Genomic DNA, 55861 nt, shown 5'->3' on the forward strand with positions numbered 1-55861 from the left:
TCTGTGCACCCATCTGGGCGGCATCGACCGCCATGGCGAGCGTCAGGCGGGCGTCGTCGACCCAGGCATCGGCATAGACGAAGCCCCGCTTTTCGCCCCGCAGTGGCGCGCGGTAGAGCGCATCGCCATCGCGCAAGCCGCGCGATTTCGGCAGCGACGACCGCCCGCCGAGCAGGTCGTAAAGGAACAGCCCGGCGCGGACCATCCACCACGGGCGCACCGCATTGTCGTGGGGCAGTACGAATTTCATCGGGCGGATCAGATGCGGCGCGGCGCGCATCAGCCGCTCGCGTTCGTGCAGCGCCTCATGCACCAGCCGGAATTCGTAGCTTTCGAGATACCGCAGCCCGCCATGGATGAGCTTGGTCGAGGCGGACGAGGTGTGGCTGGCGAGATCGTCCTTTTCGACGAGCAGCACCGACAGCCCGTTCAACGCCGCCTCGCGCGCGATCGCGCAGCCGTTGATCCCGCCGCCGATGATCAGGATGTCGTACGTCACCGGGTATGCCTTATCGAGTTACTTGCCACTCCGTCACCCCGGACTTGTTCCGGGGTCCACCAAGCCGATTGCGTGAACGCACGACTCTGTACCGCTTCGCTTGCCGACCGGTGGACCCCGGAACAAGTCCGGGGTGACGCGTGGGAGTGGCTGGTGGAAGCTGCCGGGACCGCTTACATTCCCCACCGATATGGCAAAGAAACCAAAACCCGCCGGGCTTCCAACCCGCCAGCAGATCCTCGATTTCATCGAAACCACCGATACCCCCGCGGGCAAGCGGGAGATCGCGCGCGCTTTTGGGCTAACCGCGCAGGACAAGATCGCACTTAAAGCGCTGCTCAAGGACATGGCGGACGAGGGGCTGATCGATTCTGCTCCCGGCCGCGCGTTTCACAAGATGGGGGGATTGCCGAAGGTGACGGTGCTGCGGATCGTCGATGCCGACGACAGCGGCACGATATGGGCCGTGCCTGAGCGCTGGGAAGCGGAGGGCGTGCCCGAACCGCGCCTGCGGGTCCGTGAGCGGTCGAAGAAATCGGCGCTGGGTGTCGGCGATCGCATTTTGGCGCGGACCGAAGAGGCCGGGAACGGCTGGATCGCGCACCCGATGAAGAAGCTGGAGCGCGGCGAGGCGCTGATGCTGGGGGTCCTGCACGAGGAAGGCGGCAAATTCTGGCTGCAGGGGATCGAGAAGAAGGAGCGGCGGGATTTTCCCGTCTCCGATACCGGCGGCGCGTCGGTCGGCGATCTGGTGCTGGCGGAAAAGGCCGGGCGCCCGCCGCGCATGACCGCGCGGGTGACGCAGCGGTTGGGCGATCCGTTCGAGGCGCGCAGTTTTTCGCTGATCGCGATCCACAAACATTCGATCCCGAACGTGTTTTCGGATGAGTTGATCGAGGAAGCGGGACGGGTAGCGAAACAGCCGCTGGGCGAGCGCGAAGACCTGCGTCATCTCCCCATCGTCGCGATCGACCCCGCGGATGCGCGCGACCATGACGATGCGGTGTGGGCTGCGCCCGATGACGATCCGTCCAACCCCGGCGGATGGCGTGCGATCGTCGCGATCGCAGACGTGTCCTTTTACGTGCGCCCCGGATCGCTGCTCGACAAGGAAGCGCGGCGGCGCGGTAATTCGGTTTATTTCCCCGATCGCGTCGTGCCGATGCTGCCCGAAATCCTGTCGGCGGATGTGTGTTCGCTTAAGGAAGGACAGGATCGCGCGGCGATGGCGTGCCATTTTCGCGTGTCGAAGGACGGGAAGCTGTCCGACTGGCGGTTCACGCGGGCAGTGATCCGGGTGGCGGCGAACATCGCCTATGAGGATGCGCAAGCCGCGATCGATGCACACCAAGCAAAAATAAAGTCCGTTCGTATCGAGCGAAGTCGAGATACGCAGCCCGACGCGCAACGTGTCTCGACTTCGCTCGAAACAAACGGAGATTTGGTTGAGGCGGCCCTTCTTCCCCTCTGGAACTGCTGGGCGGCGCTGTCGAAGGCACGCGATGCGCGCGAGCCGCTCGACCTCGACCTGCCTGAACGCCGGATCGTGCTGGACGAGAAGGGCCGCATCCTGTCGGTGGCGCCGCGCGAGCGGTTGGACGCGCACCGGCTGATCGAGGATTACATGATCGCCGCCAACGTCTGCGCGGCCAAGGCGCTGGAGGCGAAGAAGGCCCCCGTCATGTACCGCATCCACGAACCGCCGAGCCGCGAGAAGCTGGTGGCGCTGAAGGACTATCTGGAGACGTTCGACGTGCCGTTCGCACTAGGTCAGGTGGTGCGCCCGGCAACGTTCAACCATGTGTTGAAGCGCATTGGTGACAGCGATTTCAAACCACAGGTGATGGAACAGGTGCTGCGGACGCAGACCCAGGCCTATTACGGACCCGCCAATCACGGCCATTTCGGGCTGGCGCTGGGCAGTTACGCGCATTTCACCTCGCCCATTCGCCGCTATGCCGATCTGGTCGTGCATCGTTCGCTGGTCAGTGCTTACCGGTTGGGAGAGGGCGGGCTGTCGGCGGACGACGCCGAGAATATGGAGCGGGTGGGGGAGGTGATCTCCACCCTCGAACGCCGGGCGATGGAGGCTGAGCGCGAGACGGTCGATCGCTATGTCGCGGCCTATCTGTCCGAACATGTCGGACAGGTGATGGAAGCGCGGATCACCGGGGTCGCCAGTTTCGGTTTCTTCGCGACGGTCGACGGGGTAGGCGGCGACGGGCTGGTCCCCGCGCGCGACCTGGGCACCGAATATTTCCGCTATGACGAGAAATCGCAGGCGCTGGTGGGTGACGACAGCGGCGACCGCTTCGTCAGCGGACAGCATCTGCAATTGCGGCTGGTCGAGGCCAATCCGGTATCGGGCGCGCTGCGGTTCGAACTGCCCGACGGTAAAGGTTCGGCTGGCGGCGGGCGTGATGACCGGCGGCGCGGCGGGCCAAAGCGCGTCATCAAACATCGCGGGCGGCCCGCGAACATCAAGCATCAGGGCAAGCGACGGAAATGAAACCCGCCAATATTCCAGAGGCGATTACCGCGGCGGCATCGACCGCCAAATACCGGGTGCAGGCGCATTTCATGGCGCATCATGCGATTACGCCCAACGACGCGATCGAGTATCTCCCTCCCGGCCCGCGCGAGCGCAAGGAGTTCGATCGGCTTCGTCGCGCGGAGATCGTCCGCCAGTCGGTGCCCGCTTATTACTGGCTCGACATGACGCGGCTGGACGCCGAGGAGCGGCGGCAGGAACGCCGCAAAGGACCAATCGCGATCGTGGCGGCGATCGTCCTCGCCGCGTTCGTACTGACGTTTTACGAGGGGTGAGGCTAGAAACCTGATCTCTCCCAAATCCGTTCGTTCCTCGACGTCGCTCGAAACGAACGGGAAGGGTGGCTAGCGGATTAGCGCCAGCACGATCCCCGCCGCGGCACCCGCGCCGAGCAGCCGTAACACGCCCCATTTTAACCATAGCGCCAATACCATCGCCGCCACCGCCAGCCCAAGCGCGACCGGATCGAGGGTCGCCCAATCCGGCCACGACATCGATACCGGCCCGGCCTCGATCCGCCCGACGCGCGCGAACAGGACGTGGAGGGCGAACCACAACGTCAAATTGGCGATCACCCCGACAACCGCGGCCGTCACCGCCGCCAGCGCCCCTTGCAGGCGGCGGGCATGTTCGAGCCGCTCGATCCACGGTGCGAGCGCGAAAATCCACAGGAAGCACGGCGCGAACGTGACCCAACTGGTCAGCGCCGCGCCGATGATGCCCGCTACCATCGGATCGAACGGCGCAGGGTCGCGGTACGCGCCGAGAAAGCCGACAAACTGGGTGACCAGGATCAGCGGGCCGGGGGTCGATTCGGCCAGGCCGAGCCCGTCGGCCATTTCGCCTGCGTTCACCCAGCCATAGGTGGTGACCGCTTCCTGCGCCATATAGGCAAGCACGGCATAAGCCCCGCCAAAGGTGACGACGGCCAGCGTCGAGAAGAATTTGGCGATGTCCATCAGCACATGGTCGGGGCCAAGCAGCGCGAGGATCGCGAGCACCGGTGCCACCCAGATCGCGCCCCAGATGAGCACCGCACGCAGGCTCGCCAGCGTCGGACGCGGTCCCGCAACCTCGCTCGCATCGCCGCTCGCGTGCGCCGCCTTGCCTAGCCAGGCCGGACGCGCATTCGCGGCGAACCAGCCCGCGAGTGCGGCAGCCAGGATCACTAGCGGGAACGGCGCGGCAAACACGAACAAGGCAAGGAACGCGGCAAAAACGAGCAGTCGTTTGAACCCGCTGTCGAGTGCGCGGGAGCCGATGCGGATCAGCGCCTGGACGACGATGGCGACCACCGCCGTCTTGATTCCGACGAACAGCGCCGCGAACCACGACAGATTGGCCGCCAGTGCATAGAGGATCGACAGCGCCAGGATGACGAGCGCGCCCGGGATGACGAACAACGTCCCCGCGACGACGCCGCTTTTCCACCCACCGATCCGCCAGCCGATATAGGTGGCGAGCTGCTGCGCTTCGGGGCCGGGCAGGAAATGGCAGAAATTGAGCGCGCGCAGGAATGCGCCCTCGTCAATCCACCGGCGGTCGTCGACCAGCTCCTTATGCATCAGCGCGATCTGGCCTGCGGGGCCGCCGAAACTGAGCAGGCCGATTCGCGCGAACACCGCGAATTGTTCGCGACGGCTGGGGACGACGGGGGGCGGCGGGTCAAGAGCGCGGTTCAAAATCTGGTCCATGCAACGCCTCTTCGCGCCGGACGGTGTGTGCGTCCGGGTGGGAAAGGCAACGCTTGGACGCGGCGAGCGCCTGACCGGGAGGTTGCGACGCCCCGTTGGGTGGAAGAATAGCGCGCGTCGATGTGGGTGGAAAGCGGTTTGCGTGCCCCTTCCCCATCGTCACCCCGGCCGCAGTGCCGGGGTCCACCCAGCCGCACTTTCGACGCCGATTATGAAGGCCACCCGAAGCCGGTTAGTGGACCCCGGCACGGAGGCCGGGGTGACGAAAGGGGTGTAAGGGCTGACTGCGCCCCGCCCTCAATTCGCGACGAACGTCAGTCCTGCGTGTTCCTCCAGCCGCTTCTTGAGCGGCTCCGCCATCAGCGCACCTGCGGTCCAGATGCCGCCCTTGTCTTCGCTCGCGACATCGCGAACCAGGCAGATCGCGGCCTCTGCAATCATCTTCGACGTCGATCCATAGCCGGGATCGCGGTCGCCGGTGACGACGCATTCGACGCGGTCGCCGTTCGCCATATCGCCGATGAAGATCAGGTCGTAGAAGCCTGCCTCGCGTTCCGCCTTGGACGGGCCTTCGCCGGGTTTCGGTCCCTTGTCGCCTGCCAGCGGATTGATCTTGGCGATGGCCTCTGCTGCCGCCTTGCCCATCTCGCCGATGCCGGGCGCAATCATCATTTCGTCATAGACGAAATCGGTGCCGAAGCTGTGATCGGTCAGGAAATTGGTGCGGTGGACATTCTTGGTGTTGATCGGCGCCATGATGAACGGCGCAACCCAGGCGCCCACGGCGGCGTCATATTCGGGTATCATGCCCGTCGGTTGGTGCGGTCCGGCGAAACCGGGCGCGAGCGCGAACGGGTTGGTGAGCAATTTGATCAGGCCGGGGTCGCGCGCCGCAGCCGCCAGCGTCGCTTTCAGGCTGGCTGCGGTGCCACCCGAAAAGCCGCCCTGCATCTTGCGAACGCGGCCCTTGACGCGGGGGGCGGGTTTGCCGTGCTTAGCCACCGCGGTTTGTTGCAGCGTCCATACGCCGAGGTCGAACGGGATCGAATCGAAGCCGCAGGAAAACACGATGCGCGCACCCGATGATTTCGCAGTTGCCTCGTGCGCGTCGATCATCGCCCGCATCCACGCAGGCTCGCCGCACAGATCGACATAGGCGGTTCCGGCCTTGGAGCAGGCTGCGACCAGGTCCGATCCGTAAAGCTGGTACGGGCCGACGGTGGAGATGACGACTTTGGCGCGTGCGACCATCGCGTCAAGCGAAGCGGGATCGTCGGCATTCGCAGTGATGAGCGGGGTGTCCGGGTGCGCGCCGATTTCATCGCGGACTTGGCCGAGTTTGGTCAGCGATCGCCCGCCCATCGCCCATGTCAGCGATCCGTCGGCGTAGTTCGCGCTCAGATATTCGGCGACCAGCCGTCCGGTGAAGCCGGTTGCGCCATAGACGATGATGTCGAAATCGGTGGCCATTCTCTCTCTCCCGTTCGGGATACTCTAACCGTTTGTTTCGAGCGAAGTCGAGAAACGTGGGTCTGGTGCGCGGGAGCGTTTCTCGACTTTGCTCGAAATAAACGGGGAAGGAGGGCGGTGGGTAAAGTCGCGGGGCTATGCGGCCTCGCTGAACTGGAGCGCCGCGAGCCGGGCGTAGAGTCCGCCTGCTGCCGCCAGTTCGGCGTGCGTCCCGCTTTCGACGATGCGGCCTTCGTCCATGACGATGATGCGCTTTGCCGCGCGGACGGTTGCCAGACGATGGGCGATGACCAGCGTGGTGCGATCGGTCATCAGCTTTTCGAGTGCGTCCTGCACCAGCCGTTCGCTTTCGGCATCGAGTGCGCTGGTCGCCTCGTCGAGCAACAAGATGGGGCTGTCGCGCAACAAGGCGCGCGCGATGGCGATGCGCTGGCGCTGGCCGCCCGAGAGGCGCGCGCCGCCTTCTCCAAGGAAAGTGTCGAGGCCGTCGGGCAACGCGCGCAGGAAATCGGCGGCGTTGGCAGCCTCCGCTGCGGCCCACAAATCATCGTCGCTCGCGTCCCAACGACCATAGCGCAAATTGTCGCGGGCGGAGGAGGCGAAGATCACGGTTTCCTGCGGCACCATCGCGATGCGCGCGCGGACTTCCGACGGATCGGCATCGGTCAGCGGCACGCCATCGACCAGCAATTGCCCGCTTTCGGGATCGTAGAAACGCTGGACGAGCTGGAACAAGGTCGACTTGCCTGCGCCCGACGGACCGACCACGGCAACGGTATCGCCTGCGCCGATCGACAGCGAGAAATCCTTGAGCGCGGAAACTTCGGGGCGCGTCGGATAGCGGAACGACACGTCGCGAAATTCGATGCTACCGCGCGAGGTGGCGGGGAGGGCGACCGGGCTGGCAGGCGCCGCGATGTCGGGCTCTTGCGCCAACAGTTCGGCGAGCCGTCCGGCGGCCCCTGATGCGCGCAGCAGGTCGCCATAGACTTCGGTCAGCGCGCCGAACGCGCCGGTGACGAGCCCGGCAGTGAACACGAACGCGGCAAGCGCACCGGCGGTCAGATTGCCCGAAGCGACGTCGCTGACCGCATCCCACAGGATCAGCGTGACCGCGCCGAACAACAGCCCGATCACCATCGCGGTCATCACCGCGCGGGTGGCGAAGCGCAATTTGGCGGTCTCGAACCCGCGATCGACTGCGTGCTTGAATCGGTCGCCTTCGCGGCGTTCCTGGCCGAAGGCTTGCACGATCTTCATCGCGCCCAGCGTTTCGCTGGCGATGGTGCCGATGTCCGCAATCCGGTCCTGGCTGTGACGCGAATATTTGCGAAGCCGCGCGCCCAGCATCATCATCGGCGTGACGATCAGCGGGATGCCGAGCAGCAGGAAGGCGGCGAGTTTGGGCGCGAGAATGAACAGATAGACGACTCCGCCGATGCCGATCAGCAGGTTGCGCAGCGCCACCGATACGGTCGACCCGACGATCTGTTCGACCACCGCGGTGTCGGCGGTCAGCCGCGACGCGATTTCCGACGGACGGTTTTCCTCGAACCACTGGGGCGCGAGCCGCAACAGGTTGCGCTGCACCGCGACGCGCATGTCGGCGACGGTGCGCTCTCCCAGCCACGACACGAAATAGAAGCGTGCGGCAGTCGCAAGCGCCAGCACGCCGACGACCATCAGCAATCGCCAGAAATACGGCCCGATCGCGCTCAAATCCGCGCCTTGCGCGAAGCCGTTATCGATCACTTGTTTGAAGGTGTAGGGGATGTAGAGCGTCGCCGTCGCCGCGCACAGCAGCGCGAGAATCGCGAGCGTCAAGTGACCCGGATAGCGCGAGGTATAGCCCCACACGATCATCAAATTGGACAGCTTGCGCTTTTCGGGCGCTGGAGCGGGCGGGCGCGGTTGCGGCGTGGGTTCGGCCATGCGTGCGCGCCTAGCGCGTTCGGAAGCGAAACGGAACCGTTCGCTTCCACTCGCCGTTATCGAATTTATAGTATCGTTGCACCGCAGCACCGCGGCGCTATAACCCCCTGTCCGGTCGCCGACGCCGGGGGCTCATAAATGTCGGCGGAGATTTGAATGCTGTACAACGCTTATGAAATGCAGCGCGGAATGCTGGCCGGTGCCAGCGCGTTCGCGAATTTCAGCGCCGGCCTGCTCAACAACCCCGCCAATCCCTTTGCCTATTTCGGCGGCGGTCCCGTGCTGGCGAGCGCGCTCGAAGTGTTCGCCCATGCTTCTGCCCCGCGCGGCAAGCCCGCATTCGGGCTGGATGAGACCAAGGTCGATGGCAAGACCGTCGCGGTGCGCGAGGAGATCGTGCTGCAAAAGCCGTTCGGCCAGTTGAAGCACTTCGTCCGCGAAGGCGTGGATGGCGGACCGAAGCTCCTGATCGTCGCGCCCATGTCGGGCCATTTCGCCACGTTGCTGCGCGGTACGGTCGAACGGATGTTGCCGACCTGCGATGTGTACATCACCGACTGGCGTGATGCGAAGCTGGTGCCGATGTCCGAAGGGACGTTCGATCTCGACGATTATATCGATTATGTGATTGAGTTCCTGGCGCATATCGGCGCCGAGGGCGATCCGCGCGGGCATATGCTCGCGGTGTGTCAGCCATCGGTGCCCTGTTATGCCGCCGTTGCATTGATGGGCGCGGACAAGCATCCCAATCGGCCCAAGACGCTGACAATGATGGGCGGGCCGATCGACACGCGCGAAGCACCGACTGCGGTCAACACGCTGGCGACCGATCGTCCGCATAGCTGGTTCGAACAGAATGTCGTCGCGACCGTACCGATGACCTATCCGGGCGCGGGTCGCCGGGTCTATCCGGGGTTCCTGCAGCTCGCCGGATTCATGACGATGAACCTGGGCAGCCACATGGTCAGCCATTGGGAAATGTTCCGCCATCTGGTCGATGGCGACGGCGAAAGCGCCGACGCGACCAAGGAATTCTACGACGAATATCGCAGCGTGTGCGACATGGACGCGGCATTCTACCTCCAGACCGTCGACCTGGTGTTTCAGACGCATGCGCTGCCCAAAGGCACGATGACGCATCGCGGCCGGCTGGTCGATCTGGGCGCGAACACGGATACCGCATTGCTGGCGGTCGAAGGCGAGCGCGACGATATTTCGGGGCTCGGCCAGACCAAGGCGGCACTGACCCTGGCGACCGGGCTTCCCGACAAGGCCAAGCACTATCACATGGCCGAAAGCGTCGGCCATTACGGCATCTTCAACGGCTCGAAATGGCGGACCAAGATCGCGCCGGTGCTTGAGAAGTGGATCGAGACGCACGGGGGGTAAGGGGGCTTTTCCCCTTCTTTTCCGTCACCCCGGACTTGTTCCGGGGTCCACTAAGCCGCTTGCAATACGTTCATTATTTCGCGTCCTGTGATCGCCGTCCGGTGGACCCCAGAACAAGTCCGGGGTGACGTTGGAGATGCGGCCAAGTTCCGGTCAATCCCACCACATTCGGGCGATCGACCACAGGAACCAACCGCTCGCGATCCAGACTCCGATCACCAGCAACGCGCCGACAATCGACTTCGGCCGCTGGCTAGCGCGTTCGGCGACCGCGCGATGTTCGGCCATCTGCGTCGGCGCAACCAGCCGCTCGAACAGCCACACGCCCGCCGGGATCAGCACTGCCTCGTCGAGCAGGCCGAGAAACGGAATGAAATCGGGGATCAGGTCGATCGGTGACAGCGCATAGGCGGCGATCAGCAACCCGACCAGCTTCGCGCGCATTGGCGTGCGTGGGTCGCGAGAGGCGAGCCACACCGCATGTGCCTCAACCCGGATTCGGTGAACTAGACTCGGTCCCGCCATACGTTAGCCTTGCGGGTGCAAAGCGGGACCGGTCAAGCAGCGTCGCCTTACAAAGCGACTTCGGTGTGGCGTCCGGCCTCGTCGGGCTTGATCTTCATGCCGGTCATCATCTTGAACAGGCCGGTCAGCGACTGGTCGCCTTCCCAGATTTCGGCGTCCGACAGGTCGAAACGCATCATTTTCAGATTGGGATCGTTCCGACCACCCTCGAACCATGCCTCGGTCTGGTTGGACCAATATTTGTCGATGATCGCCGGGTCGGTTTCCTCGGTCAGGGTGCCGCGAATACAGGCAAACACCTTGTGATCCTTGGACACATATTGCGCCATTGCTGGACCACCCGGCGCGATGCGATTGTCCTTGCGCGTGTAGAACCAGAATTCGCTGTCCGCATCCTCGTCCAGCTGCGCGGTCATCGGCTCGCTATGCTCGTTCGCGTTCGTCAGGCCGATCATCAGGAAGGGGCTGTCCGCCATCTTCTTCCACATCCGCTTGCGAACTTCGATCGGATCTTCGTGCGATTGCTGGTCGGTCATCGGGTTTCTCCTTACGGTTCGGCCAGACAACAAACGAGGATGAGGGAGGCTCCCGAACTTTTCTGCTCGACGCATTTCGACAGCATTTTGCTACGCCGGTCAGGACGGCAATTCCGCCGTCGAATCTGAGAGGAGAAGGCAATGAGCTTTGCCGAGTTGTGCCTGTTCCTCGGAATGCTGTTTGCTTTCGGCACCTTCGTTTTGAAGGTGATCGAAGTGGCGCGGTCCGAGTAGGGCACACGGGAGGGGGTGGGCCTGCCAGTCTGCCCCCGAACGCCGCTCAAGAGATTTGAGCCCCGGTCGCTGCCACGACCGGGGCTCGATCTCAAAGGACTGGCCGATGAGCTTTGCAGCTATTCACATAGCGCAAAGCGATGAATTTTTCAATCAGGTCGTCAAAGAACCTCGAACAGTCCCGCTGCACCCATGCCTCCGCCGACGCACATCGTCACGACCACATATTTCGCGCCGCGGCGCTTGCCTTCGATCAGGGCGTGGCCGGTCATTCGCGCGCCGCTCATGCCGTAGGGATGGCCGATCGAGATCGCGCCGCCGTTGACGTTGAGCAGTTCGTCGGGGATGCCGAGCTTATCCTGGCAATAGAGCACCTGGACCGCAAACGCCTCGTTCAGCTCCCACAGGCCGATATCGTCCATCTTCAGGTTGAAGCGTTCGAGGAGCTTGGGGATCGCGAAGACCGGGCCGATGCCCATCTCGTCGGGCTTGGTGCCCGCCACCGCCATGCCGACATAGCGGCCCAGCGGTTGAAGTCCGCGCTTCTCGGCCAGCTTTTCTTCCATCAGCACCGCCGATGACGATCCGTCGGATAGCTGGCTGGCATTGCCCGCGGTGATCGTGCCCTGATCGCCGATTACAGCCTTGAGCGACTTGAGCCCTTCCAGCGTCGTGTCGGCGCGGTTGCCTTCGTCCTTCGTCAGCGTGACCTCCTTGGTGGTCACTTCCTTGGTCTCCTTGTTCACGACGTTCATCGTCGCGGTGACGGGGACGATTTCGTCGTCGAACTTGCCCGCTTCCTGCGCGGCGGCGGTGCGCTGTTGCGAGCGCAGGCCATATTCGTCCATCCGGTCGCGGCTGATGCCATAACGCTGGCCGACGATTTCGGCGGTCTGGAGCATCGGCATGTAGATGTCGCCGTGCATCGCGAGCAGTTCGGGATCGGCGGCGACGCGCATCTGCGGTGTCTGGACCATCGAGATCGAGTCGACCCCGCCACCGATCGTCACGTCCATATTGTCGGTGATGATCTGTTTGGCGGCAGTCGCGATCGCCATCAGGCCAGAGGCGCACTGGCGGTCGACCGACATGCCCGAGACCGAGATGGGCAGCCCTGCACGCAACAGCGCCTGACGCGCGATGTTCCCGGCCTGATGCCCCTGTTGAAGGGCAGCGCCGAACACGACGTCGTCGACCTCGGCACCGTCGATCTTGGCGCGTTCTACCGCGGCCTTGATCGAGTGCGCCGCGAGCGTCTGCGACGGCAAATTGTTGAACGCACCGCGATAGGCGCGGCCAATGGGCGTGCGGGCGGTGGAGACGATGACGGCGGAGCGGGTCATGGGTGGTTCCTTTTTGTCTAGGTCGTCACTCCAGCGAAAGCTGGAGTCTCAAGCCGCATGAGATCCCAGCTTTCGCTGGGATGACGGTTACTGGCTCAAACGAAAATCTGGCTCATCCATTCGGCGATCATCGCGGGCTTTTCCTGGCCTTCGATCTCGACGGTGAATTCGTTGGTCTGTTGCCACTGGCCGGGCCGTTTCTCGACCAGCTCGAGCAGCTTGAAGCGGCCGCGCACGCGCGATCCCGATCGGACGGGCGTCAGGAAGCGGACCTTGTTACCGCCATAATTGACCCCCATCTTGATGCCATCGATTTGAGGTTGTTCGGTTTTCTGCGACAGCAGCGGCATCAGCGACAACGTCAGAAAGCCATGCGCGATGGTGCCGCCGAACGGCGTCATCGCCGCCTTGGCCGGATCGACATGGATGAACTGGTGGTCACCGGTCGCATCGGCAAATTTGTCGATCATATCCTGGGTCACTTCGACCCAGTCGGAAACGCGCTCCTCGCCCGTGCGTTCGGCATATTCCTGGATGGTGATCGATTGCACCGGCTTTCCCTCCACGACCATTTCAGCGCATAGCGCGCTCAATCTCTAGGCGTGCAAGCGCCGATTTCGCAACCCCGACCAACCGAGAATTGGAAAAACATGCAGGACGTAGCGTCGATCGCCCCGATTAGTTTGAATGCAGCGCGTCGGGCGGCCGAACCCGATGTTCTAAAACCACTATTGGCGCATGCGGCGCTGACAAGTGATTCGCGCCAAAGGGTGGTCGGAATCGCATCCGGCTTGATCGCGGACCTTCGTGCAGCGCAGAATTCGGGCTGGGTAAATCAGTTCCTGCAGGAATATCGGCTGAATTCGTCCGAAGGTATCGCGCTGCTGACGCTGGCCGAAGCGTTTTTGCGTGTGCCCGACCCCGAAACCGCCGACATGCTGATTTCGGACAAGCTTGGCGAGGCCAATTGGCGTGCGCACACCGGCAAATCGAGTTCGTCGATGGTCAATTCGGCGACCTGGGGGCTGGTCGTCGGGCGCGCTTTGGTCGGTGAAGGGTCGGCGGGGCCTCTACGCCGCCTGATCGCGCGTGCGGGCGAACCGTTCGTGCGCCAGGCGGTCGGCGCGGCAATGCGGATGATGGGCGAAGTGTTCGTGATGGGCCGCACCATCGACGAAGCGATGAAGCGCATGAAAAAGCCAGAAAATCGCGGCTTTACCGCCAGTTTCGACATGCTGGGCGAAGCCGCGCGGACGCAGGCGGATGCCGAGCGCTACTTTCGCGCTTATTCCGACGCGATCCGCCGGGTCGGGCGGTCGCCGGATTCGGGGCATTCGATTTCGGTCAAGCTGTCGGCGCTCCACGCCCGTTACGAAGTCGCACAATGGGACTGGTGCGTGCCCGAATTGACCGACCTGCTGGCGCAGCTGGCGTCCGAGGCGGCGGCGCAGAACATCTCTCTGACGGTCGATGCCGAAGAGGATGATCGGCTGGAAATGAGTCTGGCGATCATCGGCGATGTCGCGCGGCGGCCTGAATTAAAGGGCTGGAACGGCATGGGCATGGTGATTCAGGCGTATAACAAGCGCGGGCGTGCCGTCGTGCAATGGGCCGACGAACTCGACCGCCCGATGAATGTGCGGCTGGTCAAGGGTGCCTATTGGGATACCGAGATCAAGCGTACCCAGGTCGAGGGACTGAGCGATTATCCGCTGTTCACGCGCAAGGCGGCGACCGACGTGTCGTATCTTGCATGCGCGCGCGACATGTTGGCGGCCAAAAATATCAGCCCGGCCTTTGCCAGCCACAATGCCCTGACCGTCGCCACCATCCTGGAATGGGCGGGCGATTCGCGGGATTTCGAATTTCAGCGGCTGCACGGCATGGGCGAAGGGCTGTACGAGCGGCTGGTCCGCGAAGAAGGCTATCGCTGTCGCATCTATGCGCCCGTCGGTGGGCACCGCGACCTGCTCGCCTATCTGGTCCGTAGGTTGCTGGAAAATGGCGCGAACACCAGTTTCGTCCACCAGCTTGCCGATGAAGACCTATCGGACGAGGAATTGCTCGCCGACCCGGCCGAAAAAATCGCCGAAGTCGGCGGGACGCCGCATCCGTCGATCCCGCTGCCGGTCGATATCTTCGGCCAATGGCGCAACAGCGCGGGCATCGACCTGACCGATCGCCAGACGCTGGCCGATACGCGTGCGGCAATCGATGCGGTGGCGGTCGGCAATCGTGGCACCGACGCGGTCCATGCCGATCCCGATCACGCAAGCGGCGCGGGCAAGCGCGCGATCGAGGCGTGGAACACCAGCGACAGCAGCGTCCACGACGCCGTCACCCGCGCTCAGGCCGCCTATCCGGCATGGGACGCCATCGGGGTTGAGGCGCGCGCGCGCATTCTAGAACGCTATGCCGACCTGATCGAGGAACATCGGATCGAATTGATGGCGATCTGCGTCAAGGAAGCGTTCAAGTCGATCCCCGATGCGCTCGGCGAAATCCGCGAGGCTGCCGATTTCTGCCGCTATTATGCGATGCAGGCACGGCGGGTGATGACGCCGCATATCCTGCCCGGACCAACGGGCGAGCGCAACGAATTGCGGCTGGAGGGGCGGGGCACCTGGGCCACCATCGCGCCGTGGAATTTCCCGTTTGCGATCTTCACCGGCCAGAATGCGGCGGCTTTGGTCACTGGCAACACCGTCGTCGCCAAGCCTGCGCCGCAAACGCCGCTGGTCGCCAAACGATCGGTCGAACTGGCGCATGAAGCGGGCGTGCCCGAAGACGCGTTGATCCTGGTGACGGGTGCCGCCGAAGTCGGTGCGGAGTTGACCAGCGACCTGCGGATCGCGGGTGTCGTCTTTACCGGATCGACTGCGACCGCCAAGCGGATCGCATCGTCGCTGCTGGTCGACGAGGACCGCGCGATCATTCCGCTGATCGCGGAGACCGGCGGCGTTAACGCGATGATCGTCGATTCGACCGCCTTGCCCGAACAGGTGGTGGCCGACGTGCTGACCAGCGCATTCCGGACGGCGGGGCAGCGATGTTCGGCGCTGCGCCTGCTGATCCTGCAAGAAGAAGTCGCCGACCAGATGATCGAAATGATCTCTGGCGCGATGGACTTGCTGACGCTGGGCGATCCCGGCGATCCGTCCACCGATGTCGGGCCGGTGATCGACCGCGATGCGTATGAGCGATTGATGAGCTATCGCGAGACCGCACGACCGCGCTGGATCAAGACGGTCGATGCACCCGACGAAGGTCTGTTCGTGCCGCCGACGATGATCGGGCTGGACGCGATCGAGGATCTGAACCGCGAATGGTTCGGCCCCGTGCTGCATGTCGCTACCTGGAAAGCGGGCACGCTGGCGGAGACGATCGAGCGGGTGAACGCCAAACGGTTCGGACTGACGATGGGGCTGCACAGCCGCATCGCGCGTTCGGCCGAACTGGCCGAACGCTGTGCGCGGGTCGGTAATCTCTATATCAACCGGTCGATGATCGGCGCGGTGGTCGGCAGCCAGCCGTTCGGCGGCGAAGGACTGTCGGGCACCGGCCCCAAAGCAGGCGGGCCGAATTACCTCCCGCGTTTCTGTGGCGAGCGGGCGATTTCGGTAGATACCACCAGCGCGGGCGGCAATGCGACATTGCTCAATCTGGACGAAGGCGCGCATTGAGATGAGTACGGGCAAGCCGGATCGGGAGGCGCGACACGCAGCGTTGCTCGACCGGCTGGCCGACCATGTGCTTGACCATGGGCTGGCGGCGACCAGTCTGCGTCCGCTGGCACGCGCGGCGGGCACCAGCGACCGGATGTTGCTTTATTATTTCACCGACAAGGATGCGCTGATCGCGGCGTTACTGTCGCATCTGGCCGACCGGATGCGTGGGCTGCTCGACCAGAGCGTCGCGGCCGAACCGCTGGCGGAGGCAGAGTTGCTGGTGCTGTTGCGCGCTCGCGTGCTGGACGATGCGTTCTGGCCCTATATGCGGCTGTGGCTCGACCTGGCGGCGGGTGCCGCGGGCGGAAATGCCCAGTATCGCCAGGTCGGCGAAGCAATCGGGCGGGGTTTTGTCGGCTGGCTGGAGCCCCAGATTGCCGCACCCGATGCGGACGCACGACGTCAGTCGACGGCGCGTTTGCTGACGATGATAGAGGGCATGGTGCTGCTCAAAGCGCTGGGGCTGGACGATGTCGGAGCGGAGGCGGTTTAGGGTTGGCGTTCCATGACGAGCGCCAGGGCAAACGCCACTGCGAACGCCCATAACAGATACGCCGTGCCGACAAATTGCTCCATCGGCGTGTCGGCATAGAGCGTCGGCATGAGCCGCAGCGCGAGTGCGTCAAGGAGCATTGCCGTCGACGCGATCACGGTGACGCCCCGCAACAACTGACCCGGAGCAAGGGCGGCGATCGATCGACCGATGGCGATGAACCCCAAGGTCACGGGGATGATCGCGGCATAGAGCATGACGCCGCTTGCGCCTTCGAACGCGCCCAGTGGCGACAGCAACCGGATCGCCACCACGCCGGACACCCACAGAACCGCCCCGAAGGCGATGGCGACTGCAATCTGGCGAGTCGAGAGAGCGGCGGAAATCGGGGAAATTGGCGAGTGCTCCGTAGCGAGTGCTACGGATTGTTCTAGCGCATTGTAGCGACTGCTACAAGTCTGGGTTAGGCGGTCCCCTCTATCGATTTCCCACTCTTGTCGCGTTTCGTGACCCGCTCGCCCTTTGCGACCGGCAGCACCTGCTGCACGTCGGGATAGGGGAGCACCATCGTCCCGTCGGGGGCGGCGGTGAAGCTGGTTTGGGTGGGATAGGCGATTTCAATGCCGTCGTCGTTGAACCGCTTCAGGATCGCGATGCCGATCGCCGTGCGCTTTTCGTAGAACAGCGCATAATCCGGTCCGGCGGTGTCGAACAGCAATTCGAAATCTAGGCTCGAGGCACCGAAGCCGGTGAAGCCGCAGCGGATGAAGATCGCCTTGTGTTGTTCGACGATGGCTTTCAACATCTCCGGGATCGCGGCGCAAACCTCAGGTGGCGTCTGATAGGTGACGCCGATAATGAACTGGCCGCGGCGGTGGTCGCGCTGGGTGTTGTTGGTAATTTCCTTGTCGAGCAACTGCTTGTTCGAGATCACGCGCTCCTCGCCCGTGAACGAACGGATACGCGTCGATTTAAGCCCGATCGCCTCGATATTGCCCTGTGTCTGGTCATAGGACACGCTGTCGCCGCGACGGAACGGCTTGTCGAAAATGATCGACAGCGCCGCGAACAGATCGGCGAAGATGCCCTGCGCGGCCAGACCGATGGCGATGCCGCCGACGCCCAGACCCGCGACCAGGCCGGTCACGTTGACCCCCAGATTGTCGAGCACCACGACCAGCGCGATCGCAAACAGCGCGATCGTCACCAGCAGGCGAATGAGCCCCATCGCCGTGTTCAGCGTCTCGCCGTGATAGCCTTCGTTACCGGTGCGTTTTTCGACCGCGCCCAGAATCAGCTCGCGCGCCCAGATCGCGGCCTGGAACACGGCGGCGACGGTGAACAGGAAATTGACCGTGGTCGTCACCGCATCGGGGGTCGCGGCGTATCCCTCGACCAGTTTGGCCGCGACCATGACGATGAAGAACTGGTTGGTCTTCGACGCGGCCTTGGCCAGGATCGAACCCCAGCCGGTGATATGGTTGTTGCGCTTCTGGAACGATTTGACCGCGTGCCCGCGAATGAAGGTCAGCAGCAGGACAATGCCCGTTCCGATCGCGGCGGCGATCAGGATTTGCAGCCAGTGGGTCTGCAGCCAGTCCATGCTGGATTGAAAGAAATAGCGGGTCTGCGTTTCGAGATCGACGGCGGGCTGGGCGACGTCACGCGCGGCGGTTGCCGCGTTGGCGGTGGTCATGAAGGCTGGCCTTAAGCTGCTTTTGTCTTGGGGCGGACGATAGGCGTGCCGCTATCGCAGGCTTGGAGGTAGGCAATCAACCCCCGCTCGGGTCGCGACAGATAACGCGTGCCACGCGGCAACCGACACCCGACGAATTCGGCGGCACCCGATTTGCACGCTTCGATGAGGGCAGGGTGGACATAAGATTTGCGTGCGATGGTGGGCGTGTTTCCCAGCGCCGCGACGACGGGCTCCAGCATGTCGCGCAGCGAAATCGCGCCATCGGCTTCGCACATCGTCTGGTACGCGATGGCGCTGGCGGCCCAGGTGCGGAAATGCTTGGCGGTGAATTCCTCACCCATTGCGTCGCGAATGTAATCGTTGACGTCGGACGAGGTGACGGGTCGCGCCTCGCCATCGTCGTCGATCCAGCGGAACAGGTGCTGGCCGGGCAAATCCTGACATTTCCGTACGAAGCTGAGCAGCGAGCGGTCGGTAATCGTCAGCACGCGCAGCTTGCCCGATTTCGCCTTGTATTGCAGCCGTAGCGACGATCCGCCTAGCTTGGCGTGGCGTTTGCGCAGGGTGGTCGCGCCGTAGCTCTTGTTCGCCTGGACATAGGCTTCGTTGCCGATGCGGATGCTGCCCAGATCGAGCAACCGCACGACCGCCGCAACCGCGCGTTCCTTTGCCAGCGCGCGTTTGCGCAAATCCTTTTCCACCTGCGCGCGCAATTTGGGCAGCTTGCTGCCGAACGCCCCGCACAGCCCGAATTTTTCGCTTTCCTGCTGCGCGCGGAAATCGGGATGATAGCGATATTGCTTGCGCCCCTTGTCGTCGTAGCCCGTCGCCTGGATATGGCCGTTCGGCTTGGGACAGAACCACGCATCGACATAGGCGGGCGGCAGGCCGATCGCATTCAGCCGGTCGATTTCGTCGCGGTCGGTGATGCGCTCGCCATTCTCATCGCAATAACCCCATTTGTCGCCGCGCACCTTCATGCGGGTATAGCCGGGCATCGTGTCCTCGACAAAGATCAGGCGGGGCATCGGCATCCTCTTCTCATTCACCCCGACGAATGCTCGGGCGGTCGCTTCGTTCCGGGAACCGGTGGCGCAGGCGATGGTTCGGGTTGCTTCTCCCAAAGCGAAAAGGAACCTCCCATGACCGATCGCAATACCGACCTGTCGGGCGTCAAAGTGCTGATGCTCGCGACCGACGGGTTCGAGGAATCCGAACTGTTCGACCCCCGCCAGGCCTTGCTGGATGCGGGCGCCGAAGTGACGCTGGCCTCGATCGAAAAGGACGCCATCCAGGGCGTCATCAATGACGACGAAAAGGGCAAGACCATCACCCCTGACCTGACGCTGGATGAGGTCGAGACCACCGAATATGACGCGCTGGTCCTGCCCGGCGGAGTCGGCAATCCCGACAAGCTGCGCATGAACGAACGCGCGGTCGATATCGTCGGCGAGTTCATGGACGACGCCAAGATCGTTGCCGCAATCTGTCACGCTCCCTGGCTGCTGGTCGAGGCCGATGTCGTCGATGGCAGGCGCGTGACGAGCTGGCCGTCGGTGCGCACCGACCTGGCCAATGCGGGCGGCGACGTGGTGGACGAGGAAGTGGTGGTGGACGAGAATTTGATCACCAGCCGCAAGCCCGACGATATTCCTGCGTTCAATGCCGCGATAATCAAAGCGCTGGCGGAGCAGCGTGTGGAGGTCGAAGAGGACGCGTAACGACGCGCTTCCGTTCGAAACCGTTGGTGTCGAGTAGGGTTCGAGCGAAGTCGAGAACCCGTATCGAGACAGCGTGTGTTATGGCTCCCCTCCCTCGATACGCCTTCTCGACAAGCTCGAAGGCTACTCGGGACAAACGGGTGAGGGGCAAGCATCGCGACAGCGAATAAAGATGCTTAACCCCGTCCGGATTCCCGAAAGGGTACATCCGGGCGGGGTTTTCGTCGGCCATCGCAGCGCATCCGCGGGGTAGGATGGCGGAACCCGCATCCTTCGAAAGCCCGTCCCATGCGCCTTCGCCTGCCCCTGATCCTCGCCGCGTCGCTGATCGCGCTGCCTGCATTGTCCCAGTCCAACCCCCGGCCGTTCACGGTCGAGGAAAGCGGCCAGTCCTTTGCGCGGCTTCAGGAAGCGGTCGATGCGATCGGCGCCCGCCAGGGCACGATCCGCATCGCCCCCGGCCTGTATCGCGATTGCGCGGTGGTCGAGGAAGGCGCGATCGCGTTCGTCGCCGAAGTGCCGGGCAAGTCAGTGTTCGAGGGGCTGGCGTGCGAAGACAAGGCGACACTGGTGCTGCGCGGCGACGGCGCACGGGTCGAGGGGCTGGTGTTCACCGGCCTCGCGGTCGATGACGGCAATGGCGCTGGCATCCGGCTGGAGGAAGGCGATCTGGCCGTCGCCAACGCGATGTTCCTCGATTCGCAAAGCGGCATCCTGACGGCGGCATTTCCTTCGGGCAGCCTGTCGATCGATCGTTCGACCTTTGCAGGACTGGGCAAGGATCCCACCGGCAACGGCGCGCATTCGGTCTATGTCGGCGGATACGGGTCGGTGAAGGTCACGCGGTCGCGCTTCGAACGCGGGGTTGGCGGGCATTATTTGAAAAGCCGTGCCGCGACGGTCGAGATCGTCGACAACAGCTTCGACGATTCCAAGGGCAACGACACCAATTACCTGATCGACCTGCCCAATGGCGCGAGCGGCCGGATTGCAGGCAACAGTTTCGCCCAAGGGCCGAACAAGCAGAATTACGGCACGCTCATCACCGTCGCGCCCGAAGGGGTCGAGCACACATCCACCGGGCTGGTGATCGAAAACAACCGCGCCTGGCTGTCGCCCCAGTTCGAATATCGTACGACCTTCGTGGGGAACTGGTCGGGAGAAGCGGTGACGATGCGCGGGAACGAGTTGGCCGACCGCATCACGCCGTACGAGGATCGGGACTGAGGCAGAACCGTACTCCTGCGAAAGCAGGAGTCCTGGCAACAAATGATGACGCTGGTGGCCAACGCTCCTGCTTTCGCAGGAGCACGGTGTGGGTACTCGCTAGCCCAGCTTGCTCCCCAACCGCCCGGCCAGATATTCCAGACACGCCACCCTTCGCCATACGGCGCTATCCGAAATCGCTGCCACATCGAAAAACCGCCGCATCGCCGGAAACTCCAGGTCGATCACCCGGCGCATATAATCCGCGTCCAGCAACCCGCCATGCTCGTCCCCCATCGCCCCGCGACGGCGCTGGAGCGCGTAGCTTTGCTGCCGCAACCACGTCGGGCGGATGCGGGTCGTCCATTCGGCGAAGCGGTGCGCCCGGTTCGGTCCAGCGGCGAAACTGTGCCCGTAGGTGGAGGGGTGACGCGCCAGCGCGGGGTCGATCGCGTTCAGCAACGCGCCCTCGAACCGTCCCGCCTGTTTCATCGGCATCGGCAGCGTCAGTGCCTCGGCAACGATGCGGTGGTCGAGAAAGGGCATGAAATACGCACCGAGCCGCGATTCCAAACTGATCTCGCGACCGAACAGCGACCGGCAGCGGATGCGCGGATAGAGTTGTTCGACCTGCGTGCGCGACAGCCGACCGTCGTCGCCGCCCGCTGCTTCGCCCAGCTTGGTCGCGATACGCGCGACAAAAGCCGCCGGATCGAAGACGTCGGTCGCGTCGCTGGCGACGAACCGCGCGAAGAATGTGCGCGCGACCGCCCTCGCAGTGGTCGCGCGATCGGCCATGTAGAAGAAGTCCCGGTACACTTCGCCGCACCCGCCCGATGCCGCGAGCCCGCCTGCCGGATGCCGATGCTCGCGCGCCGCCAGGTGTCCGCCATTGTCGAAAATGTTGCCGAAGGTCGGCAGCGCGTCGAACCCGGCGAAATTGGCCGCGACCTGATCGGCAAAGGCGTCGGGCGGCAGAGGGGCGGCTTCCTTGTCGATCCATTCGATTTGGAACCCTTCGGCAGCGGCGATGGCGCGCGCGATCTGAACATCCTCGCTGGTCGCGGGGCCATAGACATAGACGTGCGGGCGCGCCCCGCTCGCCCGGAACGCACCGAGCAGCAGGCGCGAGTCGAGCCCGCCCGACAGCGGGCAATGGATGGCGTCGCCGAACGCGCGGACATGATCGTCGACCGTCCGCATCAGCAGATCGCGGTGCGCCGCCAGCCGCTCGGCAAGCGGGCGGTCGTCGATGCGATCGGGAAGCGGCTTGTCGAGCGCATGTGGCGTCGCACCACCCTGATCCAGCTCGATCATCGTGCCGGGGCCGAGCAATTTCAGTTCTTCGAACACCGTGTCGTCGCCGACGGGCACCACATTGAACGCGAATTCATACACGCCCTGCGGATCGAAACGGACGCGGGGCAGGGCGTCGAGCGCGGCCAGCAGCGAAGTCGAAAGCACATGGTCGCCTTCGCTGCGAAACAGTTGGAAGGCCGCGAAGAAATCGGTGAACAGCCAGCTTCGCCCTGCGCTGCGCACCAGTGCGACGAACTGGCCCGCGACGCGCTGCCAATCGATTGCCCCGTCTGCCAACATGGCGATCAGCCGGGCGAGCGCTTCCCGGCCCATATGCCCATCGACGGTCATCGTGCCCGCGATCGCGGCGAAGTCATCGCCGTCGACCAGCAGCGTGTCGGGACCGCCCTTGGCATAGGCCCAGTGGCGGACTTCCCAGCCGGGCAGCGAAAGCGCGGTCGGCCGATCGAAGCTGGACGCGGCGAAACGCGCCTCTGCGGCCGCAACGATCGCTTCGGCGTCGGGCGCGACGCTGCGCGTCAGGACCAATCCTGCCACGGTTCAGCCCTGCGCGGTGGCGACGGGCGCGCGTTTGGCGCGCAACGGCACCTTGGCGTCCGCTTGGCGCAACCGTCCGAGATACGTGTCCAGCCCGATCTGCGCCCCGATGATGAGGTAGATGAACGGATTGAGCGCGATCCCGACGAACAGCGCGCCGACCATGTAGATGATATGACAATGCTGGAGCGCGGTGGCGAGCGGGGATATCCATTCATCGCCCTCGCGCGGGGTACGGTAGCGGCGGCGCAGGATTTCCATCCTCAGAAATCCGAGCCCGTGGATCACCAGCCACAGAATCAACCCCGGCCAGCCCTGTTCGCCCAGCATTTCGAAATAGGCGCTGTGATAGGCGCGTGCCTGATCGACCACCAGTTGGCGCTGAACGGTCTGGTTTGGCCCCACGCCGACGACCGCGGTGGTTTCATAGCGCAGCTCGTTCTGGCGATAGGCGTCGAACCCGCCGCCCAGCGGCTTCTGTTTCACGTAATCGAGCGTCCAGTTCCACACCATGATGCGGGTCGAGGCGCTGGCATCCGCCTGGTAATTGCGGATCGTGCCCATGCGCTCGGTATAGGCCGACGGCAGGAACGGGATCACCAGCAGCAACGCCATCACCGCGCCGCCGATGTAGAGCATTCGCCGCTTGGCATCGCGCAGGCTCAGCACCGCCAACATGGCGATACAGATCAGCCCGGTACGCGCGGCGGTGCCGATGGGCAGGATGAGGCAGGCAAAAATCAGCGCTGATCCGAACGCCTTCACCCGCCAGTCGGGCGGAAAGATCGTGCCGAATTTCATGAACCACAGGATGATCGGGATCATCGCGATGGCGACGGTGGAGGCGATCGAACTTTCGAAAATGCCGGAATTGTTTGAGACGAGCAGGTGCATCTGGCCGTAACCGCCGCCCGACAGCACGGTCTTCAGCCCGCCGGTGATGACGATCGCGCTGACCGACAACAGGATGAACAGCAGCAGCGCCTCGATGCGGAGCTTGGTGCGGAGCGTCAGCGGGAGGAAGATCGCGAACACCATCGCCTTCCACACCCAGTCCCATTTGAACGCCGCCTCGATCGGAAAATCCGCGCGGCTGGTGGTGAACCAGCACCAGCCGAGCAGCATCAGCAGCAGCAATTGTCGCGGCGCGAAGCGGCTGTCGCGCTTGTCGTCGAACACCAGCCAGCTCAGCCCCGCCAGCCCGAACGCGATCATCGACACGGGGATCGCGTTCAACAAATAATAGCTGATATGCTGGGGCGAGACGATGTCGATATAGACATAGGTGAGGACGAACAGGAACGGCCGCCGCGCCGCCAGCAGGAACAGCGCGCCCAGAAAGACGATCAGGAACAGGTCACGCATCGGGCTTTTTCCGACGCAATGCGGGGACCGGCGGTTCTTCTGAATCCAGATCGCGCCGTGACAGCAATCGCCACGCCGCCAGCATCAGCAGCCCGTGCGAGACCAGCAATGAAATCGTGTCGACCATGCGCGCGTGCTGTCGTCCCTGAACCGTCCTGACCAGCCCTAGCGCGACGGAGTTGACGTGCCGTTAAACAGTCGCGTGGCAGGAACGCGGCAATGCGGATTCTCCATGTTCTCGACCACAGCCTGCCGATGCATTCGGGTTATACCTTTCGCACGCGCGCGATCCTGAAGGCGCAGATTGCGCATGGCTGGACCGTGGCGGGGGTCACCGGGCCGCGCCATCCTGATCGCGGTGACCTGAGCCGTGAGACGATCGACGGGCTCGATTTTCTGAGGACGCCGTCACCGGCTTCGCTACCGCCGCCCTTGGGCGAGATGCGCGAGATTGCGGCGTTTGCGCAGCGGATCGTCGCGGCCATCGACCAGTTTCGCCCCGATGTGCTCCATGCCCATTCGCCGGTCCTGTGCGCGCTCGCCGCGTTGCTGGCGCGTCGCAGACGGGACGTGCCCGTCCTCTATGAAATCCGTGCATTCTGGGAAGACGCCGCCGTTGGCAACGGGACAGGCCGCGAAGGATCGCCGCGCTATCGCCTGACTCGCGCCGCAGAGACCTTCGCCGCGCGCCGCGTGGATGCGCTGGCGGTGATCTGCGACGGATTGAAGCGCGACCTGATCGATCGCGGCATTCCCGCTGCCAAGATCATGGTGTCGCCCAACGGTGTCGATATGGGGCTGTTCGGCACGCCGCCCGCTTATGACGCAGCCTTTGCCACCGAAATGGGGTTGGTGGGGGCCGATGTCGTCGGCTTTATCGGCAGCTTCTACGATTACGAGGGGCTGCACGATCTGATCGCTGCCATGCCCGCGTTGGTCGCAGCACGCCCGGCAGCACACTTGCTGCTGGTCGGCGGCGGGCCGCGGGATGCGGCGTTGCGCGCCCAGGCCGCCGCCTCGCAGGTCGCTAACCGCATCCATTTCACCGGTCGCGTGCCGCACGAGGCGGTCGAGCGCTATTACGGGCTGATCGATATCCTCGCCTATCCGCGAAAGCACATGCGGCTCACCGATCTGGTCACCCCGCTCAAGCCGCTGGAGGCGATGGCGCAGGGGCGGATCGTCGCGGCGTCGGACGTGGGCGGCCACCGCGAACTGATCTGCGACGGCGATACCGGCACGCTGTTCGCGCCCGACGATCCCGTCGCGATTGCGGCGTCGCTCGGCGCTCTGTTCGCTCATCGCGAGGGGTGGGATGCAATGCGAGCGCGCGCACGCGCTCATGTCGAGGCCGAACGTAACTGGTCGTCAAACATTTTAGGATACGAACCCGTTTACCAAAGGCTGATCGCAGCGAAGCAAACGGATGTAAAATGGTCGCGTACACCCGCCAACGCCTGAACCTTCCCATTGCCGGGGCCGCAGGGGGCGCATCAGCGCTGCTCGCGGCGCTCGCCTTTGCGCTCGCGCCGTTATCACTGATCGAATCGCTGGTCGTGGCCAGCGGATTGCCCGGACTGTTGGGGGCTGCCGAACCGCCACTGGGTGCCACCGCACGCGCATTGCTGTGCTTCGGGGGATCGGTCGGGGCCGGTGCGCTGGTCCTGCTGGTCGTGGGCCGGATCGTTGGGAATCGCACCCTATCGTTCGGCCGACGCCGCGGGGAAGGGTTCGAAGCGACGCCGATCGTGCGCCGCGCCGATTCGCACCCCGACGCGCCGCCACGCCCCCCGGTAATCGCCACGCGCGAACTGGGCGCGCCGATGATGTCGGTGGGGGCAGAGGAAGAACGGCCCTTGCCCCAGGATCTGGATACGCCGCTGGCGGAATTCGACCCCCTGGCATTCATCGAATCGCATCCACCCCAGCCGCTGCCGAATGAGGGCGAACCGGATTATGCGGTTGCCGCGCCTGCGCCATTGCCGCGCCCGGCGGTGTTCGATGTGGGCGAGCGGTTCGACACCTTTGCCCTGAACCCGCCGGTGGCGACCTCGACCCCGCGCGCACCGCAACCCGCGTTCGACCGCGAAATTTCTGTGCCCGCATTGCTCGAACGGCTGGAGGCCGGAATTTCGCGCCGCGCGACCGATGACACCATTCGCGTCGATCAGGGCGACACCAGACTTTCGATCGCGATCGATTCGCTGCGTAGGCTCGCGGCGGCGGGATGAGCGGTTAGCTGCTCCCCCCGCTTGTTTCGAGCGAAGTCGAGAAACGGCAGCCAAGCGCAGGACTAGCGTTTCTCGACTTCGCTCGAAACATACGGTGTTGGGGGTGGATCAGCCATCCTCCACGGTGAGGACTTCGATCGCCACCACCAGCATGTCCCCTTCGCCATGCGTGCGCAGGACGATCGCGTCGGCAACCAGATGACCGCGGATCGGGATATCTGCCTCGGGTAACGCGGCGAGCCACCTTGCCGCCGCTTCGATGTCGGGCAATTCCAAGAGCAGTTCGTGTCGCGCGCCTGCAAAGGTCGCACTTGCCCAGCGCTGCCAATCGCTGGAGCGCACCGCAAGCGTCAGCCCAGCCGACGATGCCGCACGATTCAGCGCCCGGACCAGCAAGGTCGCGGCATCCGGTCCCCGGCTCATCGCTGCGCCTCGGCAATATAGCGTTCGACTCGTGCGACGGTCGCGTCGCGCGGCTGGCGTCCGTTGCGCAGGTCGGACACGAAACGCGGATCATGGACCGCGAGCCGCCCGAATTTGGTCTCCGGCATCCCCGTCGCGCGGAGATGGTGATTGATCCTGCTGAGCAGGTGCATGGCGTCGGCCCTCCTGACTGATTCGTCGATTGTTAGTTCATTGTTTGTTCTCAAATCCTACTTGTCTAGGAAAAATCCTTGGGCTATGGATCGTATATGGATGGACAGGATCAGCGGGCGGCGTTGAGGGACGCGATCGAGCGTGACGGCACCAGCCTGTCGTGGCTGTCCGAGCGGCTGTTGAAGCGCAACGCGGCCTATCTTCAGCAATATCTAACGCGCGGCACGCCGCGATTGCTGGCCGAGGGCGACCGGCGGCTGCTCGCCAAGTTCCTGCGGGTCAGCGATGCGGCGCTGGGCGGGGTCGAAACAGCAAGCGACGACAGCATCGCGGTGCCGCGCTATGCGCTCGCGGCGTCGGCAGGGCCGGGCACGCTTGTCGGGGAAGAACAACGCGCCTTGCCGTTCCGGTTCGACGCGCGGTTCCTTGCAGGCTTGGGGGTGCGGCGCGATGCAGCGTCGCTAATCGAGGTGAAGGGTGATTCGATGCTGCCGACCTTGATCGACGGCGACACCATGCTGGTCGATCACGCCCGCCGCAGTATTGCGCCGCGCGGCGGCGTTTATGCGATCCGGCTCGACGGGATGCTGGGGGTCAAGCGGCTACGCACGATTGGCCGCGAGGTGGAGGTTGTAAGCGATAACCGCGATTACGCGACCGTGGTCCTTGAGGGCGATACGGTGGAGGTAATCGGGCGCGTGGTGTGGATCGGACGGAGTTTGGCGGGGTTATGAGTAGCCCCCCAGCATCCGTTTGTTTCGAGCGAAGTCGAGAAACGTGAGCTAGGCGCTTGTGATCGTTTCTCGACTTCGCTCGAAACAAACGGGTTTAGCGAAGGACATTACCATCGTGTGCGCTTGCATTCGCACGTCCGCTCATGGTCAGCCCCGCCGTGCGCTCACCAGCCAGATCGCAACCGCAATCGCGATGCCCACGCCCAGCCCGACCAGCACGCCGATCGTCGGTTGACCGCGCGAAACGCCCCAAATCGCACCGATCAGCGTGGTGATCGCGATCGGTGCGCCTCCAGCGGCGGCATTGGGCTTGCGAGCGGGTGGGCGGGGCTGGTCCATCGCCGCCCCATGCCATGTGCGCGACGGTCGCGCCAGTCGCGGCGGAAAAGGCAAACGCGATCTTAACCTTGTCGCGACACCGGGCGGCAAAGACTTGCAGGCTATGGCAACATCCTGCCGCCGACGCATCAACAGGATCGCACCCGCACCTATGCCCCGATTGCCCTATCTTCCCGATCGATCGATGGTGTCCGATGCGGCGCTTTTGATCGAACAATTCGGCGCCGAGGCGGGGCTGGAAGCGTCCGAGCGTGCTGCGCGCAGCCGCACGCTCGGCAACCACATCCATTTCGCGCGCTGGCGTCAAGTCGAACGGCTGATCGACGTGCTGTCGGCGGACGGTGCGGTGGGCACGATACACTGATCGAGCGCGGCGAAAGCCCCTGAAATTCGGCGATTGGCGTGAAGGTTAAGCTCCGCTAGGACGGCATCATGTCGCGCCACCCCGGCCGGGCCACAATGTATCTGCGTTGCGCCGCGGTTTTCTCCGTCACTTGTGCTGCCGTGCCCGTCTGGGCGCAGGATGTGCCGCCGCCCATCGTTGCGGACGAAGCGACGCAGGACGACAGCGGCCTTGACCCGAATACTCCGCTCGCGCCGCTTCCCGATATCGGCGTTGACTGGCCCGATCTCGGCACGCCGTTGCCTGAGGAACAGGCAGTCGTCACCGACGAAGCGGGCCAGCCGCTCGATACCCCCGCCGCAACCGCCAGCGCGCAGAGCGAATATCGCTCCAATTACCGGATCACCGGCATCGACGGGGTGGGCGGCGACCTGCTGCGCCAGCGATTCAACGAATTGTCCGTGCTGCGCGCCAATGAGGACGAGCCCGCCAACGCCGCCCAGATCGACCGCCGCGCGCGTGAGGACGCCGATCTGTTGGGGACGCTGCTGGAAGCGGAGGGCTATTACGCCGCGCGCATCGGCACCTCTGTTGCCACCGAAGGCGAGCGGCTGATCGTCACGCTCGATGTGCGTGCCGGAGAGCAATATCGCATCGCCGCGGTCGAATTGCCGGGACTGGAAGCGGCGGGCGCGCGCACCGAAAGCTTGCGCAACATTTACGGGATCGCCCCCGACACGCCGTTCAACGCCGACGAAGTCGCCGCGGCCGAGGAGCGGCTGCGCACCAATATCGGGCGCGAAGGCTTTCCCTTTGCCGAAATCCGTCCCAGCGAAGTCGTGATCGATCATGCGACGCAAACCGCGACCTTGCTGGTTCAGGTCGATCCGGGCGGCGAGCGGCGCTTCGGGCGCATCCTGAAGGATAATGACCGGGTGTTCGGCGCCGATCACGTCGCCGATCTCGCGCGCTTTTCACCGGGCGATCTCTACAACGAAGCGGCGCTCGACGATCTGCGCCGGGCGATCGTCCAGACCGGGCTGGTGTCCTCGGTCCGCGCCGAGCCGGTCGAGGGGGCGGAGCCTGGCACCGTCGATATCCAGGTCGCGCTGGAGCCCGCACCGCCGCGCACCATCGCGGGCGAACTGGGCTACGGTACCGGCGAAGGCGCGCGCGCGGAGGTGAGTTGGACGCATCGCAACCTGTTCCCGCCCGAAGGCGCGCTGACGCTGCGCGGCGTGCTGGGGACCAAGGAGCAACTGGCGGGCATCATTTTCCGTCGCAGCAATTTCCATGGACGCGACCGCGTGCTGACCGGCCAGATCACCGCCGCGCATCTCGAACGCGATGCGTACGAAGCGGATACCGTGTCGATTTCAGGTTCACTGGAGCGTCAGACCAACATCTTTTTTCAGAAAACCTGGACCTGGTCGCTGGGCGCGGAACTCGTCGCGACCGACGAGCGCGACGTGATCGTCGATACCGGGGAGGCGCGGCGGCGAACCTATTTCATCGGCGCGCTGCCGACGAGCCTCAACTATGACGGCTCGGATGATCTGCTCAATCCCACCCGCGGCTTCCGGCTGGGCGGGCGTTTCTCGCCAGAGGTTTCGCTGTCGGGCGCGACGTTCGGCTATGCGCGGGTTCAGATCGATGCCAGCGGCTATTACCCCGTCAACGACCGGGTGGTGATCGCGGGCCGGGTGCGTGCGGGCACGATCGCGGGCGCACCACGCGACGCCATCGCGCCGTCGCGGCGTTTCTATGCAGGCGGCGGCGCATCGGTGCGCGGTTACGGCTTCCAGCGGATCGGACCGCGCGACGCCAACAACGATCCGATCGGCGGACGGTCGCTGACCGAGTTCTCGCTTGAGGCGCGGGTGAAGGCGTTCGGCAATTTCGGCGTCGTGCCCTTCCTTGACGGCGGCAACATCTACACCGACCCGCTGCCGCGCCTGTCGGGCTTCCGCTACGGCGCAGGACTGGGTGTTCGTTATTATTCGAACTTTGGCCCGATCCGCGTCGATGTCGGAACCCCGCTTAACCCGCAGGAAGGTGATCCGCGCATCGCCGTCTACGTCTCGCTCGGACAGGCGTTTTGAGCGACGTCGAGACGCCTGTGGCGATTGAGGTCCAAACACGTCGCAATCCCTGGCCGCGTCGGATTATCGGCAGCCTGGCGCTGGTGCTCGGCCTGCTTGGGGCGGCACTGATGGTGCTGGATTCGAGCATCGGCCACCGCTGGATCGTCGATCGCATCGCGGCGATGGAGCCCGCCAACGGCCTGCGCTACCGAATCGGGCGGATCGAAGGCTCGATCTTTTCGGAAGCGCGTCTGGTCGATGTGGCGCTGGCCGATGGTCAGGGTGAATTTTTCCGCGCGCCGGAGGCCACGCTCGACTGGCGGCCCTTCGCCTGGCTGAGTAACCGGTTGTCGATCGAGCAACTCCACGTCCCGCGCGCAACGCTCAGCCGGTTGCCTGCGCTGCAGCCCACCGGGCGCACCGGCCCGATCCTTCCCGGCTTCGACATTCGCATCGGTTCGCTGCGCGTCGACCGGATCGACATCGGCCCTGCGGTGACGGGGGTCGCGAAGACAGGCCGGATCGCGGGCAGCGCCGACATTCGCGCTGGTCGGGCGATGGTCGATCTGGTGGCATTGGTCGAGGGCAGCGATGTGCTGCGTGCCAAGGTGGACATCGCCGAATCCGAACGGCGCTTCGATGTCGATGTCCAGGCACGCGGACGCGCCGACGGCGTGCTGGCGCGCCTCTCGGGCATCGCCCAGCCGCTGCAATTGCGCATCGACGGCGAGGGCGACTGGAAACGCTGGACCGGGATCGCACTGGCAGAAGCAAATGGCGTCCGCGTCGTCGATCTGAAGCTGGGTCATACCAGCGGCAATTATTCGCTGGGCGGAACGCTGGCGCTGGGCACGCTGACGCAGGGCAAGGTCCAGCGGCTGACCGCGCCCAGCGTGGCGATCACCGGTGCGGGGACGCTCGTCAACCGCCAGCTCGACGGCAATTTGTCGATCCGTTCGCGCAGCGTCGCGATCGAGGCGGAGGGCGTGGTCGATCTCGCGCGCTCGGCATACCGCTCGATGCGAGTGCGCGCGCGGCTGCTCCAGCCGCAGGCGTTGTTCCCTAACATGACCGGTCGCAATGTCGAGGCACGGGTGATCCTCGACGGCGCGTTTTCGACCGCGCGCTACGATTACCGCCTGACCGCCGATCGCTTCGCGTTCGACCAAACCGGGTTCGAGGTCGCACGCGCATCGGGTCGCGGGCGGTTGTCGCCAGCGCCCGTGACGGTGCCGGTGCGCTTCACCGCCGCGCGGGTCACCGGTGTCGGCGACGTGGCGGGCGGCATCTTGCGCAACCTGACCGTGAGCGGGCCGCTACGGATTACGCCGACACTCATCATTGGCGACAATCTGCGCCTGACCTCCGACCGGTTGTCGGGACAGATCAGCCTGATGCTCGATCTGCGCACCGGCCGGTATGAAGTCGGGCTGACCGGCGGGTTGCAACGCTATCTGATCCCCGGCCTGGGCGTGGTCGACATCCAGTCTCGCTTGCGCGTCGTACCCGGCCCCGGCGGGCGCGGTACGCGCGTGATCGGCACCGGTGCGGCGCAGGTCGTGCGGCTCGACAATGCCTTCTTCCGCTCGCTCACCGGCGGCTTGCCGCGCATTACCACGGGGCTGGAGCGCGGGCCGGACGGGGTGCTTTATTTCCGCAACCTGGTGCTGACGTCGCCCGACCTGACCCTGCGCGGCCACGGTTTCCGCCGCCGCGACGGGACGTTCCGGTTCGAAGGATCAGGGCAGCAGCGCAGCTACGGCCCGGTTACGCTCGAACTCGACGGCAATATCAGCCGTCCTGCGCTCAACCTGCGCTTCGCCGCGCCCAATGATGCGATGGGGTTGCGCGACGTCACCGCGCAACTGCGGCCCAATGCGGGCGGCTATGCCTTTACCGCGCAGGGCCAGTCGTTGCTCGGCGCCTTCGACGGCGAAGGCGCGATCCTGTTGCCGGCGGGCGGCACCGCCCGCATCCAGATCGCGCGGCTGGACGTCAGCGGCACACGCGCGAACGGTATGCTCGATATCGTCGAGGGCGGGTTCCTGGGCGCGATGGCGTTCAATGGCGGCGGGCTGGACGGCAAGCTCGATTTCCGCCCAGAGAACGGTTTGCAGCGGATCGACGGCACGGTGGAGGCGCGCAACGCCCAACTCGGTCCCGACATGCGCGTTCAGCGCGGGCGCGCGCAATTTGCGGTGGTGCTCGATCCCGAAGGCACGACGATCGACGCGACCGTTCAGGCGCGGGGATTCCAGCGCGGTGCGCTCAGCATCTCGCGGCTCGCCGCCAACGCCCAACTTCGCGGCGGCGAGGGCGAGGTAAAGGCGAGCATTGCGGGCAATCAGGGTCGTGCGTTCGACATCCAGACCGTAACGCAATTTTCCGACACGCAGGTTCGCGTGAATGGGCAGGGCACGCTCGACAATCGTCCGCTGCGACTGGTGGAACCCGCAGTCCTGACGCGCGAAGGCGATGGCTGGCGGCTCGCACCCACACGGCTGACCTTTGCCGGCGGCGAAGCGCGCGTCGGCGGCACCTTTACCGATAGCGAAAACGCGATCGAACTGGGGCTGACGCGGATGCCGCTGGCGGTGCTCGACATCGGTTATCCGGGGCTGGGGCTGGGCGGCGCGGCATCGGGCACGCTCAGCTATGTCGATCGCGGGGATGGCGCGCCGACGGGGCGGATGAACATGACGGTCCGCGGGCTTTCGCGATCGGGGCTGGTGCTGTCGTCGCGCCCGGTCGATCTGGGTATCGCCGCGGTGCTCGGGCGCGATAGTCTTGGCGCGCGGATCGTGGCGGCGAGCGACGGCAAGACCGTCGGCCGCGCGCAGATGCAGTTGCGCCCGCTGGCAGGCGGCAATCCGGTGCAGCGTATCGTCAACGCGCCGCTGTTCGGTCAGCTTCGCTACGAGGGGCCGGGCGACACGTTGTGGCGGTTGACGGGGGTCGAATTGTTCGATCTGACCGGCCCGATCGCGGTGGCGGCGGACGTGCGCGGGCGGCTGGCCGATCCCCAAATCCGCGGATCGCTGCGCACCAACGGCGCGCGCATCCAGAGTGCCACGACCGGCACCGACCTGCGCGACATTCGTGCGACCGGCCGCTTCAATGGATCGCGGTTGCGCATCGACCAGTTCAGCGCGCGTGACCGGGCTAGCGGGACCGTCACCGGCACCGGGCTGTTCGATCTGGCGGCGGTGCGTGGCTTCGGCTTGGATTTGCAGGTTCAGGCGAACAACGCCGAACTCATCAACCGCGACGATATCGGCGCGACGGTCACCGGCCCCTTGCGCTTCCGGTCGGACGGCGCGGGCGGGTTGATTTCGGGCGATGTGGTGGTCAATGCCAGCCGCTACCGCCTGGGCCGTGCGGTCGCAGCCACGCCGTTGCCGCGCCTCAACATCCGCCAGATCAATCGCGGTGATCTCGACGAAGTGCCGATGGCACAAGCCGTGCCGTGGCGCATGGCGATCAAGGCGCGCGCGCCCGGCAACATGATCGTCACTGGCCTTGGTCTTGACAGCGAATGGTCTGCGAACCTGGAAATCGCGGGTGAGCCGACCAATCCGCAATTGCGCGGCCAGGCCGACCTGATCCAGGGCGACTACGAGTTTGCGGGCCGCGATTTCGAACTGGAGCGCGGCGTCATCCGCTTTGACGGGTCGGTGCCTGCCAATCCCAGCCTGGATATCGCCGCCAATGCCGACGAACAAGGAATCAACGCGCAGATCCGGGTCACTGGCAATGCCGAGCGCCCGCAAATCGGCTTTTCATCGATCCCCGCATTGCCCGAGGACGAATTGCTGTCACGGCTGCTGTTCGGCACCTCAATCACCAACCTGTCCGCGCCCGAAGCCTTGCAATTGGCCGCGGCGGTGGCGGCGCTTCAGGACGGGTCGGGCGACCTCAACCCCCTGAATGCGCTACGCCGCGCGGCGGGACTCGACCGCCTTCGCATCATCGCCGCCGATCCGCAGACGGGGCAGGGCACGGCGGTTGCGGCGGGCAAGTTCATCACGCGGCGCATTTACGTGGAGATCATCAGCGACGGTCAGGGCTATTCCGCGACCCGTGCCGAATTCCGCATCACCCGCTGGCTGTCGCTGCTGTCGACTATTTCGACAATCGGACGGCAAAGCGCGAACGTCCGCATCTCGCGCGATTATTGATTGTCCACCGCGCGACCCTAGGTTGGGGGGACAATCACAGGAGAAAATAATGCGTTCGCCCGAAGCCGTTGCCGGAATGCTCTGCCCCGTCTGCAAGACCGGCCTTGCGATGAGCGAGCGATCTGGGATCGAGATCGATTATTGTCCGTCGTGCCGCGGCGTATGGCTGGACCGCGGCGAACTCGACAAGATTATCGAACGCAGCGAAGCGCCCGAGGCTCCGGCCGCGCCGCAACCCGCGCCCCAACCCAATTACCCGCCGCAACAACCCTATCCGCCGCAAGCGCCCAACCCGTGGGCTGGTGGCGGCGGATATCGCGACGACAAATACCGCGACCAGCGCGGCTACGACCCGCGCTATCACGGCAAGAAGCGTCAGAAATCGTTTCTGGAGAATTTGTTCGATTGAGGCGCGGCCGGAAAACCGTTTGTCCTGAGTAGGGACTGAGCGAAGTCGAAGGCCCGTATCGAAGGATCGTTCCAAATGGCCGTCCTTCGATACGCCATTTCGACTTCGCTCAATGGCTACTCAGGATAAGTGGGTAGGGAGGCGAGCGACCGTCGCCCCTCAACGCTCGTGCAGATAATAGCGGTCGGTCGCGTTCAGCGCGTCGTCCAGTTCGTAGACGATCGGTTTGCCCGTCGGGATTTCCAGGCTCGCGATATCGGCTTCCGAAATGCCCGACAAATGCTTGACCAACGCGCGCAGCGAATTGCCGTGCGCGGAAATCAGCACGCGCTTGCCCGCCTTCAACTCGGGGACGATGGCGCTTTCCCAGTAAGGAAGCACGCGGTCGATCGTGTCCTTCAGGCTCTCGGTCTGGGGAATGGGTACGCCCTTGTACCGCAAGTCCTTGGCCAGATCCCAAGGGCTCCCTTCCTCGGGCAGCGGTGGCGGGATGTCGAAACTGCGGCGCCACAGATGCACCTGCTCGTCGCCGTGGCGCGCCGCGGTCTCCGCCTTGTCGAGGCCGGTCAGCCCGCCATAATGCCGCTCGTTCAGCCGCCAGTCCTTGACCGTCGGCAGCCATAGGCGGCCCATCGCCTCCAGCGCCAGATTCAGCGTCTTGATCGCACGCGTCTGGAAACTGGTGAAGGTCAGGTCGAAATCCAGCCCCTTATCGCGCATCAACTCGCCTGCTTCGGTTGCTTCGCGTACACCCTGATCGGTCAGGTCGACGTCCCACCAGCCGGTGAAGCGATTTTCGAGATTCCAGGCCGACTGGCCGTGGCGGATCAGGACGAGCGTGGGCATGGGGCCTCCCGTTGTGAATTGGGTGTCGTGCGCGGCCTAGCCTAAAGCGCGCGCGACATGAAGCGGCTGAACGGATCGCCTTCGCGGTAATCGCCGAACGCGTCGCAGGGGGTGAAGCCGAACCGGCGGTAGAGTGCGTGGGCGGGTTCGAACGCGTCGCCGCTGCCGGTCTCCAGGCTTAGCCGCGTCATTCCTGCCGCACGGGCGGCGGTCAGGATATGGCCGACGATCGCCGCACCGACGCCGGAGCGCAGATGGTCGGGCAGGGTCCGCATCGATTTGATCTCGCCATGTTCAGGGTCGAGCGTCCTGAGCGCGCCGCAGCCCATCAACTCGTGGCCACACCACGCGGTCCAGAAGCGGACGTCCGGTCCGCTCAACCCCGTCAGATCGAGCGCGTGAACGCTTTCGCGCGGGGAATTCGCGTGCATCTGGTCGAGATGCGCGCGCAACATCGCCTGGACGGCGGGCAATTCGAGCCCCCCTTCGCGAATGTCGATCAAATCAGGTCGATCCGGTCGCTCAGAACATTGAGGCAGCTATGCGCCAGCTTCTTCGATCGTTCGGGCGACCACGCATATTCCGCGTCCGCATTGGGATCGTGATCCTTGAACGGCATTTCCAGCGTCATCGAAACCGCGCCGAAGCGTTCGGCGACTTGATTGGTCGACATCGACAGGTTCGCCTGCCCCGGCTTCGATTTCTCATAGCCCTTTTCGGTCTGGAAATCGGGCGTTTCGGCTTCAAGCGCGGTGCCGAAATCATAGAATTTCTGGCCGAGTTCGTCGGTCCAGGACGGGATGCCTTCGAACCCGGCAAGGAAGTTGGCGGGGATCGCTTCGTCGCCGTGTACATCCATCGCGAAATCAACGCCGGTTTCGTCCATCGCGGCTTTGACAAGAAATACCTCGGGCGATTGCTCCATCGTCGGCGCGTGCCATTCGCGGTTGAGGTTCACACCTGCGGCATTGGTGCGCAGATGCCCGCGCCGCGATCCGTCGGGGTTCATGTTGGGGACGACATGGACGGTCGCCTTGGCCAACAACGCCTTCGCCTTGGCATTGCCCGCATCGGTCAGCCATTCGAGCGCGCCCTCGGCCCACCATTCGGCCATGCTCTCGCCCGGATGCTGGCGGGCATAGAGCCAGACCGATTTCGGCCCCTCTCCAATCGTCAGCATGTCGAGCGGCTGGCCGTCGAGCGTCTGGCCGAGCTGGCGATGGCGCACGCCCGGAAGCCCGGCGATTCGCGCGATCAGATCGTGATGCCGCTCCATCGAATAGGGCGCGAAATAGGCGAACCATGCCGCGTCGCCTTCGAACGTATAGGTGAAGGTCAGCACGCCATCGGCGTAATGGGTATCGGTGGTCCGCCACGCCTGGCGATCGGTGGAGACGCGCGTCCGGTAATTGGGCCAGCCGAACGCATAGGCCGACTGGCCCGCATTCATGATGCGCAGCGTCAGCGTCCTTCCGCGCGCCCCGGCAACGCGGAAATGGAACCACTGGAAAAAATCCGACTGGTGGTCGGCGATGATTTCCAGGTCGATTCGGTCGCCGTCATGGCCGACCAGGCGGATGTTGCCGCTATCGAAAGCGGACGTGATTTGGATGGTCATTTGACCGTGATAGTGATCCCTGACTCGCCCGGAAAGCCCCTGAACAAAGCCGAGGCCAGCTTTGCCGACATGACTTCGTTCGCGGCATCGGGCGTGCCCGCTACAGACTGGGCGACGGCACGGCCTTCCCAGACCACGGTCGAATCGCTGCGGCGGCGAAGCTGGACCGCGAGTTCGGACGCGGTGACTTCGCGCAAGCCGCCTCCGCCAATCGGCAGGTTCACCCCGCCACCGACGCCGACGTTGCGCCCGAAGCTGCCGCCGCCCAGTCCGATCGAAAAGGGCGATAGCTGGCGGATGACGCCTGCAGGCGCGCGGCGAAACGATACTTGCGCGACGTAATTGGATTGCAGCCCTTCGCCGACGCGGGTGTAGCCCAGCCGGGTCAATTCCGCCGCGACCGCATCGCCGTAGCTGCGATATTCCAGGCTCATCGTGCCCGTCGTGCTGAGCGGTTCGACCGTGAAGCTGCCGGGGCGGATTTGCTCGCTGCCCAGATGATAGCGAGTGACGTCGGTCGGCCCCGCGCGCGGCGTCGTCATGCAGGCCGAGGTGCCGAGCGCGAGCGCGGCGATCAAAAGGGGCTTTGCGATACGCTTCATTGTGCGAACTCCCGTCGCGGGTACCAACGCTTCATCGCCCATCAACGCATGGGATGTCGAGGGGTGTCCGCGGTTCAGGTCGTGCGGGGAATTGCCATGCGCGCGCCTTGACTTTGGCGGGGTACGACCGTAGGCGGGCGCCTCGAAATTCCCCTGTCATTCAGCATTTGAGAAACGAATCGGTCATGAAGATCGTCAATTCCCTGAAGTCGCTCAAGGATCGCCACCGGGACAACCGCGTGATCCGTCGTCGTGGCCGCATCTACGTCATCAACAAGACCAATCGCCGCTTCAAAGCCCGCCAGGGCTGATCGATCGGTCTTCGGTCCAGAGCGGGCTGCAAAGGGCAGTCGCCTGCGCTTCCGGTGCTCATGTGCCGTAAGCACACTCCGCTCCGGTTCTCGGCAACTACCTTTTTCGCCGCGCCCTGAACCGAATCTCAACCGATCAGGTTTGTGTCGATGAGCGACAAACACCCTAACGCCGTCATTTTCGATGTGGGGCGGGTGTTGTTCGATTGGGACCCGCGGTTCCTTTACGAGCGCCTGATCAGCGATGATCGGGCGCTTGATGCGTTTCTGCGCGATGTCGTGACACAGGAATGGCATTTCCAGCATGACGCGGGGCGGCCGTTCGCGGAAACCTCTGCCGAGCTGATCGCCGAGCATCCGCACCACCGCGACCTGATCGAGGCTTGGGGTGCACGGTTCGACGAGACGATCCCCGGCGCGGTTGCCGGTATGCACGCCATCGTCGAGGAACTGGATGCGGCGGGCGTGCCGTTGTTCTGCATCACCAATTTCTCGGGCGAATTCTTTCCACCGTTTCGCGAGAAATATGCCGAGTTGTTCGACCGGTTTCGCGACATCGTCGTGTCGGGGGACGAGCGGTTGGTGAAGCCCGATCCGGCCATCTATGCGCTGGCGCTCGACCGGTTCGGGCTACGGGCGCAAGAGGCGTTGTTTATCGACGACAATGCGGCGAATGTCGATGCGGCAGCGGCAATGGGCATCCATGCGGTGCTGTTCACCGATGCGGCCAGTTTCCGGTTGGAGCTGGTGCGGGTGGGGCTGCTTTAGAGCTTCACTCCCAATCCCTTCCTCCCCCATTCGTTTCGAGCGAAGTCGAGAAACGTGAGCTTGGTACTCGAAACACTTTTCTCGACTTCGCTCGAAACGAACGGGGATGGTGGATGTCGATGCAGGTCGAGCTAGAGTTGGTGGATGACCCAGCCCGAACAGCACTTCTCCGTTACCCAAGCCGTCGCGCAGCGTCGCTCGGTCCGCGCCTTCACCGATCAGCCCGTCGATCTGACGCTCCTTCGCACGCTGATCGAACGCGCGGCCCGCGCCCCGTCCGGCGGCAACCTCCAGCCCTGGCACATCCACATTGTCTCGGGCGATGCGATGACGCGCCTAAAGACCCTCATGGCAGTCCGCGTCACCGAAGCGCCGATGGGCGAGTGCGCGGAATATGCGGTTTATCCGCCTCATCTCGGCGAGCGGTTCAACGATCGGCGGAAAGGCGTCGGCGCGGCGATGTACGACGCCCTGGGGATCGAACGCGGTGACCTCGCGCGGCGGCAGGCGGTGTTCGCGGAGAATTTCCAGTTCTTCGGCGCGCCAGTGGGCCTGTTCTGCACGGTCGAGCGCGATCATGGCCCGCCGCAATGGTCGGATTGCGGGATGTATCTGCAAACGCTGATGCTGTTGCTGGTCGAGGCGGGGCTGGATAGCTGCGCGCAAGAAGCGTGGGCGCTGTGGCCGCGGACGGTTGGAGATTTTCTGAGGGTGCCGGACAGTCAGATGCTGTTTACCGGGATGGCGATCGGGTATCGCGATGGGGATGCGGCGGTGAATAACTGGTCGGTGCCGCGCGCGGCGACAGACGAGTTCGCGACCTTCCACCAATAACGCTATCCCCCACCCCAATCGTCATCCCAGCGAAGGCTGGGATATCAGGCGGTGGTGCGATACGGCTGGATATCCCAGCTTTCGCTGGGATGACGATTAGTGAGGAAGATAGAGAGGCCGCGCGCCTCAATTCCCGTCCTTATACCCCTTCAACTCGTCGCCGATGATCTGCACCACGTGCAGCACGTTGGTCGATCCCGGCACGCCGAACGGCACGCCAGCGCACACCACAATGCGGTCGCCGCCCTTGGCGAGGTTGTGGCGGAGCGCCATTCGCTTGGCCTTGGCGACCATTTCCTCGAAGGATTCGACGTCGCGGGTGTGGACCGCGTGCGAGCCCCATAGCAGCCCCAGCCGACGGGCGGTTTCGTGGCGGGGTGTCAACACCATAATCGGCACGGCGGGCCGTTCGCGGGCGATGCGGCGGGCGGTCGATCCCGACATGGTGAAACACACGATCGCCTTTGCCGATACGGTCGCGGCGATGGTCTTGGCGGCTTCGGCCAGCGCGTCGGCGGTCGTGGGATCGGGGCGGGTGACGGTGAAATGCACGCGGTCGCCATGCGCGGGATCGCGTTCGACCGCGTCGGCGATGGCGTTCATCATCGCCACCGATTCGATCGGCCACTGGCCCGCGGCACTTTCGGCCGAGAGCATGATCGCGTCCGCGCCGTCGTAAACCGCGGTCGCCACGTCGGACACTTCTGCGCGCGTCGGCGAAGGCGAAGTGATCATCGATTCGAGCATCTGCGTCGCGACCACCACCGGGCGGCCCAGGCGACGGGCAGTCTCGACAATGCGCTTCTGCATCGGCGGCACTGATTGCGGCGGCAATTCGACGCCCAGATCGCCACGCGCGACCATCACGCCGTCGCACGCCTCGACGATTTCCTCCAGCCGCGCGACGGCGGAGGGCTTTTCGATCTTGGCGAGCAGCGCGGTCTTGCCGCCGATCAGCTTGCGCGCCTCGGCCAGATCCTCGGGCCGCTGAACGAACGAAAGTGCGATCCAGTCGACACCCTGTTCGACCGCGAATGCCAGATCGCTGCGATCCTTTTCGGTCAGCGCGGCCATCGGCAGCACGACGTCGGGGACGTTCAGGCCCTTGGAATTGGACAGCGCACCGCCGACCTCGACCACCGTTTCGATGCGGTCGTCGCTATGGTCGGTCACCCGCAGCACCAGCTTGCCGTCGTCGAGCAACAGGCGTGCGTCGCGCGCGATCGCGGCAAAGATTTCACGGTGGGGGAGTTCGACGCGCGTCGCGTCGCCCGGCGTCGGATCGCGGTCGAGCGTGAAGGTCTTGCCGGTCTCCAGCATCGTGCGCCCGCCCTCGAACTTGCCGACGCGCAGTTTCGGCCCCTGAAGGTCGGCGAGGATCGTCGTCGGGCGGCCATAGGTCTTCTCAAGGCTGCGGATCGCCTGGATCAGGGGGATTTTCGATTCCTGGTCGCCATGGCTCATATTGACGCGGAAGGCATCGGCACCCGCGTCGAACAGCTTGGCTATCATCTCTACCGTCGAACTGGCGGGGCCGAGCGTGGCGAGGATGCGGACCTTGCGGGTGCGGGGCTGGATCGATTTGGACATGGGGAGGTGCGGCCTTACTTGTGCGGTCGCTGGTCTAACCGCTATTCGCGACGGATCAACCGGAAGGACGTTAGAAAATGGCCGAACTCGACGAATTGGACGATGCTGTGGCTGCCGCCGCCTTCCGGCGATTGGTCAGACACCTTCGTCACCGGAGCGACGCGCAGAACATCGACCTGATGGGGCTGGCGGGCTTTTGCCGCAATTGCCTGGCCGACTGGGTCGAGGACGCATCACGCGGCACCGATCATCCGCTCGACAAGCGCGCGGCGCGGACGCTGATCCACGGCATGCCGCCCGAGCAATGGAAAACGCAGCATCAATCGCCCGCGACCGAGGATCAATTGCGGCGGATGGAGGAAAGCGTCGCCCGCAATGCGCGCGAGGATGCGCTGGACGAGGCGCTAGAGGAGAGTTTTCCGGCGAGCGATCCGCCCGCAATGACCGATCCGGGGCGGTGAGTTTGGGTTAAGCAGCCTGTCTGCAAACGGCCTGTTGCGGAAATCTGAAGCATCGATAACTTGCGGGAATGGTTTCTCTGTCGCCTCTATGTCCCGCCTGTGGCGAACCGGTCCCTTTCTTGAAGACGCAATGGGGCCTTGGAAAGCCGTTTGCCTGCAATGGTTGTAAGACTCCGCTTGTCATTCCAAAGAATGTTTGGATTGGCTTTGGTGCTTTTGTGATCTTCTGGCTCTTGAAAGATCGAATGAGTTCGTCGTTTGAGATTGTTACGCTGATCGCCGGTCTTGTCGTCGCGATTCTCATCGTGTCACGATTATTTTTGCATCCGCGGAGAGCATAGTGTCAGCACTCCAACCAGTTTTAATCGTTCGTGCATCCGTTAACCGCGTCGGCTTTCGGTAGACACGACGGCAAGCCGGTGCGCGCAGACTCGCACTACCCACACCTTACCCGTTCGAAGTTTTCGCCGCGCGTCGTGACGATCAACCGGTCGCCGTCGCCGAGACGTAGCGTCTGCGTTGCAGTCCATTCCATGCCTTCGCCTTCGTAAGCCGAGGTTACTGCGATCGTATCCGCATCGCGGCGGGTGACGCGGGTGGGGATTCCCAGGCTTTCGTGGAAGCGCAGTTCGCGGGGGGATATGGTCAGGCCTTCGATGCTGCTTGCTGGGTTGCGGCACGCGGCGATATCCTTGCCCCAGCGACCGACATAGGCGGCGGGGATGCGCGGGGTGTCGGCGACGTCCTCCGGCGCGGATTCGCGTGGGGGCGGGGCGGAGGCGAGGCGGGCGCAGCCTTCGGCATTGCCGCGACCGGAGATGGTCAGGCTGCCGGAGAAGGGGAAGCGCGCGCCCGACATGCTGTCCTCGCAGGGCATGTTGCGGATCGTGACGTCGATCGTGCCGCGCGCATCGCGAGCGCGGATAACGCGACCGTCGCTTGCTTCGTTGCTGTTGACGATCGCCAAGCGCCGTTCGGGCTGATCGATGCCGGTCAATATGACCGCGTCACGCGATACTCGGGCCTGCCAGAAGGGCTCGTTGGTGGAGATGATCAGGTCGTCGGGCAGGGTCGGGGAACCGGGCGCTGGCAGAGCGTTGTTATCTGGAAGCGTGCCGGCTGGCAGTGTTGGCGTCACGGCATTTTCCAGCGCAGCATTCTGCACGTCCGGGAGCGCTTCATTGTCCGATGATGGTGATCCGCACGCGGCCAGCGGCAGGACAAGCAACAGAATGAACCGCATTCGACCTCTCCTCGGTTAAGGGCGAAAAACGGTGATCGGTGCCGGTGTGTTCCCCGTCTGATTCCGTCATTCCCGCGAAGGCGGGAATCCATAACCCATGTCGGCGCTTATGGATTCCCGCCTTCGCGGGAATGACGGATTGGGTTGGGAAGCACCCTGCTCAATGCAGCTTGGCGATCTTCAGCCCGTCCAGCTTGGCGCGGTCCTTGACCGATTCCTCGCTTCGGTTGAGCGCCTTGGCGATGGCGCGCACTGCCATGCCCTTGGCCGCCAGACGGTGGAGTTTCTGAAGCTCGTCTGATTTCCACGGCTGGCGGTGGCGTTCGAACTTGTCGCTCATCAGGCGTCTTTCGGAATGGGTTGGGCGTCAAGGATTTCGATCGCTTCGGGCTTGCCGTTGAATTCGACCCGCTCTCCGACCTGGGCTTCCAGCATTGCCTGGGCCAGTGGCGCGGTGAAGGTGATGCGGTCGGCCTCGGGATCGGCTTCGTCGGCGCCAACGAGATCGAGCGTACGGGTCTGGCCGTTCAGGCGGAACGTGACGCGGGTGCCGAACGCGACTTCGCCGGGTTCTGGGACGGGCACGATCTCCGCCGTCGTCTCGCGCGTCTGCCAGTAACGCAAGTCGCGCTTTGCGACCTTGCGCGCGTCGTCGTCCAGGGCGGCATCGACTGCTGCGGAGAAATGCACCACTCGCTCGCGCATCAACGCCAGCCCGCGCGCGGTCACCAGATTGGGACCGGGGGGCAGCGGCAGTTCGAACCGGGGTTCCTTGTGTTCCTCATCGCTTTCGCGGCGAAAGGCGACGCTCATGATTGTCTCTCCATGCGCATAAGATGGGCGTTTCGCACCAAATGTTCCACCCGCGTTCAGCCATGCGTGATAAATGCGGCAGCGTGAAACGGGCGTCCCCCACCTCGAAGCGCGAACGCGCCGTCGCCATCGCGGCGGTGGCGGGCATCCACGCGCTGATCGTGCTGGCGCTGATGCAGGGTTTGCAGGTGCGCTTCGGCGCGGTCGAGCAATCATCGCTCGCCGCTTTCGATGTGACCGTCCCCGCGCGCCCACCGCTGGTCGAAGCCACACCCGAACCGGCTGCCGATCCGCGCGAGGAGGGCGCGGCGGCACCGCCCGCGCTTGAGGCGATCGCGACGCCGGTCGTCGCGCCGCCGGTGCGCCTCCCCCAGCCTTCGCCGCTCGTGGCGGCACCAGTCGCCGGGAACGGTGCGGACGCGTCTGCGGGGGCGGCACCGGTGCCGGGACCGGGGACCGGCGGGGGTGGCACCGGCACGGGAACCGGCAGTGGGCGGGGCGGTGATGGGCAAGGCGGCGGCGGTGGCGCGCGGGCCGAAAAGACGACGGGCGCGATCCTCGACCGCGATTATCCCCGCAGCGCCAGACGCGCGCGGGCGCAGGGAAGCGTGACGACGCGGTTCACCGTCGGCACCGATGGCCGGGCGCGCGGCTGTGCGGTGACGGGATCGAGCGGGAATGCCGAGCTGGACGCGACCACGTGCCGGTTGATCGAACAGCGGTTCCGCTATCGCCCGGCGCTGGGGCAGAACGGGCAGCCTGTTGCGGAAGTGCGGGGCTGGCGGCAGGACTGGTGGTTGGAGCGGCGGGGATAGGGCGCGCACCGACATCCGTACTGGTTCGGTGCTTGTTCCTTTGAAACAAGGCATGTGCTCCTGCGAAAGCAGGAGCGCTGGCCGCCAGCGATCACTGCGCTTCCCAGCACTCCTGCTTTCGCAGGAGTACAGTTTCGGAACTATAGGGAGCGCTCCCACACCCACTCGCCAATCCGTGCTGCATCTGCTAACAGCCCGCGCATCATGCTCAACCTGAACGACATCACGGTGCGCCTGGGCGGGCGCGTCATTCTCGACGGCGCGACGGCGGCCCTTCCGCCCGGAAGCCGCGTCGGCCTGATCGGGCGCAATGGCGCGGGTAAATCGACGCTGGTGCGCGTCATCGCCGGGATGCTGGAACCCGATGCAGGCGTGGCGTCGATGCCGCGCGGGGCCAAGATCGGCTATATCGCGCAGGAAGCCCCGTCGGGCACCGCGACTCCGTTCGACACCGTGCTTGCCGCCGACCTCGAACGCGCAGCGCTGATGATCGAGAGCGAGACATGCGAAGACCCCGACCGGCTGGGCGATGTGTACGAACGCCTGATCGCAATCGACGCCTATACCGCGCCTGCACGCGCTGCGCAGATCCTGCTCGGCCTGGGCTTCGACGAGGAGATGCAGGCGCGGTCGCTCGACAGTTTTTCGGGCGGGTGGAAGATGCGCGTGGCGCTGGCCGCGTTGCTGTTCTCGCAGCCCGATCTGCTGCTGCTCGACGAGCCGTCGAACCATCTCGACCTCGAAGCGGTGATGTGGCTCGAGGATTTCCTGCGCGGCTACAAGGCGACGATCGTCGTCGTCAGCCATGAACGCGATTTCCTGAACAACGTCGTCGATCACATCCTGCATTTGCAGGGCGGCAAGATCACGCTCTATCCCGGCGGATACGATGCGTTCGAGCGCCAGCGTGCCGAGCGGCTTGCGCAGATCGAGGCGGCGCGCGCCAACCAGGCCGCGCAGCGCGAGAAATTGCAGAGCTATATCGCCAAGAATTCGGCGCGCGCCTCGACCGCGAAGCAGGCGCAGTCGCGCCAGAAGATGCTGGCGAAGATGCAGCCGATCGCTGAAAGCTTCAACGATCCGACGCTCTCGTTCGGCTTCCCGAACCCCACCGAGTTGCGCCCGCCGCTCATCACCCTCGACCTCGCCAGTGTCGGGTATAGCGAAGTGCCGATCCTCAAGCGGCTCAACCTGCGGCTCGATCCCGACGATCGCATTGCGCTCCTGGGTCGCAACGGCAATGGCAAGACCACGCTGGCGCGGTTGCTGGCGGCGCAACTGACGCCGATGGATGGCGCGATGAACGCCTCGTCCAAGATGAAGGTCGGATACTTCACCCAGTATCAGGTCGAGGAACTCGATACTGACGATACGCCGCTCGAGCACATGACGCACAATATGAAGGGCGCGAGCCCCGCCGCGGTGCGTGCGCAACTGGGCCGGTTCGGCTTTTCTGGCGACAAGGCGACGACCAAGGTCGGCAAGCTGTCGGGCGGCGAGCGGGCGCGCCTCGCGCTGGCGCTCATCACCCGCGATGCGCCGCACCTGTTGATCCTCGACGAGCCGACGAACCATTTGGACGTCGATGCGCGCGAGGCACTGGTCCAGGCGCTCAACGATTACACCGGCGCCGTCGTGCTGGTTAGCCACGACCGCCACATGCTCGAACTCACCGCCGATCGGCTGGTGCTGGTCGATGAGGGCACCGCGCGCGAATATGACGGCAGCCTCGACGATTATATCGCGCTGGTGCTGAAGGGCGATGCGGGCAAGGGCGACGCGATGTCCAAGGCCGATCGCAAGGCGGAGAAAAAGGCCGCTGCCGAAGCGCGCGAGAAGCAGGCCGAATTGCGCAAGACCGCCAAGGATGCCGAGGGCGAGATCGCCAAGCTGACCGCGCGGCGCAAGGCGCTGGACGAAGCGATGTTCGCGCCCGATCAGGCCAAGGGCGATCTTGCCAAGCTGACGGTGAGCGAGCTGATGAAAAAGCGCGCGGAGGTTGCCGAGCGGCTCGATACGCTGGAAGCGCAGTGGCTGGAGATCAGCGAAGTGCTGGAACGCATCGCCGCCTGATCGCTCTGCCCATCGCCATTTCTGCCCGGCTCGTCGGACTCGGCTGTCTCTCGCCTGGTAAATACGCCTGTTTCGATTGCGTTAGCGGCACGTTTCGGATGCGAAAGCGTTGGCTTGCGGCAAGATACAGGGAGTGGTGCCGGACATGAACCCAGCGAAATCAATGATCGTGATCGCCTCCGGGCTCGCGCTGGCCGCCTGCGGACAGGGTGGCGATGGCAATGCGGCAGTTGCCGACAACACGACCACCGCCGGTGCAGTCGCCGCGACGCCGGGCGGTGCGACGCTGTGGAACAGCGGGCAGGCCAAGCCGCTCGATATTCAGGTCGCACACCCCAATGGTGTCGTGCTTCAGGTGACGTCGCTGCAATCGCGCCAGACCGATACCGCGGTCGGCATCCGCGTCATCAACGGGCGCGACCGGGAAATCGACCTCAATCGGTTCCCGAACAATCGCAACGGGTTCCTGTTGCTGGAGAGCGGTGAGCGGCTGTTCCTTTCGCCCCCGGCCAGCAATGCGCGGCTGACGGTGCCGGCGGGCCAGACGTTCGAGGGCGAGCTAGTGTTTCTGGGTCGTCTGCCGATGGTTCGTACTGGCGTGATGGTGCTTAACGAGCAGCAATCGGGCGACAATCAATATACCACGACGCCCGGGTTCCGCATCGACCTGCCCCTGACGGAGCCTGCGCAATGAACCGCGCGGGCTGGGCGATCGCGGCGATGGTCGCGTTGGCCGCGTGCGACGGCGGCATCGGCGCGATCGGTGGCGGCGGGGACGGGGCGGCGGTCGATGCGCAGATCGCGCATCCGAGCGGCGTCGTGCTGCAAGTGCTGTCGGTGCGCGCGTCGGGCGAGCGCGCCGTCGTCGCGATCCGTGTGTTGAACGGGCGCGACCGGGAGATCGAACTCGATGCGCTGACCGACAAAAGCTACATCGTCACCGACAGCGGCGAAAAGCTGATGCTGGTGCCATCGCCGACCAACGAAGACCTGGCGGTGCAGCCGGGAAAGACCATGGACGGCGAACTGGTGTTCGCCGGCGCGCTGCCCTCGTCCGGCAACGTGGTGATGATCCTCAACGAACATGATTCGGGCGGCGAATATACCCGCAACCCACGGCTGGAAGTGAGTTTGCCGCTGGAAGGATCGCGCGGCGGGTCGATACCCGAGGTAACGGCGCTGTCGAACATGCAGTCGCTGCCGACCGGACGTTTCGGCGCCGCGACCGGCGGCGGATCGCAATTCGGGGCCGCCGGGCAGGCGACCAGCAGCCTGAGCGCGGTGCAGGAACTACGCTCCGAACTGGGCGCGGTCGATACCGATCGCGGGACGCTCGTGTCGTTGCCGGGCGACGTGACCTTCGATTTCGACAAGGCGACGATCCAGGCGGGCGCAGAGCCGACGCTCGATCGTCTCGCACAACTGATCGCCGCCGGCGGTGAGGGCAAGATCGCGATTGAGGGGCACACCGATGCGCGCGGCGACGACGCCTATAACAAGCGGCTGTCCGAACAGCGGGCAGAGGCGGTCAAGGCGTATCTGGCTGAAAAGGGTGTCGATGCGGCACGGTTGAACACGATCGGGCTGGGCGAGCTTCGCCCGGTTGCGCCCAACATCAATTCGGACGGATCGGACGACGAAGCCGGGCGCCAGCGCAACCGGCGCGTCGAGGTGATCCTGCCGAAACAGGCGGCGACCCCGACACCCTAGGTCGGCTCGATGCTCGGGAAAAGCCGAGCCGAATCCAACCGTCACCCCGGCCGAAGTGCCGGGGTCCACCAAGCAGCAAGCGTAACTCTAGAAATCAGACTGTGCGCAAGCGGTTTGGTGGACCCCGGAACAAGTCCGGGGTGACGGTGGTGTTATGACGCACCCGACTGCCAATCGGCCCTATGCTACCGAGGCAGTGCGTGCTCCCAATGACAAGGCACTTTCTTCTGATCGATGAGGTGCTATAGATCAGCACTACACCTAATCAGAGGGGATTTTTGGCATGCAACGCCGCGACTTGATCGGCTCCACCGCTGCACTGGGCGCGCTGTCGTTGTTTCCGACGCGGGTGTTCGCTCAAGCGGCTGCACCCGCGACCGGAGAGGCGGCGAAGCTCAACGCGCTCCTCGCGCAGGTGTGGGAAACCATGCTGGACATGAGCCCCGAAGGGCGGACGGCGCTTGGCCTCGACACCGGCGCAAATGCTGCGGCGCGCGCTCGGCTGGACGATCGCTCGCCCACGGGGATCGCGCGCAACCATGCCCAGTATCGCAAGGCGCTTGCCGATCTGAAGGCGATCGACGCGGGCCAACTTACGGGCATGGACCGGGTCAATTACGATACGTTTCGCGCGCCCTGGCAGAATCAGATCGATGCGTTCGATCGTTTCAAATATGGCACGCATAGCTGGCCCGAACCCTATACCGTTAGCCAACTTGGCGGATCGTACCGCGCGACGCCCGATTTCCTGATCAACCAGCATCCGATCAATAACGCCGCCGATGCCGAGGCGTATCTGTCGCGCTGCAACGCCTTTGCCGGTGGCCTCGGCCATGAGACGGAACGGATGCGCACCGAGCACGCGATGGGCGTGATCCAACCGGACTTCGCGATCGACAAGGCGCTGGTGCAATATGCGGCGATTCTGAAACCCACGCCCGAAGCCAACGGGCTGACCACCAATCTTGCGACCAAAACCAAAGCCAAGAATATCGCGGGCGACTGGGCCGGGCGCTGTGCGGCGATCGTGCGGGATCGTATCTATCCGGCGATGCGGCGTCAGGCCGATGTGCTGCGCGCCGTTCGACCCAAGGCGGTGCATGACGCGGGCGTGTGGCGGCTGCCCGATGGCGATGCCTATTACGCCTACGGCCTGCGCTATGCCACGACGACCGACATGTCTGCGGACGAGATCCATGAACTCGGCATCGACCAAATGGCCAAGCTGACCGCGCGTGCCGATGCGATCTTCAGGAAGCAGGGCATGACCAGCGGCACCGTCGCCGAACGGATGCTCGCGCTCGGCAAGGAGCCGCGCTTCCTCTATCCCAATACCGACGAGGGCAAGGCGAAGCTGCTCGCCGACCTCAACGCGCAGATGGCGGAAATGAACAAGCGGCTGCCTGCGGTGTTCGGGCGGATGCCAAAGGCGGGCGTCGAAATCCGCCGCGTTCCGCCGGAGATCGAGGCAGGTGCCCCGGGCGGCTATTATCAGGTTCCGGCACTCGATGGATCGCGTCCCGGCGCCTATTACATCAACCTGCGCGATACCGCGGAAAACCCGAGCTGGACGCTGCCGACGCTGACCTATCACGAAGCGACGCCCGGCCATCACCACCAGATCGCGCTGGCGCAGGAAGCGCAAGGCATCCCCGAAATCCGCAAGCTACCCAATTATTCGGTCTATACCGAGGGGTGGGGGCTTTACGCCGAACAGCTCGCCGACGAACTGGGCGCGTATGAGAACGACCCCTGGGGGCAACTTGGTTATCTGCAAAGCTATATGTTTCGTGCCGGGCGGCTGGTGGTCGATACCGGCATCCACGCCAAGCGCTGGAGCCGCGAAAAGGCGATCGACTACATGGTCGCCAATACCGGTCAGCCCGAAGCGTCGATGGCGACCGAGATCGAGCGTTACGCCGTATGGCCGGGCCAGGCGACCAGCTACATGGTCGGGCAGACCCGCTGGGTCGCGCTGCGCGATCGGTTGAAGGCGGAATTGGGCGACCGGTTCGACTTGCGCGAATTTCACGATACGGCGCTGGGCGCAGGCGCGATGCCGATTTCGGTGCTGGAGGCGTTGATGGAACGCTGGGCCGCGGGCCGAAAGGCTTAGCCCCACGTTATGGCGAACGGTGTCATCGGCATGGCACCGTTAGTCTTTTGGTAGCGCTGACATCGGTAGGGTCATCCCATGAGTGCGGAATTTTCGATTCACGTCGATCCCTCCCGCGACTTGGTGCGGATCGAGATGCGTGGGCTGTTCGAGCCTGAAGACGTCCAGCGTTTCCTGCGTGCACGCACGGTGGCACATCGTGATCTGATGTGCGGGCCGAACCGCCACCTGACGCTCAACGACCTGCGCGACATGAAAATCCAGCCGCAGCAAAGCGTAGTCGCGTTTCGCGATATGCTCGCCGATCCGGTCTATCGCTCGCGCAAACTGGCCTTCGTTGCCGCGCCGACGCTGGCGCGCAGCCAATTGATGCGCGCGCTGAACGGGCGCGAGGCAAAATGTTTCGAGGATATAGCCTCAGCCGAGACCTGGCTGTTCGCCGACGATCTGGACGATGTGGGTCGGCTTCCCCGGACGGCTTGACCATTTTCGAGTGCTATTGACTACATATGTAGTCGTTATTAGACCATCCCCAATACGACGGGGAGCGGTCACATGCGCATGGCGCGAGAAAATCTGGTCTACCTAACGAGTTCCGTGATGCTGATGCTGATCGCCGCATCGGCGACGGCGATGCAGGACGGTGATCGAGGATGTGCCAAAATTGAGCCGATTGCAGCCGAGGTTGGGCAGTGTGCGGACACTCCTTACGGCGTCGTGCTGGCGGCAACCGCGGATCGCGCCGCCGCACTCGCGGCGATCGCCGCGCAAGGCGAGGTGCGCTTTGCCCGGCATTTCGATCGCACTCCGCCCCTCTATGCGTTGATCGAAGGGGATGGCGCATTCGATTCTGCGATCGGCGACGCGCTGGCGGCGGCGGGCTATGTCTGGCGGTTTCCTTGGTTGTCCGCGAAAGCGCAGTCGGATGGCATGGCGGCATCGGTCCGAAGGGCGGTCGAAGCGCGGGCAAAGGCCGAGGGTGCGACGACGCAAGCAACCGAAGCGATGGTGACGGCGGCGCTGGCGCAACAGCAGGCGCGGCAAACGCCGGAAGCGATCGATCGACGCGAGCGCGGGGTGGTGCCGCACGAACTGGGGCATGGCTGGTACATGCGCGGCTGGTGGCCGGAGCCGCCAAAGGTCGCGGGTGCCACACGTCAATATGGTGGTCCGGGGCCGGACTGGATGGACGAACTCGCCGCCGTGTTGATGGAGGACGACGTCCTGACCGCCGAACGCCGTAGCGGTTTCGCGTCCCGGCTGGAACAGGGCGGCAGCGAACGCGAGCGATTGCTTGACTTGAAAAAATTTCTGACGACGGATCATCCGATGGCGGGGCAGTCCTTCACCATGCCTGCTACCGTGCGATCGCCAAGGGGAACGACGCCGCAGGCGGGCGCACCCGTCAGGATCAGCCGGGTCGGCGTCGTAAGTGGTGACGAGGCGCGGTCGCTGGCAGCCTCGGGATTGCTCTTCTATCTCCAGTCGCGGCTGTTCGCCGATTATCTCATCGAGCGGGCAGGACCTTCGCGCGCGTTCGTGACCGCAGCGGAGACGTTTGCGTCTGGAGGCACGACCGCCGACTGGCTGGCGCGCCATGGCGCATCGCTCGGCATCGCGACCGATATCGACACGCTGGATGCTGACTGGCGGGAATGGGTGGCACCGCGCAGTGTCTCGCCAACCGACGGGTGACGGCCGCGTGATTTCGGGGTAGCATCGCGGCCATGTCGAACCGCATCCCAAGCTATGACGCGTTCTGGCCCTATTATCTGCGCGAACATTCGAAGCCGGAGACTCGCACGCTTCACTACGCCGGAACCGCGCTGACTTTCGTCTTCCTCGGGATCGCGATCCTGTCTGGCGGCTGGTGGTGGCTGGCGGTGCCGCTTGCCGGATACGGTTTCGCCTGGTTCGCGCATTTCCGCGTGGAGCGGAACCGCCCGGCGACCTTCACCCATCCATTGTGGTCGCTGGTCAGCGATTACCGCATGTTCTTTCTGTGGCTGACCGGTCGGCTGGATGCGCATCTGAAGGCGGCTGGGGTGTTCGCTGCTGACAACAAGCGATTGTAACGAACGAAACCAACATTGCTTGCCGCGCGTGCGGGGCCGCGCCATTTAGGGCACCATGACCATTGCGACGACCACGCTCGACCTGATCGGGAACACCCCGCTCGTCCGCCTGAACGGACCGAGCGACGCCACCGGATGCGATATTTTTGGCAAGTGCGAATATGCCAATCCCGGCGCCAGCGTGAAGGATCGCGCGGCGCTGTTCATCGTTCAGGACGCCGAGGAACGCGGGGCGATCCAGCCCGGCGGGACGATCGTCGAGGGAACGGCGGGCAACACCGGCATCGGGCTGGCGCTGGTCGCCAATGCCAAGGGTTACAAGACGATCATCGTCATGCCCGAGACGCAGAGCCGCGAGAAGATGGATACGTTGCGCGCGCTGGGGGCCGAACTGGTGCTGGTCCCCGCCGCGCCCTATTCCAATCCCGGCCATTTCGTCCACACCTCGCGCCGGATTGCCGAGGAAACCGAAAATGCGGTCTGGGCCAACCAGTTCGACAATATCGCCAACCGCCGGGCGCACATCGTCGGCACCGCGCGCGAAATCTGGGAACAGATGGAGGGGCGGGTGGACGGCTTCACTTGCGCGGTCGGGACCGGCGGGACGCTGGCAGGCGTCGGGCTGGGCCTCAAGGAATTTGACGAAGCCGTTACCATAGCCCTGAGCGATCCGCACGGCGCCGCGCTCTACGAATATTATGCGCATGGCGAGTTAAAGTCCGAAGGCAATTCGGTTGCCGAGGGGATCGGACAGGGGCGGATCACCGCCAATCTGGAAGGCGCGCCGATCGACACCCAATACCGGATTTCGGATGAGGAGGGGCTGGAATGGACCCGTCGCCTGCTCGACGAAGAGGGGCTGTGCCTGGGCCTGTCTTCGGGGATCAACGTCGCGGGCGCGGTGCGGTTGGCGCGCGACCTGGGGCCGGGAAAGCGAGTCGCGACGATCCTGTGCGATACCGGATTCCGCTATCTTTCAACGCTCTACAACGACGCCTGGCTTGCCGAAAAAGGGCTGCCGACTCGCGGCTGAGTGCGCGAATGACTGCAAAACTGGACTATGTTCAATTCGGGTGTTACCCGGATGTCACGCTTATGCAGTCGGGTTCGCACGATAACACGCAAGCGATGCAACGCATCCGCGTGGGCATGACGGGATTGGCAGCGGTCGTGCTGCTGATCGGCGTCGGAAGTGCCATTTACACGTCCGCTTCCAATGAGGAACCGGTGACCGCCATCGGTGCGCCGCGCCCGAACGTGGTTGCCGACTTGACCGCCGCGCCGACGCCGTCGGCAACCGAGGCGGCGAAGACCGAAGAGCCGCTCGCCGAACTGGGTGTTGCGCCCAGCACGTCGAACACGACCACGGCAACGCCCATCCCGGCGGTCCCCATCATCGAATAACCCGCAGGCCGTTTGGATCGGCCTATTCCGCTTGCCTGAATGGGCACGGATTCCATTCCGGATTCTTGTGAACTGCGCGAGTCGGGCTCGCTGCGTGTGCCCGTGCGCATGCATCTGGCAACGATGTTCAGCAAATACAAAACTTACCGAGAACAAAGCATCCTTGCGCTAAAATGTACGAACCCTAATGGTTAAAGTGGGGCTATATCCCATGAAATCCCCGTAAGAGGCGTTGCGACCCGTCCTGCTTTGAGTTAGAAAATTCGTCCGAGGGGGCACGCTCCTTATTTCCTGACGATCACCGGACGGGCGGGCAGGGCCGCTTTTTCGGAACGGGAGAGGCGTGTGTTCGCCGCTTTGGGGTGAAGCGTGACGAACCGAGAACTCTATGAAGGCTTTGCGCTGCAGGCGGTCGATGCGAAGGGTCGCGTCGCCATTCCCGCCGACTTGCGCGCCGCCATGGAGCGGAATTCCGAAAGCCGCACCATCGTCGTTCGCCGCAATGGCCTCTGCCTGAGCGCTTATGACGTCGAGCGTTCGAAGGACGAATTCGGGCGCATCCACAACCGCGAAATCGAAGCCGAAGAGAAAGCTGGCCTGGACGGAGGAGTCGTGCCCACCCGTGCCAAGGCGAACGCATTCGGCAAGGTGGAGCGCACCCCGTTCGACCCGTCCGGCCGGTTCATCCTGCCGCGCTTTTTCAAGATGAAGGCGGGGATCGGCAACTGGGCGTTTTTCGTCGGCCATGGCGACACGTTCGAGATCTGGGCACCGGAAGTATTGATGGCGTCGAGCGACGACGAGGAATTGAAGGAAATCTGTGCCTTCTGCCTCGACGACAAGAAGGTGACGCTGTGAGCGCGGTCGGTCTGATCCCGCGCGATGCGCCGCATCTGCCGGTTTTGCTGGACGAGGTGATCGACGGCCTGGCGATCGCCGACGGCGAGACTCATGTCGATGCGACCTTTGGCGCAGGCGGCTATACCCGCGCGATGATCGCCACGGGCGCGCGGGTGATCGCGTTCGACCGCGATCCCGACGCGATTGCGAACGGCCGCGCGCTGGAGGCCGAAAGCGGCAATGCGTTGACCCTCGTTGCGGCGGATTTCTCCGCGATGGAAAGCGAGTTGGCGGCACTGGACGCGATCCCGGTCGATGGCGTGACGATGGACATCGGCGTGTCGTCGATGCAGCTCGACCAGGCGGCGCGCGGTTTCTCGTTTCAGTCGGACGGACCGCTCGACATGCGGATGAGCCAGTCGGGGCCGAGCGCGGCCGATTTCGTCAACGAAGCCGACGAAGCCGAGATCGCCGACGTCCTCTACAATTACGGCGAAGAGCGCCAGTCACGCCGCGTCGCGCGTGCGATCGTCGCCGCGCGTCCGATCACGCGGACGTCCGAACTCGCCAACATCATCCGCAAGT

Annotated in this window: 55 protein-coding genes (2 of these 55 cut by a window edge); 30 read left to right on the top strand and 25 right to left on the bottom strand. The window is 64.4% G+C overall.

The genetic code is table 11. The features are described 5' to 3' along the window. Positions 1-499, bottom strand: the 5' portion of a protein-coding gene (gene glpD, locus ENHY17A_RS00295; RefSeq protein WP_159709243.1) for a glycerol-3-phosphate dehydrogenase. 962 nt of this gene lie to the left of the window's left edge; the window shows 499 of its 1461 coding nt (coding positions 1-499); its start codon is at positions 497-499; the stop codon falls past the left edge of the window. Positions 500-689: 190 nt separating this feature from the next. On the opposite strand from glpD, the gene ENHY17A_RS00300 reads away from it, so the two are divergent. Further along, the gene (locus ENHY17A_RS00300; RefSeq protein ID WP_159709244.1) at positions 690-3008 is read left to right on the top strand and encodes a ribonuclease R family protein; all 2319 of its coding nucleotides are present in this window, start codon (positions 690-692) and stop codon (positions 3006-3008) included. Next, a complete protein-coding gene (locus ENHY17A_RS00305; RefSeq protein WP_159709245.1) occupies positions 3005-3325 on the top strand; it encodes a hypothetical protein in 321 nt (106 codons plus the stop codon). Before ENHY17A_RS00300 ends, ENHY17A_RS00305 begins: the two co-directional genes overlap by 4 nt. A 69-nt stretch (positions 3326-3394) precedes the next feature. Here the strand turns inward: ENHY17A_RS00305 and chrA are convergent, their stop codons facing one another. The 3 genes from chrA to ENHY17A_RS00320 form a co-directional block, all read right to left on the bottom strand. Continuing rightward, positions 3395-4744 (bottom strand): chromate efflux transporter, encoded by a 1350-nt coding sequence (gene chrA, locus ENHY17A_RS00310; RefSeq protein WP_159709246.1) that lies wholly within the window; start codon positions 4742-4744, stop codon positions 3395-3397. 297 nt (positions 4745-5041) lie between these two features. Further along, a complete protein-coding gene (locus ENHY17A_RS00315) occupies positions 5042-6214 on the bottom strand; it encodes a saccharopine dehydrogenase family protein (protein WP_159709247.1) in 1173 nt (390 codons plus the stop codon). Positions 6215-6349: 135 nt separating this feature from the next. Next, positions 6350-8146, bottom strand: a complete 1797-nt coding sequence (locus ENHY17A_RS00320; protein WP_159709248.1) for an ABC transporter transmembrane domain-containing protein — start codon at positions 8144-8146, stop codon at positions 6350-6352. Between the two features lie 156 nt (positions 8147-8302). On the opposite strand from ENHY17A_RS00320, the gene ENHY17A_RS00325 reads away from it, so the two are divergent. Further along, entirely contained in the window at positions 8303-9535 is a 1233-nt protein-coding gene (locus ENHY17A_RS00325) for a polyhydroxyalkanoate depolymerase (RefSeq protein ID WP_159709249.1), read from the top strand. A gap of 153 nt (positions 9536-9688) precedes the next feature. On the opposite strand, the gene ENHY17A_RS00330 is transcribed toward ENHY17A_RS00325, so the two are convergent. The 4 genes from ENHY17A_RS00330 to ENHY17A_RS00345 all read right to left on the bottom strand — a co-directional run bounded on the left by ENHY17A_RS00330 (position 9689) and on the right by ENHY17A_RS00345 (position 12745). Beyond that, positions 9689-9979, bottom strand: a complete 291-nt coding sequence (locus ENHY17A_RS00330; protein ID WP_236547668.1) for a YkvA family protein — start codon at positions 9977-9979, stop codon at positions 9689-9691. Positions 9980-10107: 128 nt separating this feature from the next. Next, positions 10108-10596 carry a pyridoxamine 5'-phosphate oxidase family protein gene (locus ENHY17A_RS00335; protein WP_159709251.1) on the bottom strand — a complete coding sequence of 163 codons (489 nt, stop codon included), beginning with the start codon at positions 10594-10596 and terminating at the stop codon, positions 10108-10110. Positions 10597-10991: 395 nt separating this feature from the next. Continuing rightward, positions 10992-12173 (bottom strand): acetyl-CoA C-acyltransferase, encoded by a 1182-nt coding sequence (locus ENHY17A_RS00340; protein ID WP_159709252.1) that lies wholly within the window; start codon positions 12171-12173, stop codon positions 10992-10994. 95 nt (positions 12174-12268) lie between these two features. Beyond that, the gene (locus ENHY17A_RS00345) at positions 12269-12745 is read right to left on the bottom strand and encodes a MaoC family dehydratase (protein ID WP_201296411.1); all 477 of its coding nucleotides are present in this window, start codon (positions 12743-12745) and stop codon (positions 12269-12271) included. 78 nt (positions 12746-12823) lie between these two features. Here ENHY17A_RS00345 and putA point away from each other — a divergent pair, with 78 nt between their 5' ends. Continuing rightward, complete coding sequence (gene putA, locus ENHY17A_RS00350) at positions 12824-15856, top strand: bifunctional proline dehydrogenase/L-glutamate gamma-semialdehyde dehydrogenase PutA (protein WP_159709253.1); 3033 nt, start codon at positions 12824-12826, stop codon at positions 15854-15856. A gap of 1 nt (position 15857) precedes the next feature. Continuing rightward, entirely contained in the window at positions 15858-16394 is a 537-nt protein-coding gene (locus ENHY17A_RS00355; protein WP_159709254.1) for a TetR/AcrR family transcriptional regulator, read from the top strand. Here the strand turns inward: ENHY17A_RS00355 and ENHY17A_RS00360 are convergent. The 3 genes from ENHY17A_RS00360 to ENHY17A_RS00370 form a co-directional block, all read right to left on the bottom strand. Then, positions 16391-16717: a hypothetical protein gene (locus ENHY17A_RS00360; protein WP_159709255.1), complete on the bottom strand. Its 327-nt coding sequence runs from the start codon at positions 16715-16717 to the stop codon at positions 16391-16393. The genes ENHY17A_RS00355 and ENHY17A_RS00360 overlap by 4 nt on opposite strands. A 140-nt stretch (positions 16718-16857) precedes the next feature. Beyond that, entirely contained in the window at positions 16858-18090 is a 1233-nt protein-coding gene (locus ENHY17A_RS00365) for a mechanosensitive ion channel family protein (protein ID WP_159709256.1), read from the bottom strand. Between the two features lie 11 nt (positions 18091-18101). After that, entirely contained in the window at positions 18102-19127 is a 1026-nt protein-coding gene (locus ENHY17A_RS00370; protein WP_159709257.1) for a DNA topoisomerase IB, read from the bottom strand. A 108-nt stretch (positions 19128-19235) separates the two neighbouring features. On the opposite strand from ENHY17A_RS00370, the gene ENHY17A_RS00375 reads away from it, so the two are divergent. Both ENHY17A_RS00375 and ENHY17A_RS00380 read left to right on the top strand, forming a co-directional pair. Next, positions 19236-19814, top strand: a complete 579-nt coding sequence (locus tag ENHY17A_RS00375; protein WP_159709258.1) for a type 1 glutamine amidotransferase domain-containing protein — start codon at positions 19236-19238, stop codon at positions 19812-19814. A 288-nt stretch (positions 19815-20102) separates the two neighbouring features. Then, positions 20103-21041: a right-handed parallel beta-helix repeat-containing protein gene (locus ENHY17A_RS00380; protein ID WP_159709259.1), complete on the top strand. Its 939-nt coding sequence runs from the start codon at positions 20103-20105 to the stop codon at positions 21039-21041. Between the two features lie 99 nt (positions 21042-21140). On the opposite strand, the gene ENHY17A_RS00385 is transcribed toward ENHY17A_RS00380, so the two are convergent. From ENHY17A_RS00385 to ENHY17A_RS14795, 3 genes are read right to left on the bottom strand one after another with little or no spacing between them, the layout of a single operon-like run. Then, the gene (locus ENHY17A_RS00385; protein ID WP_159709260.1) at positions 21141-22877 is read right to left on the bottom strand and encodes a hypothetical protein; all 1737 of its coding nucleotides are present in this window, start codon (positions 22875-22877) and stop codon (positions 21141-21143) included. 3 nt (positions 22878-22880) lie between these two features. Continuing rightward, complete coding sequence (locus ENHY17A_RS00390) at positions 22881-24242, bottom strand: putative O-glycosylation ligase, exosortase A system-associated (protein ID WP_159709261.1); 1362 nt, start codon at positions 24240-24242, stop codon at positions 22881-22883. Next, positions 24235-24369, bottom strand: a complete 135-nt coding sequence (locus tag ENHY17A_RS14795) for a hypothetical protein (RefSeq protein WP_268893981.1) — start codon at positions 24367-24369, stop codon at positions 24235-24237. The genes ENHY17A_RS00390 and ENHY17A_RS14795 overlap by 8 nt, the downstream gene beginning before the upstream one ends. A 92-nt stretch (positions 24370-24461) precedes the next feature. Between ENHY17A_RS14795 and ENHY17A_RS00395 the strand changes: the two genes are divergently transcribed. Together ENHY17A_RS00395 and ENHY17A_RS00400 are read left to right on the top strand one after the other, a co-directional pair. Next, entirely contained in the window at positions 24462-25703 is a 1242-nt protein-coding gene (locus tag ENHY17A_RS00395) for a TIGR04063 family PEP-CTERM/XrtA system glycosyltransferase (protein WP_159709262.1), read from the top strand. Next, positions 25676-26473, top strand: coding sequence for a hypothetical protein (locus ENHY17A_RS00400; protein ID WP_159709263.1), 798 nt, complete (start codon positions 25676-25678; stop codon positions 26471-26473). Before ENHY17A_RS00395 ends, ENHY17A_RS00400 begins: the two co-directional genes overlap by 28 nt. A 108-nt stretch (positions 26474-26581) precedes the next feature. Here the strand turns inward: ENHY17A_RS00400 and ENHY17A_RS00405 are convergent, their stop codons facing one another. Both ENHY17A_RS00405 and ENHY17A_RS00410 read right to left on the bottom strand, forming a co-directional pair. Beyond that, entirely contained in the window at positions 26582-26896 is a 315-nt protein-coding gene (locus ENHY17A_RS00405; protein ID WP_201296319.1) for a hypothetical protein, read from the bottom strand. Further along, a complete protein-coding gene (locus tag ENHY17A_RS00410; RefSeq protein WP_201296320.1) occupies positions 26893-27069 on the bottom strand; it encodes a hypothetical protein in 177 nt (58 codons plus the stop codon). Before ENHY17A_RS00410 ends, ENHY17A_RS00405 begins: the two co-directional genes overlap by 4 nt. 78 nt (positions 27070-27147) lie before the next feature. Between ENHY17A_RS00410 and ENHY17A_RS00415 the strand changes: the two genes are divergently transcribed. Continuing rightward, positions 27148-27804, top strand: a complete 657-nt coding sequence (locus ENHY17A_RS00415) for a S24 family peptidase (protein WP_236547669.1) — start codon at positions 27148-27150, stop codon at positions 27802-27804. Between the two features lie 147 nt (positions 27805-27951). Here the strand turns inward: ENHY17A_RS00415 and ENHY17A_RS00420 are convergent, their stop codons facing one another. Further along, the gene (locus ENHY17A_RS00420) at positions 27952-28143 is read right to left on the bottom strand and encodes a hypothetical protein (RefSeq protein ID WP_159709264.1); all 192 of its coding nucleotides are present in this window, start codon (positions 28141-28143) and stop codon (positions 27952-27954) included. Positions 28144-28294: 151 nt separating this feature from the next. Here ENHY17A_RS00420 and ENHY17A_RS00425 point away from each other — a divergent pair, with 151 nt between their 5' ends. The 4 genes from ENHY17A_RS00425 to ENHY17A_RS00440 all read left to right on the top strand — a co-directional run bounded on the left by ENHY17A_RS00425 (position 28295) and on the right by ENHY17A_RS00440 (position 35157). Then, positions 28295-28507: a hypothetical protein gene (locus tag ENHY17A_RS00425; protein WP_159709265.1), complete on the top strand. Its 213-nt coding sequence runs from the start codon at positions 28295-28297 to the stop codon at positions 28505-28507. Positions 28508-28575: 68 nt separating this feature from the next. Further along, positions 28576-30588 carry an autotransporter assembly complex protein TamA gene (locus ENHY17A_RS00430; protein ID WP_236547670.1) on the top strand — a complete coding sequence of 671 codons (2013 nt, stop codon included), beginning with the start codon at positions 28576-28578 and terminating at the stop codon, positions 30586-30588. Beyond that, positions 30585-34748, top strand: coding sequence for a translocation/assembly module TamB domain-containing protein (locus ENHY17A_RS00435; RefSeq protein ID WP_328799116.1), 4164 nt, complete (start codon positions 30585-30587; stop codon positions 34746-34748). The genes ENHY17A_RS00430 and ENHY17A_RS00435 overlap by 4 nt, the downstream gene beginning before the upstream one ends. A 49-nt stretch (positions 34749-34797) precedes the next feature. Next, positions 34798-35157, top strand: a complete 360-nt coding sequence (locus tag ENHY17A_RS00440; protein ID WP_159709266.1) for a TFIIB-type zinc ribbon-containing protein — start codon at positions 34798-34800, stop codon at positions 35155-35157. 159 nt (positions 35158-35316) lie between these two features. On the opposite strand, the gene gpmA is transcribed toward ENHY17A_RS00440, so the two are convergent. From gpmA to ENHY17A_RS00460, 4 genes are read right to left on the bottom strand one after another with little or no spacing between them, the layout of a single operon-like run. Continuing rightward, positions 35317-36003, bottom strand: a complete 687-nt coding sequence (gpmA, locus tag ENHY17A_RS00445) for a 2,3-diphosphoglycerate-dependent phosphoglycerate mutase (protein ID WP_159709267.1) — start codon at positions 36001-36003, stop codon at positions 35317-35319. 41 nt (positions 36004-36044) lie between these two features. Beyond that, positions 36045-36506, bottom strand: a complete 462-nt coding sequence (locus tag ENHY17A_RS00450) for a GNAT family N-acetyltransferase (RefSeq protein ID WP_236547671.1) — start codon at positions 36504-36506, stop codon at positions 36045-36047. After that, positions 36503-37621, bottom strand: coding sequence for a M14 family metallopeptidase (locus ENHY17A_RS00455; RefSeq protein WP_159709268.1), 1119 nt, complete (start codon positions 37619-37621; stop codon positions 36503-36505). Before ENHY17A_RS00455 ends, ENHY17A_RS00450 begins: the two co-directional genes overlap by 4 nt. Then, on the bottom strand, positions 37618-38223 hold the full coding sequence (locus ENHY17A_RS00460) for a DUF4136 domain-containing protein (RefSeq protein WP_159709269.1): 606 nt from the start codon (positions 38221-38223) through the stop codon (positions 37618-37620). The genes ENHY17A_RS00455 and ENHY17A_RS00460 overlap by 4 nt, the downstream gene beginning before the upstream one ends. Positions 38224-38408: 185 nt before the next feature. Here ENHY17A_RS00460 and ykgO point away from each other — a divergent pair, with 185 nt between their 5' ends. The 3 genes from ykgO (at position 38409) to ENHY17A_RS00475 (ending at position 40136) form a co-directional block, all read left to right on the top strand. Continuing rightward, positions 38409-38534, top strand: coding sequence for a type B 50S ribosomal protein L36 (gene ykgO, locus ENHY17A_RS00465; protein ID WP_055755695.1), 126 nt, complete (start codon positions 38409-38411; stop codon positions 38532-38534). A 150-nt stretch (positions 38535-38684) separates the two neighbouring features. Continuing rightward, on the top strand, positions 38685-39302 hold the full coding sequence (locus tag ENHY17A_RS00470) for an HAD-IA family hydrolase (protein ID WP_159709270.1): 618 nt from the start codon (positions 38685-38687) through the stop codon (positions 39300-39302). A gap of 144 nt (positions 39303-39446) precedes the next feature. After that, positions 39447-40136, top strand: coding sequence for a nitroreductase family protein (locus ENHY17A_RS00475; protein WP_159709271.1), 690 nt, complete (start codon positions 39447-39449; stop codon positions 40134-40136). A gap of 126 nt (positions 40137-40262) precedes the next feature. Here the strand turns inward: ENHY17A_RS00475 and pyk are convergent, their stop codons facing one another. Continuing rightward, positions 40263-41726, bottom strand: coding sequence for a pyruvate kinase (pyk, locus tag ENHY17A_RS00480; protein WP_159709272.1), 1464 nt, complete (start codon positions 41724-41726; stop codon positions 40263-40265). A gap of 77 nt (positions 41727-41803) precedes the next feature. Between pyk and ENHY17A_RS00485 the strand changes: the two genes are divergently transcribed. After that, positions 41804-42187: a DUF1244 domain-containing protein gene (locus ENHY17A_RS00485; RefSeq protein ID WP_159709273.1), complete on the top strand. Its 384-nt coding sequence runs from the start codon at positions 41804-41806 to the stop codon at positions 42185-42187. A 436-nt stretch (positions 42188-42623) separates the two neighbouring features. On the opposite strand, the gene ENHY17A_RS00490 is transcribed toward ENHY17A_RS00485, so the two are convergent. The 3 genes from ENHY17A_RS00490 to ENHY17A_RS00500 form a co-directional block, all read right to left on the bottom strand. Beyond that, a complete protein-coding gene (locus ENHY17A_RS00490; protein ID WP_159709274.1) occupies positions 42624-43430 on the bottom strand; it encodes a hypothetical protein in 807 nt (268 codons plus the stop codon). Between the two features lie 160 nt (positions 43431-43590). Beyond that, positions 43591-43770, bottom strand: a complete 180-nt coding sequence (locus ENHY17A_RS00495; RefSeq protein ID WP_159709275.1) for a hypothetical protein — start codon at positions 43768-43770, stop codon at positions 43591-43593. Further along, positions 43770-44243, bottom strand: a complete 474-nt coding sequence (locus ENHY17A_RS00500) for a GreA/GreB family elongation factor (RefSeq protein WP_159709276.1) — start codon at positions 44241-44243, stop codon at positions 43770-43772. Before ENHY17A_RS00500 ends, ENHY17A_RS00495 begins: the two co-directional genes overlap by 1 nt. A gap of 62 nt (positions 44244-44305) precedes the next feature. Between ENHY17A_RS00500 and ENHY17A_RS00505 the strand changes: the two genes are divergently transcribed. The 12 genes from ENHY17A_RS00505 to rsmH form a co-directional block, all read left to right on the top strand. Then, positions 44306-45058 (top strand): energy transducer TonB, encoded by a 753-nt coding sequence (locus ENHY17A_RS00505; protein WP_159709277.1) that lies wholly within the window; start codon positions 44306-44308, stop codon positions 45056-45058. Between the two features lie 204 nt (positions 45059-45262). Further along, the gene (locus ENHY17A_RS00510; protein WP_159709278.1) at positions 45263-47131 is read left to right on the top strand and encodes an ABC-F family ATP-binding cassette domain-containing protein; all 1869 of its coding nucleotides are present in this window, start codon (positions 45263-45265) and stop codon (positions 47129-47131) included. A 145-nt stretch (positions 47132-47276) separates the two neighbouring features. Next, the gene (locus tag ENHY17A_RS00515) at positions 47277-47825 is read left to right on the top strand and encodes a hypothetical protein (protein ID WP_236547672.1); all 549 of its coding nucleotides are present in this window, start codon (positions 47277-47279) and stop codon (positions 47823-47825) included. Beyond that, the gene (locus tag ENHY17A_RS00520; RefSeq protein WP_159709280.1) at positions 47822-48841 is read left to right on the top strand and encodes an OmpA family protein; all 1020 of its coding nucleotides are present in this window, start codon (positions 47822-47824) and stop codon (positions 48839-48841) included. The genes ENHY17A_RS00515 and ENHY17A_RS00520 overlap by 4 nt, the downstream gene beginning before the upstream one ends. A gap of 283 nt (positions 48842-49124) precedes the next feature. Next, a complete protein-coding gene (locus ENHY17A_RS00525; RefSeq protein ID WP_159709281.1) occupies positions 49125-50957 on the top strand; it encodes a DUF885 domain-containing protein in 1833 nt (610 codons plus the stop codon). A gap of 78 nt (positions 50958-51035) precedes the next feature. Then, positions 51036-51440, top strand: a complete 405-nt coding sequence (locus ENHY17A_RS00530) for a hypothetical protein (protein WP_159709282.1) — start codon at positions 51036-51038, stop codon at positions 51438-51440. A gap of 117 nt (positions 51441-51557) precedes the next feature. Beyond that, on the top strand, positions 51558-52652 hold the full coding sequence (locus tag ENHY17A_RS00535; RefSeq protein WP_159709283.1) for a hypothetical protein: 1095 nt from the start codon (positions 51558-51560) through the stop codon (positions 52650-52652). Positions 52653-52684: 32 nt separating this feature from the next. Beyond that, a complete protein-coding gene (locus ENHY17A_RS00540; protein ID WP_159709284.1) occupies positions 52685-53032 on the top strand; it encodes a DUF962 domain-containing protein in 348 nt (115 codons plus the stop codon). A gap of 55 nt (positions 53033-53087) precedes the next feature. Beyond that, positions 53088-54065 carry a cysteine synthase A gene (locus tag ENHY17A_RS00545; RefSeq protein ID WP_159709285.1) on the top strand — a complete coding sequence of 326 codons (978 nt, stop codon included), beginning with the start codon at positions 53088-53090 and terminating at the stop codon, positions 54063-54065. 95 nt (positions 54066-54160) lie between these two features. Next, positions 54161-54436, top strand: coding sequence for a hypothetical protein (locus ENHY17A_RS00550; protein ID WP_159709286.1), 276 nt, complete (start codon positions 54161-54163; stop codon positions 54434-54436). A 369-nt stretch (positions 54437-54805) separates the two neighbouring features. Beyond that, positions 54806-55294 carry a division/cell wall cluster transcriptional repressor MraZ gene (locus ENHY17A_RS00555; protein WP_159709287.1) on the top strand — a complete coding sequence of 163 codons (489 nt, stop codon included), beginning with the start codon at positions 54806-54808 and terminating at the stop codon, positions 55292-55294. After that, positions 55291-55861: the 5' portion of a 16S rRNA (cytosine(1402)-N(4))-methyltransferase gene (gene rsmH / locus ENHY17A_RS00560; protein WP_443018275.1), read on the top strand. 398 nt of this gene lie beyond the right edge of the window; the window shows 571 of its 969 coding nt (coding positions 1-571); it begins with the start codon at positions 55291-55293; its stop codon lies off the right edge, out of view. Before ENHY17A_RS00555 ends, rsmH begins: the two co-directional genes overlap by 4 nt.

Origin of the sequence: Sphingomonas sp. AX6, from assembly GCF_902506605.1 — a bacterium.
Lineage (GTDB): Bacteria > Pseudomonadota > Alphaproteobacteria > Sphingomonadales > Sphingomonadaceae > Sphingomonas.

Excerpts from the sequence above, each read along its gene's own strand:
- ENHY17A_RS00440 (WP_159709266.1), top strand. The coding sequence starts at position 34,798 with ATGCGTTCGCCCGAAGCCGTTGCCGGAATGCTCTGCCCCGTCTGCAAG.
- ENHY17A_RS00545 (WP_159709285.1), top strand. The coding sequence starts at position 53,088 with ATGACCATTGCGACGACCACGCTCGACCTGATCGGGAACACCCCGCTC.
- ENHY17A_RS00535 (WP_159709283.1), top strand. The coding sequence starts at position 51,558 with ATGCTGATGCTGATCGCCGCATCGGCGACGGCGATGCAGGACGGTGAT.
- ENHY17A_RS00320 (WP_159709248.1), bottom strand. The coding sequence starts at position 8,146 with ATGGCCGAACCCACGCCGCAACCGCGCCCGCCCGCTCCAGCGCCCGAA.
- ENHY17A_RS00405 (WP_201296319.1), bottom strand. The coding sequence starts at position 26,896 with ATGAGCCGGGGACCGGATGCCGCGACCTTGCTGGTCCGGGCGCTGAAT.
- ENHY17A_RS00540 (WP_159709284.1), top strand. The coding sequence starts at position 52,685 with ATGTCGAACCGCATCCCAAGCTATGACGCGTTCTGGCCCTATTATCTG.
- ENHY17A_RS00410 (WP_201296320.1), bottom strand. The coding sequence starts at position 27,069 with ATGCACCTGCTCAGCAGGATCAATCACCATCTCCGCGCGACGGGGATG.
- ENHY17A_RS00470 (WP_159709270.1), top strand. The coding sequence starts at position 38,685 with ATGAGCGACAAACACCCTAACGCCGTCATTTTCGATGTGGGGCGGGTG.
- ENHY17A_RS00475 (WP_159709271.1), top strand. The coding sequence starts at position 39,447 with ATGACCCAGCCCGAACAGCACTTCTCCGTTACCCAAGCCGTCGCGCAG.
- gpmA (WP_159709267.1), bottom strand. The coding sequence starts at position 36,003 with ATGCCCACGCTCGTCCTGATCCGCCACGGCCAGTCGGCCTGGAATCTC.
- pyk (WP_159709272.1), bottom strand. The coding sequence starts at position 41,726 with ATGTCCAAATCGATCCAGCCCCGCACCCGCAAGGTCCGCATCCTCGCC.
- ENHY17A_RS00370 (WP_159709257.1), bottom strand. The coding sequence starts at position 19,127 with ATGCCGATGCCCCGCCTGATCTTTGTCGAGGACACGATGCCCGGCTAT.
- ENHY17A_RS14795 (WP_268893981.1), bottom strand. The coding sequence starts at position 24,369 with ATGGTCGACACGATTTCATTGCTGGTCTCGCACGGGCTGCTGATGCTG.
- ENHY17A_RS00390 (WP_159709261.1), bottom strand. The coding sequence starts at position 24,242 with ATGCGTGACCTGTTCCTGATCGTCTTTCTGGGCGCGCTGTTCCTGCTG.
- ENHY17A_RS00550 (WP_159709286.1), top strand. The coding sequence starts at position 54,161 with ATGCAACGCATCCGCGTGGGCATGACGGGATTGGCAGCGGTCGTGCTG.
- ENHY17A_RS00305 (WP_159709245.1), top strand. The coding sequence starts at position 3,005 with ATGAAACCCGCCAATATTCCAGAGGCGATTACCGCGGCGGCATCGACC.
- ENHY17A_RS00300 (WP_159709244.1), top strand. The coding sequence starts at position 690 with ATGGCAAAGAAACCAAAACCCGCCGGGCTTCCAACCCGCCAGCAGATC.
- ENHY17A_RS00345 (WP_201296411.1), bottom strand. The coding sequence starts at position 12,745 with ATGGTCGTGGAGGGAAAGCCGGTGCAATCGATCACCATCCAGGAATAT.
- ENHY17A_RS00455 (WP_159709268.1), bottom strand. The coding sequence starts at position 37,621 with ATGACCATCCAAATCACGTCCGCTTTCGATAGCGGCAACATCCGCCTG.
- ENHY17A_RS00485 (WP_159709273.1), top strand. The coding sequence starts at position 41,804 with ATGGCCGAACTCGACGAATTGGACGATGCTGTGGCTGCCGCCGCCTTC.
- ykgO (WP_055755695.1), top strand. The coding sequence starts at position 38,409 with ATGAAGATCGTCAATTCCCTGAAGTCGCTCAAGGATCGCCACCGGGAC.
- ENHY17A_RS00375 (WP_159709258.1), top strand. The coding sequence starts at position 19,236 with ATGACCGATCGCAATACCGACCTGTCGGGCGTCAAAGTGCTGATGCTC.
- ENHY17A_RS00395 (WP_159709262.1), top strand. The coding sequence starts at position 24,462 with ATGCGGATTCTCCATGTTCTCGACCACAGCCTGCCGATGCATTCGGGT.
- ENHY17A_RS00500 (WP_159709276.1), bottom strand. The coding sequence starts at position 44,243 with ATGAGCGTCGCCTTTCGCCGCGAAAGCGATGAGGAACACAAGGAACCC.
- ENHY17A_RS00420 (WP_159709264.1), bottom strand. The coding sequence starts at position 28,143 with ATGGACCAGCCCCGCCCACCCGCTCGCAAGCCCAATGCCGCCGCTGGA.
- ENHY17A_RS00515 (WP_236547672.1), top strand. The coding sequence starts at position 47,277 with ATGAACCCAGCGAAATCAATGATCGTGATCGCCTCCGGGCTCGCGCTG.
- ENHY17A_RS00380 (WP_159709259.1), top strand. The coding sequence starts at position 20,103 with ATGCGCCTTCGCCTGCCCCTGATCCTCGCCGCGTCGCTGATCGCGCTG.
- ENHY17A_RS00530 (WP_159709282.1), top strand. The coding sequence starts at position 51,036 with ATGAGTGCGGAATTTTCGATTCACGTCGATCCCTCCCGCGACTTGGTG.
- ENHY17A_RS00490 (WP_159709274.1), bottom strand. The coding sequence starts at position 43,430 with ATGCGGTTCATTCTGTTGCTTGTCCTGCCGCTGGCCGCGTGCGGATCA.
- ENHY17A_RS00325 (WP_159709249.1), top strand. The coding sequence starts at position 8,303 with ATGCTGTACAACGCTTATGAAATGCAGCGCGGAATGCTGGCCGGTGCC.
- ENHY17A_RS00315 (WP_159709247.1), bottom strand. The coding sequence starts at position 6,214 with ATGGCCACCGATTTCGACATCATCGTCTATGGCGCAACCGGCTTCACC.
- ENHY17A_RS00460 (WP_159709269.1), bottom strand. The coding sequence starts at position 38,223 with ATGAAGCGTATCGCAAAGCCCCTTTTGATCGCCGCGCTCGCGCTCGGC.
- chrA (WP_159709246.1), bottom strand. The coding sequence starts at position 4,744 with ATGGACCAGATTTTGAACCGCGCTCTTGACCCGCCGCCCCCCGTCGTC.
- ENHY17A_RS00365 (WP_159709256.1), bottom strand. The coding sequence starts at position 18,090 with ATGACCACCGCCAACGCGGCAACCGCCGCGCGTGACGTCGCCCAGCCC.
- ENHY17A_RS00525 (WP_159709281.1), top strand. The coding sequence starts at position 49,125 with ATGCAACGCCGCGACTTGATCGGCTCCACCGCTGCACTGGGCGCGCTG.
- ENHY17A_RS00520 (WP_159709280.1), top strand. The coding sequence starts at position 47,822 with ATGAACCGCGCGGGCTGGGCGATCGCGGCGATGGTCGCGTTGGCCGCG.
- ENHY17A_RS00340 (WP_159709252.1), bottom strand. The coding sequence starts at position 12,173 with ATGACCCGCTCCGCCGTCATCGTCTCCACCGCCCGCACGCCCATTGGC.
- ENHY17A_RS00400 (WP_159709263.1), top strand. The coding sequence starts at position 25,676 with ATGGTCGCGTACACCCGCCAACGCCTGAACCTTCCCATTGCCGGGGCC.
- putA (WP_159709253.1), top strand. The coding sequence starts at position 12,824 with ATGCAGGACGTAGCGTCGATCGCCCCGATTAGTTTGAATGCAGCGCGT.
- ENHY17A_RS00425 (WP_159709265.1), top strand. The coding sequence starts at position 28,295 with ATGCCCCGATTGCCCTATCTTCCCGATCGATCGATGGTGTCCGATGCG.
- ENHY17A_RS00355 (WP_159709254.1), top strand. The coding sequence starts at position 15,858 with ATGAGTACGGGCAAGCCGGATCGGGAGGCGCGACACGCAGCGTTGCTC.
- ENHY17A_RS00335 (WP_159709251.1), bottom strand. The coding sequence starts at position 10,596 with ATGACCGACCAGCAATCGCACGAAGATCCGATCGAAGTTCGCAAGCGG.
- ENHY17A_RS00330 (WP_236547668.1), bottom strand. The coding sequence starts at position 9,979 with ATGCGCGCGAAGCTGGTCGGGTTGCTGATCGCCGCCTATGCGCTGTCA.
- ENHY17A_RS00510 (WP_159709278.1), top strand. The coding sequence starts at position 45,263 with ATGCTCAACCTGAACGACATCACGGTGCGCCTGGGCGGGCGCGTCATT.
- ENHY17A_RS00430 (WP_236547670.1), top strand. The coding sequence starts at position 28,576 with ATGTCGCGCCACCCCGGCCGGGCCACAATGTATCTGCGTTGCGCCGCG.
- ENHY17A_RS00505 (WP_159709277.1), top strand. The coding sequence starts at position 44,306 with ATGCGTGATAAATGCGGCAGCGTGAAACGGGCGTCCCCCACCTCGAAG.
- ENHY17A_RS00495 (WP_159709275.1), bottom strand. The coding sequence starts at position 43,770 with ATGAGCGACAAGTTCGAACGCCACCGCCAGCCGTGGAAATCAGACGAG.